Source organism: Actinoplanes siamensis (assembly GCF_016862395.1).
Classification (GTDB): Bacteria; Actinomycetota; Actinomycetes; order Mycobacteriales; family Micromonosporaceae; genus Actinoplanes; species Actinoplanes siamensis.
In genome coordinates, this window is record NZ_BOMW01000069.1 from 1 (window position 1) to 57,671 (window position 57,671).

Below are 57,671 nucleotides of genomic sequence, written 5' to 3' on the forward strand. Positions count from 1 at the left end.
CATCAACTTGACCAAGGGAGTGCCGGAATGCACCTTCTTGAGGAGAAAGCCGCCGTCGCTACCGGGCCGGCGGCGGGGCTGCGCAACTTCGCCCAGGAGCACAAGTCCGACGCCGGCTATCTGGATGTGGCCGCCAACGGGCGGGGCGAGGAGAAGGGCCTGCTGATGCTGCGGGCGCTGCGGCGGGTGCCGCATGCCGGGCCGCGCGTGGTGGAGGTCGGGCCCGGTGGTGGGGCGGCGGTCGCCTATCTGGCCGCTCAGCTCGGCGGGGATACCGCGCCGGCGCGGGGCGTGCGGCTGACGCTGATCGAGGCGCCGGGCGTGGTCTCGCGCTCGCTGCAGGCCGCGATGCAGCAGTTCGCCCGGGTCGGGGACTGCGAGCTGCGGCACGGGTTCGCGCAGGACATCGCGGCGTTGCTGCCCGAGCCGGTCGACGTCATCTCGGCGTCCGCGCTGATGCACGAGGTGTACTCCTACGGCGGCGGCTACAGCGGCCTGCACACGATGATCCGGACGCTGCCGCGGGTGCTGGCCCCGGGCGGCTGCTTCGCCTACCGCGACGTGTACGCCGTCGACGGTCCCACGCTGCACGAGCGTGTCACCCAGTCGTACCACTCCCGGGCCTGGCTGCTGTTTCTGCGGTTGTTCACCCCGCAGTACCTGGCCGAGGGCACCCACCCGTACCACCACGCCGAGGACGAGCTGGTGGCCCGGCAGAACTCACGGATCGTGGACGTGGCCGCGCTGGACCCGGACACCAGCGCGGTGATCAGCGCGCCGATCGGGTTGTTCCGCGAGATCCAGCGGCACTTCATCACCTTCCGCGACCACGTGTGGCGTTCCGGGGCGCTGGGCGTCGTCCCCGAACTCGACGGTGACCTGGCCGCCGACTGGATCGACTTCCGCGGCGGCCACAAACGCGTGCACTTCCGGCTGGACGCGGACGCGGCGTGGTTGCCCCGGCCGCACCGGATGATGCTGCCGGCGATGAGCGAGCCCTACGCCGGGCACCGCACGATCGACAGCGACATCTTCGACATGGTGACCGACGTGGCGTTGCTGGCGTTCCTGAACGCCGTTGAGTCCGGTGACAGCACCTGCCGGCAGGTGTGGGAGACCTGGCTGCTGCGGGAGGGCCGGGAAACCTACGCCTACCTGACCCTCGACCAGCTGCTCACCGCGTTCGTGGAGCACTCGGCCGCGGCCGGCACCGATACGGTGTTGCTGCCCGTGCAGGCCGGCGACATCGACCGGGTGAACCGGCACTACTACAACCGGTTCCTCAAACAGCTGCCCAACCCGCTGCGCGACGCCAAGCAGCTGGTGCTGTTCGCCAACGTGCCGCGCGCTGACGTGGCCGGGATGCGGGCGGCGCTGGACGCGCTGGCCGCGCGGTGCGGCAAACCGAGCCTGGCTCGCATGTATCGGGCGATCACCAAGGGAGACAACAGTTGAACCTCATCGAGGTGGAACGCAAGCGGGCACTCGACGATGTCACGCAGCTCAAGGCCCGGTTGGCCGCCGCCGACTACCGGCCGGCGGGCTCCAGCGTCGAGGTCGACACCTACTACAGCCGGCCCGACGTCGACTTCCTGGCCACCGTCGAGTGCCTGCGGGTTCGCCGGCGTGACGGCTTCGCGGAGGTCACGTACAAGCCGGCGTCGACATCGGCCACGCACTCGGCGACGGACGTCATCGCCAAACCGGAGACCAACGTGCTGCTCGCCGGCCCCGAGCAGGCCGGCGCCGCCAGCATGCTGCTCGATGTGCTGGGCATGGTGCGGCTGTGCCGGGTGGAGAAGGCCCGTGAGACGTTCCGGCATCCCGAGCGTGACGAGGTCACCGTCGTCGTCGACCACGTCGTCGGCGTCGGCGCGTTCGCCGAGACCGAGGTGATGGCCACCGACGCGGCCGCGGCCGCGTCGCTGCTGGGTCAGGTCGAGCAGCAGCTGGGCCTGGACAGCTGCCCGGTGGTCCGGCTTCCCTACCGCGACCTGGTCCTGCACCACGACACGGCACAGGCCGGGGCGTAGCCGCCCCGGGACAAGACAACCAGAAGGGGCCCGCCGGTAGATGCCGGCGGGCCCCTTTCAGCATGCTGCTGGCTGCGCTCAAAGACGGGTCTGGTAGGTCAGCCAACGGCCCGGCACCGAGCAGGACTCGCCGTACTCGATGACCTCACCGCTGGTGTCGTAGATCCAGTTACGGCCCAGCATGACCGGCGACCCGGCCGGGATGGCCAGGTCGGCCGACTGCGCCGCGGTGGCCGCGTCGGCGGTCACCTGCTCCTTGGTGCCACCGAGCTGCCGGCCCGTCTGCTCGGCGACGTAGCCGGGCGTGCCGTTGAGGATCCGCTCGGCGACCAGCAGCTTCGGGCAGCTCTCGGCGAGGCTGCCGGCGAGGTAGCTGACGCTGGCCGACAGCGGCACGTCCTCGCTGCTGTAGGTGACCCGGCTGCGCGCCACGATCGGCTCCCCCGGCTCGACACCCAGCGCGGCCGCGGCAACCTCCGGCGCCGGAACCAGGCCGGCGGAGATGATCCGGGCGTAGTTACCGCGCGAGTAGATCTTCCCCGTGCTCTGGATGGTGCGCACGTAGTCGGCCGGGGTCTGCGCCCGCGCCGCGACCACGGTGCCGCCGGTCGCGCCGGTGCTGGTGATCACGTAGCCCTCGGCCTTGAGCACGCCGATCACCTTGGCCGCCGTGGCGTGCGAGATCCCGGAGCCGGCGGCCAGTTCCCGCACCGACGGCAGATGATCACCCGGCTTCAGCTCGCCAGCATCGATCTTCTCGCGGTACGTCGTCACAATCCTCAGATAGGGCGGGGAGGCAGAGGCGTTGTCGGGCACCTGGATCGGGTCCTTCCTCGGGCACGGCTTCCTACATTCCATGTTCTATAACACCAGAGATTCCGGGTCACGGGGAGGGCACCCGACACGTTCCATGCCCGGCCACCGCCCATCAGCAGCGGCACGCCGGCGTTGACGGTGGCGCTACCAGCCGCTACCGGTAGCGCCGGACGAGATCGACAGAACCGGCGCTGACCTGCACTGTCAGACTGACAGCGCAGGTCAGCGCGTTGTCCGCCAGCACAGACCGGTGACAGAGCCACCATCTGATTCGCTGCAGCGGTCGCGTCTTCCATGGGGTCTTCACCGCCGCTTCACCAGCCGAGCTCGGCGATCACCCGGCCCGGGAGCCACGCCGGGTCTGACAGTGCAGGTAGAGCGGGGTTTGTCAGATCCGGGCCGAAGGCGGCCGCGACTGCGACACCCTCCCAACGGGAGGGACACTCTCTCCCCCAGAGCAGCGTCAGACGCTGTCCTGCTCGCATGGCGGCCAGATCTGCTGACTCGGGCGGCCCAGCTTCGCGCAGGCCGCGCAGCGCCACTGTCGGTGCCCGCCGGGCCCGCCGGCGGTGGGCGGGCACGAGCACGCCCGCCAGCCGAGCTGCACGGTGCCGCCGGTGAGCCGGTGCCGTTCCGGAGCGCCGCAGTGTGTCGGCGCGGGCTCGGCGAACCCGTTCAGCTTCCCGTCCCCGGTCGACGCGCACCGTGCTGGCGAGGTGCCGGCAGTGCGGGCAGATCGGCACGCCGATCGGCGCGGTCTGCGGATGATCACGCCGTGCGAGGGCTCGCATGTGGAGGGAGCCGACCGAGACGGACGTCACAGGCGACGCGTTCAAATAGTCACATGTAGTCCACTGCGAGTGTCTATTCGGCACTTAAATAATGCGTACATAAGCGTCCCTAAACGGACGAATGGTTTTGCCTATGCCGCGACGACGGAGTTGGAGCCGATCGGCGTCTTCTATAGTCAGACGGCAACGCGAAAGCGCCTTCGGGGAACCGTCGGTAATCGGCCGATTACCGAAGCTGCTCAGCGCATAAAAAAAGGCCCGCGACCGGCGGGGTGAGCTTGTGCCGGAGGCGACGCCGTCATACCGTAACCACAACATCTAGTAGCTACTGCGACGTGAGACCACCATATGTAGGGGTTTCGGCCCTGGGTGGTGACGCATCAGCGGGTTCGCTTCGGTGAGTCCGTCGTACGACCAGCTCCACCATAGTCTTTGCACCACCGGATCACACAACTGCATACCTCCTTTTTCACGGGCCCCACCCGCGGCACGCCGCGGATCGAGCAGGTCGGGATTCCCGCACGGGATACCGATCGAGTCCGGCCAGCCGGCCGGCGGTCCCTGAAGAAGGAGATGTGCATGCCAGATCCGATTGGTCCTAGGGAGCAGCCCGACCGCCTGAAGAAGGGGGTGGGGCGGCACCGCCGGACCACCCGCCGGGCCCGTGTCACTACAGAGGGGGCCGGCATCGTGCTGAGGAGCGCAGATCTGTGCCTGAGGGCAGCGGATCTCGCCTCGAAGCACGAAAACCCGATCAGTGAGCGTATGCATCACCTGATCGGGCTCGTGGGAAGGGTCGGCGGCGCGGTCGTTGATTGGGTGATCGGCTGACGCGTCGCGACTCTGCGAGCGGAGACGGGGTTCCGTGTTACCAGCACGGGATCCCGTTTCCATTTTGCATTCGAATCTGAAGACCCGAACGCGTTGAAGTTTGCGTCAAAGCTGGCGGGATTTCAACCAGCTGACTAACTTCCGCACTCCTCAGCGGCCGACTGAGCAGCACAGATGCCCTGTGTGAGGACCGTTGAGCGCTGGCTCACCCCGGTCGGAGCGGCCCTGCGGGGGGCAAGTCAGGCCCGCCGGTCCCCTCCGCGACGACGCGAAATTCCTAGAGGTCACACCTCCGCCCCCGCGACCGCGCAAGGCATGGCTACGCCGACTTTTCGGCGACTGCGCATCGAGGGGAGTAGCAGGTCACCGCGACAGTCCCAGGTCCGCCGAGCCAGGTCTGATCGAGCGGCGATTGCCGGTGTGGGCCCTGACCCTGCGTCCAGGTCAGCCCGGTTCGGCGCGGCCGCGGGAGGGGCCGGTGCCGAGCCAGGGCTGTCGGTCCGGCATCGGCACCGCGGCGCCGGCCGCGTCGTTCCACCACCACCAGTGGTCGTTGATCCGCAGCAGCGCTACCAGTAGCGCCGCCCATCAGCGCCGAGCGCCTCAGCGCGTCCGACCAGTGACATCAACCTGTCGCTCAACACTGCCCGCTGATTGCCTCCTGCTCGCAATGTTGAGCGACAGGTTGATGTCCTGCGCAGCGACAAGATCGTGTCCGCTGTGTTCCCGGGAGTCGGGGTCTTTTGTTCGGAATGGTCACGTCAGCGATGATCTTGGCGTGACATGAGCAGTCTCTCGCGTCGAAAACGCTGCTTCAGCGTCGGCCCGACGCTGCCGGGCTGTGGTGGGCGACGGTCAGCGGCCGGCGGTGGGTGGCTGTCGCATCCGGGTCAGGGCGGCTTCGTGCCCGAGATCGATCGCGGCGAGACGCTGCCGTAGGGCACTGGTCTCCCGGTCGGCTGCGTCCGGCCACTTGTCGTCGAGGGGCAGCTCGGCGATCCGTTCCTGCGTTTCCGCGGCCGCCATCCGCCGGGCGGCCGGGTGGTCGACGAGGATCGCCCGGATCGCGTGTGCCGCGTCCGCTGGGGTGATCGCCTCGAAGTCGGCGGGCAGCCCGGCGATGAACGTGCCGTGCCCGACCGCGAGCACGACGGTTTTACCAGCCTGCCGGAGCCCGTCGACGGCGGTACGCACTGCTGTGGTGACGAGCCGGCCTAGGTCGGTGCGGTCTCCGCCGCCGCGGGCGATCAGCACCCCGTCCAGTCCGGGATCACCGGCGAGGGCGCGCAGGACGGCGGCGAGTTCGTCGGCGGCGCCGGCCGCGTTCGCGGCGAACGTGCGGTACTGCACGTCGAGAACCCCGCCGTCGAGTTTCGGCGCGATGTCGGTGCCGACATGCCCCCGGGACGTGATCACGCACACGCGGGGCCGTGGCGGCGGGGTGCCGCGCAGCCCGGGCGGGCGCAACGCGTCAACAAGGTGCTGTTCACGGCCGCCAGCGGCCCGGATCGCGCGCAAACCAGCGAAGTGCCGCCAGATCGCGTCCTCGAGCAGCAGCGCGTCCTCGCTGTCCGGATCGTCGAGGACGGCGATCAGGTGCGTGCCGGTGGGAACACCGGGCTGGGGACGGAACCGGAACGTAGTTTGCAGCGCCGTGTCGGCTTCCCGGCCCCGACCGGCCCGTTCGAGGACGGCGGCAACCGCGGCCGGCTCCAGGGTGTTCGTTCCAGCCGGGCGCCGGAGCTCCGGCGGGCGGGTGTACCGGATCGTCCACGGCATTGCGGTCAGCTGGCCGAGAGTGCGGGTCAGCAGGGTCTCGTGACGGCGCAGCCGGTCCCGGTCGGCGTCGAAGATCTCGATGGTGAGGGTGAATGTTGGGCGGATGTTCTCCCCGGCGGTTTCGACGTGAACGCGGTGCGCGCGCAGGATCGCGGCGGCCGCGTCCAGGTGCCGTCCGGCAGCCAGCCGAGTTACCAGCCGAGTGACGGTCAGGATCGAGCCGTGCGGCAGGAACGCCTCGGCGGGCGCGTACGCGGCACCGCTGGTGCGCCGCAGCGGATCCTGCGGGGCCGCAGCGGCGGCCGCGTCGCCGAGGTGCCGTCCGGCGAGCAGCAGCGCGCCGAGGTCACTGTTCGCGGCGACGCAGCCGACCAGGTCGTCGAGGATGCGCCTGCCGAGCCCGGCGGACCAGGTGCCGGTGCCGGGGTGCCAGCCGCACCCAGCGTAGTTGTGGTAGTGCCGTTCGGGTGGGACGGCGATGTACTCGCGGGCGACTGCGATGATGTCGGCGAGCCGGCCCACGTCGGCGGTGCCGATCAGGTCGTGGACGCCGGTGACCTCGGGCAGGCCGAGGCGGGCGGCGATGACGTCGCCGAGGTCGCGTACCTCGTCGTCGCGGGCGTCGACGCACGGGTAATCGAGCTCACGGGCGAAGTAGCAGCGCTCGTGCAGCCAGGTGAGGATGTCGGCCAGGGTGCGCCGGGTCGCCGCTTCGTCGAGGCGGCGTACGGGCACATGCCCGGATCCGACGTCGACGGGCCACCGCCGCGGGGAGTGCGTCACCTGGTGCGGCAGGGCGCGCAGGAATCCGTCCAGTTTGCCGGCGCCGGTCTGGCTGAACGCGGCCGCGACGTCGTCGGCGGTGAACGCGTCCTGCAGGATCAGTTCGGCCATGCCGTACCGCTCGGTGCCGCCGCGGGCGGATAGTTCGGTGACGGCCGCAGCGATCGTGTCCGGGCTGAACCGCAGGCCGAGCCCGGCGAATATGCCGTCGTCGGTCTCCGGGCTCGGATCCGGGGTGCCGAAATACGGGCTGCTGGCGGTCCATCTGCCGAAAGGGGCGCTGGAGGGCAGGGCGGAGCCGGTGTCGGGCATGCAGTTCAGCGTGCCCGCGGCCGGCGGTGGGAGGCAACCCGTCGGGCTCTCCGGGAACAGCTAATGGGATGCATGACATGTAGCGGCAGCCCGTCTTTGCGGCGCCCCGGTACACCGCCCCCGGACGCGCCTGCGGTAATCAGCTCTTATGGCGTTGGTCCAGGCGGTCAAAGAAGGCGCTGAGCAGGCGCTCGGCGGCCCGGTCGTTGGTGAGTTCGGCTCCGCCGAACCGGTACACCTCGTAGCCCTTCAGGCGTAGCTCGCGGTCTTCGGCCACCATCTCGGCGTACCGGCGCGGGTCGGCGTGGCCGTTGTCGTCGGCGTAGTGCTGCTTGCCGTCGCACTCGATGACGACGCGGGCCCGGCCCGGCAGGAGCAGCAGGAAGTCCATGCGCTGGCGTGGAAGGGGCCCGGGCGTGCGGCGTTGACTCGCGGTGCGGGGGTCGTAGTGCAGGTAGACCTGCGGGATCAGCGCCGGAATGGTCGGCCCGAGGCGCAGCGATCGGTCGATGTAGGTGCGCATGATTCGTCGTTCGGCGTCGTTGGCGAGAGACCGGTCGAGTCGCTGGCACAGGCTTAGGAAGAGCTCGCGTGTGGGTGCGCCGGCCGTGCCTTGCTGTTCGGCCCACCAGTCGGTCAGGTCGGCCCAGGTCAACCCGCGCGAACCGAGCGTTCGATCGTAGACCAGGCAGTTCTCCGCGTTGCGGACGATCCGTAGGTCGTTGTTGAGGGCGTCGTCGAGCACGATCTCCGGCTTGTGCCCGACCGCAGCGAAGATCAGGTTTTTCATGGAGCCGCGTACACCGGATCCGATGAGCCGGTAGTCGAAGATCGGAGCGCCGCTGATGGCGTCGACTTGGACGATCTCGTAGCCGTCGTGGACCAGCACGCTGTTGAGGAAGTCCCGAAGCTGCTCGACTTCGGCAAGGTGAGTGCGTACCTCGGGGTGCAGCATCTCGACGAGGAAGGCCAGCAGCGCCTCGTCGTTGTCGGCCAGGCCGAACCGCTCGTCAGTGAAGATCCAGTTGTCGGGCCAGTCGGACGGATTGTTCACGCGGTGCTGCCAGATGTCGGCGGCCGCAGTGCCGTACTCCCGCCGCGAATCGGTGCTCGGCATCTCCTCCAGCGGATAGAGCCGGGCCAGGAAGTCCACCTCGTCGAGGTCGCCGCTCCAGTGCGCCGTCGGCATCTCTGCGAACCCCTCGATCAGGCGACGGCGGGTGACATGGGTGATTCGGCCCGTCGCGGTCGGGGGCGGCTTCGGCGAAGAGGTCATCGGGCACCGACTTCGATGCGTTCCAGGACCCGGTACACGGTGGCACGGGAAACCTCGAACAGTTCAGCCAGATCGGCGATGCTGTGCTCGCCAGCGGCATGCAGCTTGCCCAGGTGCGCCTGCCGAGGTGGGGACAGTTTCGGCGCGCGGCCTTTGAGCTTGCCCTTAGCCCGAGCGATGGCCATGCCTTCGCGGGTGCGCAGCCGCAGTAGGTCGACCTCGAACTCGGCGAAGGTGGCAAGGATGTTGAAGAACATCTTGCCGAGCGGGTCCGCCGGGTCGTAGATCATCGTGCCGAGTTGGAGACGGACGTTGCGCGCGACGAGGGAGTCGCCGATGGCCCGGGCGTCGGGGACGGAGCGGGCAAGGCGGTCCAGCTTCGGCACGACGAGGGTGTCGCCGGCGCGGACGGCGGCGAGGGCCTGGTCGAGGCCGGGCCGGGCGCGGGTGGTGCCGGTCAATCCGTGGTCGAGGTAGATGCGGTCCTCGGCCACGTCGAGGTCGAGGAGTGCGGCGCGTTGGACGGCGAGGTCCTGTTTGTCGGTGGAGCAGCGGGCGTAGCCGATGCGGGTCGCGGTCACGTCGGGAGCGTACGGATAGCCACCGACATTTGAGACGATCAGCGAACGGGCTATGTGAGACGCATGGGCCTGCCCCGCTTCGTGCACAAGACCTCGGGCAATGCCAACTGGCATCGGCGCTGCGATCCGGGTCGCGGTGTGTCCGTTGAGGGTTCGGCTAACGGACACGATCCTGTCGTCATGTCGGACGCGAACTTGTCGTTGCTCAGGACGCGAACCTGTCGCTCAACTGCAGGCTGTCAGTTGGTCGGCCCCAGAGGGTGGCACTTATACGTTCTCGTGGCGTCCGCTCCCTGGGCACTCCTCGGGCGGGGCGTAGGCACGGATCGTGCCGTTGTGCCGCGGAACTCTCCCGTCGGCGGTGAGGGCCACGAGGCGTCTACAGACAGGGCATCGGTCCCGCTGAGCACGCGATCTCTGAGACGCCTGACGGAACGACGCGGCCCGCGCCGGCCTCGCCACGTACAGCAGGCCAGCCACGACCAACGCGATGACGGCCAGGACGGCGATCCACCACCGATTCCCCATGCGGCCACGTTACGAGGCGCCCGCCGCAAACCCGTTCGACTGCACGCCTCACCGATCTGTCCCGGCCGAGTCGTCTGTCTGCCCTCCAGCCCTGACGGGCCTGTCGAGTAGCCATCCGCCCGGCCTCAGCCAGGCCCACAACCCACAAGATCAAAATCAATGGAAGTACCACGGTATCTTCGATACTAGATCCGTGATCTTGAATGCCCGCAAAGATCTACAAACCGGGATGATCTATGAGGTGGGGCCGGTGGCAGGAGTGACGGTGATCGGCCCCGACATGGCCCAGATCGACTACCGGCTCAAGGCCGACGCCGGGTGCTCGCTGAGCGCCGACGACAGCCAGGTGCAGTACCGGCTCGACGCCTCGGACCGGCCGCTGGAGTGGATCGGTGAGGGCCTGCGCGAGGTCGGCATCGAGCCCGGAACGGAACTCGGCGAGGCCGAGATCGAGGCCGCCCGGATGCTCGCCAACGGCCGCGCGCCGGTCACCGGCACGCTGCTCGTGGCCCCGAAGAAGGCCATCCATCCGGACGCGAAACTCGACGCCGGCCCGGTCGTTGACGCGGTCCGCAAGGCGGCCGCGAACGCGGGGGTGACGCCCGCGCAGCTGCTCGGCAAGCCCCGCCTGGTGGCCCGGTACGAGCGCCTGCAGCGCGGTGTCGCCCTCGCCGAGGCCCGCGCCGCGGGCGACGATGCCGGGCGCGCTGCGGGCAGCGGGCCGCAGCGCGCCACGGTCGGGCACCGCGCGCCGGTCGGTGATCTGGACAAGCTCGCCAAGGCCACGGACATCGACCTGGCCGAGCTGTACGAGGCGGGCGAGCTGGCCACGGCGCGGCAGTACAAGAACACCCGGGTGGTGGTCGGCAACCGCGGCTACGACCTGACCCTGGACATCCCGAAGTCGTACTCGGTGCTGACGGCGATGGCGCCGCCGGAGCTGGCCCGGCAGTTGGAGGACGTGTATCTGGACGCGGTCCGCGAGACCGTGACCGCGATGCAGGGGTGGGCCGGCTACGCGATGCGGGGCCACCACGGCGACGGCCGGCGCGCGCAGCGGGTCGAGGGCACCGGCCTGCTCGGTTGGATGACCGTGCACCGCACCGCCCGGCCCACGCCGGGCGCGGCCCCGGATCCGCACCTGCACGCGCACGTCACGATCCTCAACCTGGTCCGCGGCACCGACGGTAAGTGGAACACCGTCGGCGCCGGCGGCCGTGACATACACCGGCACGCGAACGCCGCGGCCGCTCACGTGCGGGCCCGGTTGCGGGCGGTGACGCACGAACGGTGGGGCATCGAGTGGGCGCGCGATGAGCGCACCGGCGCGTGGGAGATCGCCGCCATCCCGGCCGAGCTGCGCCAGACGTTCTCCAAGCGCTCCAAGAGCGTGGTCGAGCAGCTGAAGGCCGATGGGCTTGACCCGGAGCAGGCCACGACCGGGCAGCAGAAGCAGGCCGCCGCGAAGTCGCGGGAGGCGAAACTCGCGCTCGGCGCGAGCGTGGATCTGCGCGCCGACTGGCACCACCAGGCCCGCGCCCAGCAGGTCGACCCGGACCGGCTGACGGCCGCCACGATGCCCGGACCGGGCCGTCCCGCGCCCGATCCGATGCCCGTCGGCGACGTCGCCGCGCACGTCTTCCGGCCGGAGCACGGGCTGACCGCGCACCGCAAGGTCACCACCCGGGCCGACGTCCTGGCGGCGGTGATGGACGCCGAGCCCGGCGGGATCACCGGTCTGGCCGAGGCCGAGCAGCTCACCGATTCCGTGCTCGCCGAGCCGGTCGCCGTGCCGTTGCCGGCGTCCGGGCCGCGGCACCTGTCCAACGCGGACCGGTACACGTCGGCGGACATCGTCGACGCGGAACGCACCGTGCTGGCGGCCGCCGAGGACCGGTTCGCCGGCAACGTCGCGGTGCTGTCCGCCGACACCGTCGAGCAGGCGATCGGGCTGTACGAGGTCGGCGCCGGGCACCAGCTGTCCGCCGAGCAGCGGGCCGTCATCACCCGCCTGGCGACAGCCGGGCACGGCATCGACACCGTGGTCGGGGTGGCCGGCGCGGGCAAGACCACGATCATGTCCGCGCTTCGGACGGCGTACGAGGCCGAGGGTCTGACCGTCGCCGGCGCGGCCACCGCGGCGGTCGCCGCGAAGAACTTGGAGGCCGGCGCCGACATTGAATCGCGCACGGTCGCGTCGTGGCTGCGTCGCATCGCCGAGGGCCCCGGCCTCGAAGACGTCGCCGTCCTGGTCGTCGACGAGGCCGCCATGGTCGACGACCGGCACATGGCCGCGCTGGCGACCGAGGCGTACCGGACCGGCACGAAGATCGTGGCGATCGGCGACCCGCTGCAGATGAAGGCGGTCGGGGTGGGCGGCACGTTCGCCGCGGTCCACGAGGCCATCGGCGGGTTGTCGCTGACGGAGAACCGGCGGCAGAGCGACGTCGACGAACGCGCGGCCCTGGAGACGTGGCGGGCTGATCAGCGCCGCGCCGCCCTGCAACGCTGGTCGGCCACCGACCGGGTGCACGTCACCGCCACCGCGCAGCAGGCGCACACCGTGATGGCCGAGCAGTGGGCCCAGCTGCGCCAGGCCTGGCCCGACCCGCACGACCAGATCGAGAAGCTGCTGATGCTGGCGCACACCAACGCCGACGTCACCACGCTCAACGAGCACGCCCGCCAGGCCCGCGCGGCCGCCGGCGAACTCGGCCCGGAACGCACGTGGCGGCTCGGCGACGGTGACACCCTGACCCTCGCCGTCGGGGACGTGGTGATGACCCGGACCAACGACCGGAGCTTGGGCGTGCTCAACGGCCAGCGCGGTGTCGTCACCGCCCTCGACGAGCGCGGCCGCGTGCAGATCGAGCGCCGCGACGACGGCCCGGACGGTCCGGAGACCGTGCGCGCGTGGGTGGACGCCGGCTACGTCGAGCACGGCGGGGTGCAGCTGGCCTACGCGATCACCGCCGCCAAAGCCCAAGGGTTGACCACGGACCGGACGCTGGTCTACGGCAACGGCATGGACGCGCACGTGCTCTACCCGGCCATGAGCCGCGATCGGCACCGCGTCGACCTGTGGCTCGCGTTGTATCCGCTGGAGACGGACGCAGACCGGGCCCGGCTCGGCACCCCGCGCACCGAGGGCGAGGCCCGGCAGCGGGCGATCGACGCGTACGCGGCCGCGCTCGAGCGCGACCTGCCGGACCGGCTGGTGCTGACCGAGCTCGGTGAGGCCCCGCAGCCCGACCCCGAGGCGCTGGGATGGCGCCGGTTCCACGAGACCCTCGCCGAGCTGGACCGGGGCGTGGCGCGGCTGCGCGAGAACATCGCCGGCGGCGACCAGGCGGCCGCGGCCGGCCAGGCCCGGGAACCGGTGCGCGACGTCGACGCGCTCGCCGCCCGCGTCGCCGCCCTCACCGACGACCAGGTGCGCCGCATGAGCCCGCGCGACGAGCTGCGGGAACGGCTGCGGCGGATCCCGCTCACCCCTGAGCAGCGGGCCGCCGCCGCCGATCAGACCCGCCGTGAGGTGATGGCCGAGCTGCAGGCGATCGCCGCCGGCGAGCCGGCGTCCGGCCGGTACACCCGCGCCCAGCTCGTCGACGGGCTCGCGATCGTCCGCGCGGAGATCACCGCCCAGCAGCAGGCCCGGGCCACCCAGCGGCAGGCCGCCCAGCAGCGCGCGGCGCGGAACGTGGCGGACCGGGTCGCCGCGGACCGGGCCGCCGCGCAGCGGGCCGTGACCGAACCGGAAGCCGCTGCCGAGGAGAGCGGCCGCCGCGCCGCCCAGCTCGCCCGGCAGGCCTTCCCGCCGCTGCGCCAGCGCACCGGCGCCGAGGACGGGCCGCAGCAGCTCACACCCGACGGAGCCACCGGGCCTCTGCCGTGGTGGCAGCGTGCCCACGGCCGGGTGCCCACCGCCCAGCTGGGCGCCCGGATCGGCGAGGCCGAGCGCACCGCCACCGTGCGGGCTGCCCGCGCCGAGCAGTGGGACCGCCAGGCCGAGCAGCTCGCCGAGCAGCTCGCCACCGGGACCAGCCCGGCCGTGCAGGCCCTGCACGAGCAGCGCGAGCAGCTACAGCAGCGAGCCGCGGCCGCGGACCGCGCCGACCGTGAACGCGCCACCGAGCAGCAGCTGCGCCAGCAGGTCTACGCCGCGTACCGCGAAGCGACCCGCCTGGAACAGGAGGCAGCGACCCGCAACCGGCTGATGCTGCGGCTGTCCGGCACGCCCCGCCGGCAGCTGCAGGAGCAGGCCGAGCAGCAGCGTGAACACGCTCGCGCCATGGCCGAGCAGGCCGATCAACACCAGCGGGCCGCCTACCAGGCCGACCGGGAAGCCGCCGACCCCACGCCCGGCTACCACCGGTCCCCGCCCGCTCGCCAGGCGCTCGCCGAACTGACCCGCGACTGGGAGCAGCGTCTCGCCGGCGCGGCCGACCGTGACTACGGCACCGTCGCCCGTTACCGCCAGCACGCCGAGGCGGACCGGGCCGCGGCCGAGCGCGCCACCGCCAGCGCGGCCGGGATGCGCGCCGAAGCCGGCTACCGCGCCGGCCTGGACCCGGTGACGGCCCGGCAGGAGGACAACGCCCGCAACCACGATGCCGAGCTGCAGGCCCGCGCCCAGCGGCAAGCCGCCGTCGACGCGGGCCGGCGGGCCGCCGCCGAGCGTCGCTACGACTACGACCACCACCACACCATCGACCACGGCCCCGAGCTCAGCCTGTGACCGGGCGACCCGGATCGCGGGGATGGTGGGTAGCTATTTAAGCGTGACCCTAGGGTCTACGACATTTCCAGGAATCCGTGTACCCCATGAAATGTCAAGCTAGAAGCATTTTCTGTGGTGTCACCATGAGTCAGCGTTAAGCCTTCAGCATGCATAGTCTTCCATCTATCTCTACTGATATAGATGGGCGTCGCTGTCAACGGGCCGGTTAGAGCACCATCATCGATGTTGATCGACGTATTGGTCAGTTGACCTGCGTCGCGGGCACTCGATCGATGGGGTGGCCGGGCTCGAAGATCGGCCCGATCGACATCGCCATCTCGGCGCCTAATTACCTTGAGTAATTGGGCAGTTACCGAAAGACAGTGCGATGGGTCAACGAGTTCTGAGGCAGTTTTTGCTGCTCAATGGCAGTGATCTTGATCTTAGCCGCCGCGGCGTCGGAAAAAACCAGCGGATTGGCTTGTACGACATCTCTTCTGTCAGTACCGTCTTCGAGCACCACACATCCTGGACCGGGCAGTGGCCGGCTACTACGACGAGCGATGCTCGCCAGCTGGGGCCATCGCCAAGCCGGCCCCGGGAAGGAGGTGGTACCCGTGCTCGATGACGAGAAGGAGGCAGCTCCGCGTCGTAGGTGGCGGCCGCGCTGGCCGAGCAACGCTCGGTTGTATGCGATCGCTGCCGTCCTCGGAGGAGTCGCCGCAGTTCTCGGCAGCCTGCCGGGTTGTGGTCCTGCCTGACGGTTGAACCGCCAAGCAGGACCACCAAGGGGAGGGTCCCGTCTCTACCTGGCCAGGACCGGGCGGGGCCTTCCTCCTCCAGCCGCCAAAGGAGCGAGTGGCGGCGACACTATCGTGGATTAACGGCGGCGTGAAGGGACCGGACTCCCCGAATTACCAAATTCGCACCGCTAGCCTGTCTGTTCTGCAGCCTTCCGCTGATCGTTTGCCCTCCACCCGGGCGGCCACCATCAGATCAGCTAAGCCCCTTTGCGCCATTACCCAGCGACACCTTCTTGCTGGCTTGCTCGCGTCGCAGCCAGGGACCACGCCGCTCGGATAGCCGGGACCGGGACGACCATCGTGGGACCCCGGTCAGCCCGTGACCAGCTCCCGGATAGCAGACAGCCCCGGCCCTGTGGTCAGGACCGGGGGCTGTCCCGGGGGTAGATCGCCGGTCAGCGCTGGCGGGTCGCCGCCGTGACGATGACGTTGATCAGCTGCGGCCGGGTCCGGGCACCGCGGTCCGGCGCGCCGATCTCCACGGCGACCTCCCGCAGCTCGGCGGCCGACAGATGCTTCAGCAGGTCCCGGGCGGCCGGCTCGGCGGCGTCCTCGCCGCGGCCGTCCTGGATCTGTGCCTGCCAGTACAGCAACTGGGCCGCGGCGCCGCTCGCCGAGCGGGCCGGGACGACCGCGCGCCACCCGTCCGGCTCGATCACCGCCGTGGCCCCGGTGCCCGGGTCGTACTCGTACACCTGGCCGCGCGGGCTGGTGATCCGGCGGGCCTGCACGGCAGCGGCGGGAGACGATACGGCGGGCGTCCGGATGGCCAGGTGGTGGCGGTCCTCGCCGCCGATGTGGATGGCGGCCTGCTGCTCGGCGGCGCCGACCCGGAACCCGAACGCCTCAGGCTCCAGAACGGCGTCGGTCTCCATCAGCTGCCGCAGCGCCTGGTCGACGCGCTCGCGGTCCTTGGTCGGCACCGCGTTGCGGAGGTCGGTGAGCGCCACGTAGCCGCCGGGCCGATCGGCGAGGCGCTCGTACGCCTGACGTACCTGTTGCACGGTGTCCTCGGTCGTGGGCGTGGAGGCTTCCTGGCCCGCCGTGGTCGCGTGCTGAGGTGCTGCTGCCTGCGGGTCGGTCGCGGCGAACCGGCGCACCTTCGCGGCGATCTGCCTGGCCTCGGCCGGCGACAGCCGGGTGGTGGTGTATCCCTCGGGGTAGTCCTCCGGCGGCTCGCCCTCGGTGCTGGTGACCGCGACTACGGGCTCGGCGGCGCTGGTGTCCAGCTGCGCCCACACGGCGCCGGTGTCCATGTTGTCCCTCGCGCAGTTCTTGGCGTCAACTCTGCGGCGGGTGGCCACCGCGGGCTCCGGTACGGCGGCGTCCAGGATCGTGCGCATGTCCGCGGCGGAGACCTGGATCTCGCCCTCATCCCCGGCGATCGTCACCCCGGTAGCGCCGATCAGGTCGCGCATCCGCGCGGCCAGCTTCTCCAGCCGTGTGGGGGGCGTCGTCGGGGTGCCGGACTCGGCGAGGTCGGCCAGCTCGTCGAGGGTATCGGCGAACGTGGCGGCCTCGTCCTTGCTCAGCGCGGGGTCGATGCGGTTGCCGTCGCTGTCCGGCTCCCACGACTTGCCGGGCGGGTTGGTCGCCACGACGACGTACGCGTCGCTGTCCGGGTATTTGCACAGTCCTAGCCACACCGTGCCGTCGCCGGCCTCGGCGGTGACGACGTCGGAGCCGTGCCAGTGCTCCGAGCCGGTGAGTCCAGCGGCGTCGGGCAGCGCCCCGCTGTTTGAGTCGGACACGTTCCTCTCCTGCTGCAGGGAAGCCGCCGGCCCGGCGACGGCGTGGGTATGGCCGGTGCTGTGCTGATGGGTGGGGCCTTCGCCGGGGATCATGAGGTTGCCGGTCTCGGCGACCGCGTCGGCGACGCGGCCGTCACGAGCGTTGAAGTCGTTCAGAGCAGCGTGCAGGTGTTCTGCGGCGGTGTCGAGACACTGCTGTGCGATGGTCAGCGCGGTGCTGGCCTCTCGCAGGCAGTCGATGGTGCTGGTGGCCATCTGCAGGCCGGCGTAGAAGTCGCTGGCCTCGGCGAGTGGCCCGGCCAGCGCGGTGATGTGGCCGGCCTGCTCAGTGGTGGTGGCGATCGCGTCGTGGAGGCCGGCCCGGATCAGGTCCGGGCCGGCCGCCTCGACGAAGTGGTACGCGGTCATGCCGGGCTGCTGTAGTGGCAGCACGGGCAGGCGTCCGGGTTGCCCAGGGCGTCGTCCGGATTGGGTAGCGGGCAGCTGCAGCCGCACCGCGGGCAGCGCGGCCAGCGGCCCCGCCCGCTCGGCTCGTGCTGGTGGCGGCAGTCGCACAGCCCGCCGGCCGGGCATTCGTAGGCGGCCAGGATGTCCCGGTCGTCGGCGGCCGGCTCGCCCGGGTCGGGCACCATCGCCTGCTCGCCGCCGTGCCGCGCGGCGTGGACGTGGGCATAGACGTGCAGGATGTGGAAGGCGTTGACGGACAGCCGGTCGCCGTCGGCGGTCAGGATGTCCAGCCCGGCCCGGGTGTGGGCGTACCGCACGTCGGCGTACTGGTGGACGGTGTCGTCGTGCTCAACCACGGTGAGCAGGTTCGCGTACTGCATGACGGGTTCCCTCCTACTCACCGGTCACGGCGGCTGGTCGCGGCCAGCTGGCGGGCCTGCACACGCCGGGCGTGCCGGTGTTCCCAGAGCAGCGCCGCGCCGATCCCGGCGGCGCCGATCGCGGTCTCGTAGACGGCACCGGCCAGGGTGGTGATCCGGGCGGCCCCGACCGCCGCGACCAAGATCATGACGTGGTGCAGAGCTTGATCGATGCAGGTGGCGGCTCCGGGCCAGTGCTGGCAGCCGCCCTTGGCGCGGATGATCGCCTGCACGATCCAGCGCCGGTCGATGACGGCGTGGGTGGTGCCGGAGACCACCAGCGCGGTCCACACCCCGGCCAGGGTGAGCGGGGCGACCAGGGAGACCAGCCACAGCGCGCCGGCCTGGCAGGCCAGATAGGACAGCACGTGCCGGGTGATGCTGGACCAGCCGGTGTGCCAGGGCGTCCCGGCGGCGATCACCTCGTCGGCGGGGATGCCCTTGCTCTGGGCGTCGCTGTCGCGCTGGATCGGGTAGTCGCCGAGATGGTGCCCGGCGAGCAGGGCCACGTACACCGCGGCGGTGACGGCGGCGGCCGTCGTGCTGGGTTCGATCGTGCTCATCGGGTCGCCTCCGTGTCTGTGCCGGCCGGGTTGGTGTCCGGGTGCGCGGCCTGGTAGGCGTCGAGCACCGCGGCGGACAGCCGGCCGGTGGCCGAGCACGGCACCCCGGCCTGCTGCGCCCAGGTCCGCACCGCCGCCCGGAACTGGGCGCCCGGGTCCGCGGCCGCCGGCGTCCGGGAGGCCGACGTGCTGTCGGTGCCGGCTGGGCTGGCGGTGCGGCTCGTGCGCAGCTGCGTCTTGAGTTCGGCCATCCGCTCTTCGAGCTGGGCGATCTCGGTGCGCAGGCCCGCCAGGCGGGCGTGCTCGGCCATGTCGGCCCGCAGCTGCCGGATCAGATCGGCGATCCTGCTAGCGGTCTTCTGCATCCGGGGGTCGCCGCTGCTGGCGGCCTGCTTGAGCAGCCTGGCGATCGGGTCCGCCGCTACCGGTGCCGGTGTCGGAGCGGGCCCCGGGGTCGGGCGGGGTGCGGGGACACCGCCCTTGGCGGCGGCGACGCTCTGAACGTACTCAGTGTGCTCGTGCACGAGCTTGCGGGCCAGGTCGCGGTTGTTGCCGGCCAGCTCGTCGAGGATCTGGCCGACGACGTCGAGGCCGAGCCCGGTGGCGGCGGCGATCGTGGTGGCGCTGTCCCCGCCGGCGTAGCGGGCCAGGACTGTGGCCTGTTCGCGGGTGAGTCGGGCACCGGCCGGGCGGGTGGGGGCGAGAGTCATGGCGCTCACGCCCCGAGGTGGACGTCGACGAGGTGGTCGGCGAGGTCGCCGGTGCGCACGTACAGCTCGGCGTACCGGTCGTCCGGGCCGGGCTGCACGGTCAGGTGGGCCCGGGTCTGGGCGACCGCCGCGGCGATGCTTGCGGCGCGGAACCACACCACGGCGGCCGGGCCGTCGACGGGGCTGGTGTGGATGTCGGCCCGGTACTCGTCGCCGGCGCCGGGCGCGAGCCGGGCGACCGGCCGGACACGGCGTAGTAGATCGTCGGCTTCGGCGAGCAACTGGTCGACCGCCCCGGCGGGGATCGCCGTGCGCGCGCTGGTGGTGGGATCGGTCATGATGAGCGTGCCTCTCTGAGGTAGTGGGCGGCCCCGCGATCCGGTGCAAGGGAGTGGGGCCGCCCGCGTGCGGGCAGGGGTGTGGTGAGCCCGCGGCCGCGGGATTGCGGCCGCGGGATGGTCAGGGGTGAGATCGGTGCGGAAAGGCCAGCACCGTGGCACCGTCGGCGGCCGCCGGCACCGGCTCGGGTCCGCCGAGTGCGGCGAGCAGGGCAGGCAGCTCGTCCGGCTTCTTGAGCACGTCGCGGGCCCGGGAGCCCTCGGCGGGCCCGACGATCCCGGCGTCGTGCATCAGGTCCATCAGCCGGCCGGCCTTGGCGAACCCGATGCGCAGCTTGCGCTGCAGCATGCTGGTGGAGCCGAACTGGCTGGTCACCACGAGGTCGACGGCCTGCAGGAACACGTCGTGGTCGGCGCCGGCGTCGACGGTGCCCATCCGCGCGGGATCCGGTGTCTCGGCCGGTGCCGGCGTGGTCTCGGGCTCGGCGGGCGCGGTGTCCGGCGTGCTGGCGGGCGCGGTGCTGGTGGTGGGCTGCTGGCCGCGCCAGTGCTTGACCACCGCGGCGATCTCGGCGTCGCTGACCCATGCGCCCTGCAGCCGGATCGGGGTGGCCGCGCCGACCGGGACGAACAGGCCGTCGCCGCGGCCGAGCAGTTTCTCCGCGCCGGGGGCGTCGAGGATGACCCGGGAGTCGGGCATGGAGGCGACCGCGAACGCCAACCTGACCGGCAGGTTGGCCTTGATCAGGCCGGTGACCACGTCCACCGAGGGGCGTTGGGTGGCCAGGACCAGGTGGATGCCGGCGGCCCGGGCCAGCTGCAGGATCCGCACGATCAGGTCCTCGGCGGTGGGCTCCCCGTCGTCCTCGCCGGCGGCTTTGGCGGCCTTGGCGTTGGCTTTGGCGACCAGCATCAGGTCGGCGAGCTCGTCGACGACCGCGAGCAGGTACGGCAGCGTCGGGGTGCCGTCCTTGCGGGCCTTGCGGTTGTAGTCGTCGATGTTGCGTACCCCGGCCGCGGCGAGGGCGTCGTAGCGGCGGTCCATCTCGGCGACCAGCCACTGCAGAGCGTCGACGGCCTTGACCGGGTCGGTGACGATCGGCCGGACCAGGTGCGGCAGGTGCTTGTAGGCGGCCAGCTCGACGCGTTTGGGGTCGATCAGCAGTAGCCGCACCTCGTCCGGGGTGGCCCGGGTCAGGACGCTGATCAGCAGGCTGTTGAGGCAGCCGGACTTGCCGGCGCCGGTCGCGCCGGCGATCAGGAAGTGCGGCATCGTGGCCAGCACCGCGGTGACCGGCTGCCCGTCGACGTCCTTGCCGAGCCCGACCAGCAGCCGGTGACCGTTGCGGCTGGCCCAGGCGGCGGCGTGGGCGCGGATGACGTCGCCGAGGGTGACGGTGTCGCGGTCGCTGTTGGGGATCTCCACGCCGACCGCGCTCTTGCCCGGGATCGGGGAGAGCATCCGCACGCTCGGGGTGCCCAGAGCCAGCGCGAAGTTCTGCTCCAGGCCGGTGATTTTGGAGACCTTCACGCCGGGGCCGACGGTGATCTCGTACCGGGTCACTGACGGGCCGCGCCGGTAGCCGCTGACCTTCGCGGCGACCTTGAACTCGTCGAGCACGCCCTGCAGCTTGGCTTTGACCTCGTCGCTGGCGGCGCTGCGCCGCTGCGGGGCCTCCCCGGCCGACAGCAGGCTCAGCGGCGGCAGCTGCCACCCACCGGCCGTCGCCGGGGCGGCCTGCTGCGCGGCCGCGGCCGGCTGAGGCCCGGCCGGGCTCGCCGCGCCGGCGGGGGCGGGCGAGACGGGAACCGGCGCCGCAGTAGCCGGGCCGTTCGCCGCGGCGGCCGCCGGTGCGGCGGGCGCTGCCGGGGCGGCCGGGGTCGGGACACTGGCGGCGGTCGCGGTGAACGCGTCGTCCTCGTCCTCGTCGTCGTCGAGCAGCAGTTCGTCCTCGAGGACCCCGACGACGGTAGCGGCCTTGCGTCGGCGCGGCAGGCGCACGGTGGTGAACCCGGTGGCGGTGATCAGCCCGGCCAGGGTGGCCAGGACCAGGACCGGGCCCATCACCCAGGCGGTGAGCAGGTGCGCCGGCGCGACGCCGGTGATGCGGCCGAGCAGCCCGCCGGCGTCGGCGGCCAGCGCGGCGACGCCGGCGATCCCGGCGCCGGCCAGGCCGGTGCCGGCGGCCTGGCGGATCAGCGCCGGGGTGGCGAACCCGTCGGGCAGTCGCAGCACCTGCACGGCCAGGTAGAGCAACCCGGCCGGCAGTGCGTAGGCGAGGATCCCGGCCGTGCCGCCGGCGAGCGCGGCGACCACATGCAGGACGGTGCCGGCGGCGCCGCCCGGGTGGGTCCACATCGCCACGGCCAGCAGCAGGCCGGTCAGCAGCAGCACGGTGCCCAGGCCGTCGTGGGGCTGGCCGTGCTCGCGGTCGGCGCCGTCCGCGAGGGGGGTGACGCCCCGGATCGCGCGGCCGGTGCCGGTGGCGAAACCGGTCCAGGCGGCGCGGACGACCGGGGCGATGGCGGCGGGTTCGGGTTCGGTCGGCTTACGTCGGCGTGCCATGGCAGGCAGGTTCCTTCCGATCAAGGCAGCGCAGGAGCGGCAGCGGTCGGGCAAGGGGGGGTGAGCTGGGCTGGAGAGCCACCGCGGCGGCCGGCCGGGGGACGAGCCGGCCGTCACGGCGATCCGCCAGATTCAGCGGCCGGCGTTGACGGGGGCGGGCAGGGTGTACGGGCCGTTGTTCTCGGCCGGGCGCACGATCTGGCCACGCTCGTGCATGGTCTTGAGCAGCGCGTACAGCTGGCTCTTGCCGACCGGGCAGTCGGGCCGGTCGAGCAGGGCCTGCGCGGAGGCCGGCCCGGCGCGCAGGCAGCTGATGACCCACTGGGTGCTGTTGACCGGCGCGGGCGCCGGGGTGGGGCTGGTGACGCGGCCGAGGCCGAGCTTGGCGCGCCACTTGTCCGCGGCGCTGACCGGTGCGCTGCCGCCGGCCGGGGCGGTGGTGCTGCCGGTACCGGCCTTGGTGGTGATCGGGGTGTTCGGGTCGATCGGGTCGACCTGCCAGATGACCTCGACGCGCGGGGCGGCGGCCGCGGCGGCGGCCTCGTCGAGTTTCGGGACCCGGCCGATCATGCCGATCTTGAAGGTGTTGCGCAGGTAGCCCATCCCGGCGGTGGGTTGGCCCTGCTCGTCCTCGGGCTTGATCGCGAACGGGTCGCCGACGAAGTCGTCGGGCAGGACGGTGGTGCCCGAGCCGCGGTTGGACACCCGCAGGAACAGGCAGTTACCGCCGACCAGGGCGTCACGCAGTCGCATCGACCCGCCCAGCGAGGCCATCTGCGGCAGCTGGGTGGCCAGGTACAGCCCGATGCCCAGCTTGCGGTCGGTCTCGGCGAGCTCTTCGAACAGTTCGACGATCTTGCTGCCGCGGATCAGCACGAGCTGGCACTCGTCGATAACCGCGGCCAGCCGCTTGAGGCCCAGCTTCTTGACGCGGGGGTCGTCCTCGTCGAAGACCTCGACGCCGGCAGCGGCCAGCAGCTCGGAGCGGCGCATCGCCTCGGCGTGCAGGCGCCGGCCCAGCACGGTGACCGCCTGCGGACCGGCGTGGTACTCGGTCTTGTCGCGCCAGGCCGGCAGCGACTGGCCGTACTGCGAGTCGCCGACCACGACCATCCAGCCGGCGTGCAGCAGGTTCGCGATCAGCACCCCCAGCGCCCGGGACTTGCCGGAGCCGGTGCTGCCGACGACCAGCCCGTTCTTGGTCCCGAAGCCGGGCGGGTTGAACGTCCACATGCCCGGCGACCCGTCGACGTAGGTGAGGATCTCGCAGCGGCCGTCGCGGTAGGTCGGCCCGGTCCAGGCCACCCCGTTGCTCACGTACGACTTGTGGGTGAGCGAGCAGCGCACCTGTGACGCCTTGCGCGTGGTCGCGAAGCCGACGCTGCTGGCGTCCAGGTCGAGGCAGACCTCCACCTCCGGGCCCCGCTTGACGATCGCGTCGGAGGTCACGCCGCGGCCGGGGATCAGCTGCAGCAGCAGCTCGGTGACCCCGTCGCGCGGCTGCACGGCCCGCGCCACGCGGGTGCCGGTGCACACCCCGACACCGGTGACCTCGGCATCCCACCGGCGCATCCAGTACTCGGTGAGCGGGTCGATCTGCGGCACGACCGGCTCGAACTCCGGTTCCGGCTCGGGCTCCGGGTCGGGCTCGACGGTGCTGGGCTGGCGCAGCTGGTGCCACCACGGCCAGCCCAGCACCGTGGCGGCCAGCAGCGGGCCGAACACGGTCCACACCGGATGGGCGTGCAGGGCGGCCGGGCCGCCGGCGGCGACGCCGGCGACCGCGAACGCGCCGAGCACGGCGACGATGCCGGCGCGCCAGGCCCGCACCGCCCAGCTACGGGCCCGCCACGCCCCCGCGGTGACCAGCGCGGCCAGCACCAGCAGGCCGACGGTCCCGGCCGGGATACCGAGCGGCCCGGACACCCAGACCAGGCCGAGCTCGACGCCGGCCCAGTAGATCGGGAACGCGCGCCGCCAGGTCTTGCGGACCGTCCAGCGCAGGGCCAGGACGACGCCGGCGACCGCGGCGACCAGCCACATTCCGAGGGTGCGGGCCCGGTCGGCGCGGACCTCGCCGACCGTGGGGGCCTTGTTGGTGTTCGACACGACGTCCTCCTGAGCAATCGAGGGGTGGGTGAGGGGCCCCGGCCGGGGCCCCTCAGTGGTGGGTCAGCCGCCGACCAGGACGCTGCGGTCGGCGAGGTTGCCGACGTCGGTGACGGTGTCGGCCACCACGCCGTCCTTGGCGTTGAAGTCGGCCAGGGCCGCCTCCAGGTGCTCCCTGGCGTTCTCCAGCTGGGCCACGGCGGCCTTCATCGCCTCGGCGCCCTCGCGGATCTGCTCGACCGTCGAGCCGGCCATCTGCCGGGCCTCGTAGGCGTCCGCGGACTCGGCCAGAGCGCTGGCCAGCCCGCCGAGCTCGTTGACCGGCTCCTCGGTCGCGGTGATGGCCTCGGTGAACGCGGCGCGGATCTCGTCCGCACCCATGGCTTCGGTGTTCACGGTGGTGCTCCTTCCTGGGTTGTCCTGCTCGCCGGTACCGGCCGGGGTGCCGGCACCGGAGTCTTGGGTGGCCTCGATCAGGTCCATCAGGCCCTCGTCATCCACGGCCGTGGCCGCGGGCTGCGGCGCGTCGGCCGCCTCGCCCTCGGCCGGGCCGGCCGCCGGCGGGTTTTGCCAGCCGTCACCGAACAGGTCGTCCAGCTCGTCGGGGGTGCGAACCAGCACCTGGCGGGAGGAGCCGGAACCGCTGGCGGGGCCGATGACCCCGGCGCGCTCAAGCGCGTCCAGCAGCCGCTGTGCTTGGGCGTAGTCGCAGAACAGGCGGCGCTGCAGGAGCGTGGTCGAGGCGAACTGGGTGACGACCACCAGGTCGAGCGCGCGGTGCAGCAGCGGGGTGTCGTCGCCGACGTCCAGCGCGGCCCGGCCCGTCGGCAGCGGCGCAGCCGGTTCGATGTCGTCGGCGCCGCCGGGCAGCACCGTGAACTTCGGCCGCTCGCCCACCGGCTCCTCGCCGCGCGAGCCGTCCTGGCCGGGCGTGACCGGCGGGGACTGCTCGTCGCCCTCGTCGCCCTGGTCGCCCTGGTCGGCCGGGGCCGGGGTGGGGTCGGGGTGGTAGTGCTCGGGGTGTTCGGTGCGGGTGTGCTCCCGACCGGCCGCCAAGGCGTTGCGCTCGATCCGGAACTTGCGGCTGGACCAGCCGCACACGTCGCAGTCGGCGTAGAAGCCGTCCTCGTCGGCCAGGTCGACGAACACCCCGTCGACCGCCCGGCTGCCGGCCTTGCGGGCCTGGGAGCGGCGCTGGCGGGCCCGGGCGCTGGCCGTGGCGTCCTCGACCACCCCGGCCAGGTAGCCGCCGACCGCGGCCCGGGTACGCCCCCACGCCCCGGACGGCGCCGCGAGCGGCTGCCCGGCGGCCTCGGCGGCGCGGTGCGCGGCCCGCTCCTTCTGCCGCGGGGACTGCTTACCGCGCACCGCGTACGAGGCGTCCTCCAGCAGGTAGACGGCGCCCTTGGCGACCGCCATCCAGAGCAGCACGGCGAAGAAGGTGATCGGGTCCATCAGGCCACGCTCCGCACGAGCTCACCGACGGAGCCGGCCACGATCGGCAGCAGCAGCGAGCAGCCCAGCGCGATGTGCGCCAGCCGGCCGCCCCGGCCGCCGCTCTTGCCGCCACCGGCCTTACCCGCGCCGCCCTTGCCGCCCTTACCGCCCCTGAGGTGGACAAAGACGATCACGGCCAGGATGAAGGCCAGGGCGCTGGGCAGCGCGATCTCCACGGCGTGGGCGCTCTGCCCGACCCACTTGCCGAGGGTCGGCGACATCCAGTCGAACGCGTTGGCCAGCCACTTACGCAGGTTGCTGGTGACGACGCCGGCGAGCAGGCCGCCCACCACCAGACCGGCGACCACCCGCAGCCGCGGGGTGAACGTGAAAATGATCGACAGCACGATGTAGGCGATGCCGACGAGCAGGACCAGGGCGCTGGACATGAGCAGGGTCCTCCTTCCGGGAGGGGTGTCAGAGGGTGAGAGATCCGATCAGTGCGGCCAGCAGCAGCCCGGCGGCCGCGGCCCGGGCCGGGTGCTCCAGGGCCCACGACGCCAGGTGCAGCACCGCCCGCGGCACGAGCACCAGCAGCGCCCAGCAGGCCATCGCGACGTGCTGCGGGCTGTCGCTGTTACGGGCGGCGCGGACCCGGTCGGTGAGGGCGCTCAACGGTTCCGGGGTGCCGCTCCAGACCGCCCGGACACTGTCGAAGTCCCCCGGAACGTCACGCAGAGTCATTCCGGGGCCGGACTGGCGACCGGAATCCGGGGTGACGTTCTGCACCGTTTCGTGCCGGTTCTGTTCCGGTGGGGGAGGGGTCGGACGCGGCCGTGGCCTGCGACGATTGAGGTCCACGACCTCCGCTTCCGGCCGGACTGGACTAACCGGATGCGGTGACTGATCGTAGTTTTCTGCGGGTAGTGCGCTCACCGCCCGACCTGCCCTTCTGTGTGTGCTCACACCCCCGGGTGGGAGGCGCGTCGGCTTGGTGGTGCTGGTTCCTCGCCGTCGAGGAAGCCACGGCCACCGGCCCGCCCGCCGCCCGCGCGGGCCGGTCGCCGACGCTCACTCGTGCGCGTCGTCTCGCGTGGTGCTCATGCCGCCCGCCCGTCGGTCAGGGCCAGGACCTGACCGGCGACCTCGCCGGCGATTTCCGCCGGGATCGCCTTGAGGACCTTGCGGATCGTGCGGTCGGAAATCCCGGTCCGCTCGCGCAGCTCGGCCTGCGTGGCCTCCGGCGTTTCCGCCCAGGCGACCAGGACGGTGGCCACCGTTTCCGGCGCGACCGTCTCGACGACCGGCAGGTTTCCGGCCAGCGCGCCCGGAACAGCCGCGAGGGATTTCCGGCCCGGGCCCCGGCTGATTTCCGCCTGCCGGCCGGACGCGATTTCCGCCCGCTCGCTCGCCCGCGCCAGCTGCCGCCCCAGCCGCTCGATCTCGGTGGCCGCCGCCAGCCGGGTCTGCTCCAGCTCGGCCAGCGCGTCGTCACGCTCGGCCTGCAGCCCGGCCAGCAGCTGCTCGGTCCGGACCTTGCTGGTGCTCTGCCGCTCCCCGTACTCGCGCGCCTCGGTCAGCTGCGCCTGCAGCGTGCGAACCCGCTCACCCAGTGCCGTGACCTGCTCGTTCGCGCTGTCCGCGGCCGCGCTGGCCTGCTCGATCCGGGCTTGCAGCTGCGCCTGGATCTGCTCGGCCGCGGTGGTCAGCCGCTCCACCTGCCCGGCGGCGCCCTGCTCCGCGACGACCCGGGCCACCATCGCCCGGTCCGCGGTCTCACGCGCCTCGGCCAGCTGGCCCTGCGCGATCCGGGCCAACTCCGCCTGCTCGATCGCCCGGCGCTCGGCGGCCGCGGCGGCGGCCTCAGCCCGGCCGATTTCCGCCTTCGCCGCCGCCTCGATTTCCGCCCGCGTTTCCGCCTCAGCGGCCGCCCGGGTTTCCGCCTGCGCGATCTGGGCTTCCGCTTCGGCGGCACGGGTTTCCGCCACCTGCCGCGCCTGCGCTTCCGCCGAGGCCCGGCCGATTTCCGTTTCCGCCTGCGCCCGCGTGTCCGTCAGCTGCCGGCGCAGCCCGGCAATTTCCGCCTGCGCCGCGCGCAGCTCGTCCTCCCGCTGGGCCGCGTGCTGCCCGGCGGCGATCTCCGCTGCGGTACGACCGGTCAGCATCTTGACCCGCACGACCACGATCGGCGCGATGCAGGCGACCGCGACCACCAGACCCCACGGCGTCTGCTCGCCCTCGGTGATGTAGACGGGCAGCAGATGCACCGCGATCTGGCAGAAGATCATCAGCAGCGCACTGATGATCATGTCCTTCCGGCGGCGGCGATGGAACGCGGTGATCACGTACACGTCGATCATCACCGGGAACATCCAGGCGATCGTTTCGTCGAAGTGCGCGAGCACCGCCAGGTCGAACTCGCCCTTGGCAGTAAGGACCACCGCAGCCGTCATCGCGATCCACGGACCCCACGCGGCGAGGAGGTTCTGCTTCATCCCGCTGTCCACCGCACCCTGCGCCGGGCCAGCCGTCGTGTTCACCACGCCTCCCCCCGATCCGCCGGCGGACCGGCCGGCGTCGCCACTCGCTCGTCAGTGATCAGGGCCTGGCCGTGGCCGTACAGCTCCCGGGCGATCTCGTCCTCCGCGCACTGCTTGTCGCAGGCCCGGTCCGACGAGTCGCGAGAGGTGGTCGGCAGGCCGCACACCCGGCACGGCAGCGGCTGCGACTGGTAGTGGCCCGGCGCGGACCAGTCCAGATGCACCCGAATCAGCAGCTCAGTCGCCATCGCAGGCCTCCGGCACCTCGGCCGGGTCGAGCATCTCGGCCCAGCGGCGGGCATCGAGCCAGCGCAGCAGCAGCACCACCGCAACCACGACACCGCCAGCGGCGGCCAGCAGCCCCGACAGCAGCAAGAGCAGGTCACCAGGCACCTGATCGGCGTACGGACGCATCAGCCGGCCGGCGCTGTAGCCGGCCCCGCACACCGCGCCCACCCCGACCGCCGTCGCCAGCCGCCGGTCCAGCCAGCGCAGCCGCTCCGCCTCGGCGTCCGGCTCCTTCTGCTCGACCAGGTGTCCGTCGACGATCAGAACCGTGCTGGCCTGCAGCCAGCGACCGTGACGGCCGTGCTGGTCCCAGCACGCCCCGCAGGACGCGCAGACCCAGCCCTGGTCCTGCGGGATCAGGCCGGCCTTGAGATCCATCGGGCACCACGGCCCGTTCTGCAGCGCCACGTCCTTGGGCACCGGGTAGATGTCACGCCACGGCGACCCGGTCGCGGGCACGATCTCGATGCTCATCGCGCCGCACCCCCGATCACGGTCAGCACCGGCCGGGCACCGCGGCGGCACTGCGGGTGCCACACCACGCCCGGCTCCAGCTGCTCACGCAGCAGCGGAGCGGTACACACGCAGCACACGCAGCCCGGATGACGCAGCCGGCCGTCCTGGGCGCCGGCCAGCACCACCGGGTGGATCGGCCAGGAGCACACGTCGCAGATGGACAGCCCGAGCACCGTCGTGCGCCGCGCGATCCGCGCCGGCACCTCATCCAGGGCCACCGTCGTGGCCGTGGCCAGCGCCATCGGACGCATCGCCAGCCGGGCGCTCATCGCGTCACCACCGGCAGCACAGGCCAGGCGGCGGCGGTCGTGTCCCGCAGCTGCGAGTCCGGCCGCGATCCGAGGACCATGGCCAGCTCGCCCGGCAGGCCGTACTCGACGACCTGGTTACCGCCGCGGGCCTTGGCCCGGTACGTCGCGATGTCCGCCGAACGCATCACCCGCGCCAGCTCGGCGCCTGGGAGCACCGACACCACGCCGACGCTCGCGGTCACCGTGACCTCGTGGCCCATCTCCAGCCGCATCGGCCAGCGCATCGCCTGCAGCGCGTTCAGCGCCCGCATCCAGGTCAGCGGCGTCCGGTCCGGGCCGTCGTCGGTCAGAACCACGAACTCGTCACCGCCGAGCCGGCCGACCTGATCGCCCGCCTCATCGAACGCCATGAACAGCTGGAACGACGCCTCGACCAGCACCTCATCACCAGCGTCGTGGCCGAGCGTGTCGTTGACCCGCTTGAAGCCGTCGAGGTCGAACATGATCAGCGACCACGGGCGACCGCTGTCGGCCCGCGCCGCCATCGCGGCATCCAGACCGGCCCGGTTCAGCAGCCCGGTCAGCTTGTCGTGCGCCGCGTCGTACCGCGCCACCGCGCACTCGCTGCGCGCCCGGCCCAGCCGGATGCGCATCGCGCGCAACGCCAGCCCGGCCGGCACCGCCGCCGTACCCAGACCGCCAGCAGCAGCCAGAATCTCGGAGATCATGCGACCTCACCGCCCTTGGCTGTCCGGGCGGCGCGGCTGACAGTCCTACTTGTCAGCAATTGGCCGATGCGAGTGGCCGAGAGACCGAGGTAGCGGGCGACACGGGAACGCGCAGTGCCGAGCTGTATCACCAGCTCGTGGACCGCGTCGCGCCGTACGTCCAGCACGGCTACGAAACGCTGCTGCAGGTGGGCGGCGAGCTCGTCCGCCAGTCGAGCGCGTTTCCACGGATCAGTGACGGCGCGCAGCGCCGCCTCGTCGAGGGTCAGCACGTCGTGGGCAGCTTCGCCGTCAGGGTGCTGGACTGGAATGATCTGCATGGGTCTGACTCCTCTCCACAGGTGTTCGACCCGGTTGAGGCCCTGGCGGGCGCTATCCCGCCAGGGTTTCCTCGTTTGCAGGTCCGCATGTCTGTATGCAGACCTACAGGGGTCTTCACCGTAGAGACGGAATGGACGACACGTCAAGGGGTCTGTATGCAGACCTGCACTTGATCGCGTAAGGTGTCGGCCATGACGACTGGCGGCCCTACCGATGCACGGCCGCTGCAGGTGCGTGTTGCAGACGATCTGCGTATGGCGATCGAGTCGGGGAAATACGCCCCCGGCGAGAAGCTGCCCACCTTGGACGAACTGGCAGCCGCGAATCTGTGCAGCTTGGCCGTCGTGCGTAAGGCGATGGATTTACTTCGCCAGCAAGGCCTAGTCGTCACAGTGCAAGGCAAGGGCACCTTCGTCAGGTTCCGGCCGACCGCCCGGAGACACGGCATTGAGCGCTACAGCAAGAGCCGCTGGCGGGCCGGTAAACCGATCTTGACGGCAGAAGCGGAGTCTCAAGGCCACACCGCTGGCCAACTGCTTCGTGAACTGGGCGAAACACCAGCCCCACCGGACGTTGCTGAGCGCTTTGGCATCGCCCCCGGCACACCGGTGTGGGTTCGCCGACGTACGACGCTGGTCGACGACCGCCCCAATCAGCTGGCCGACTCGTACTACGAGCTAGACGTGGTTACCGAGGCACGGCAGATCAAGGAAGAGAACACCGGTCCTGGCGGGGGCTTCGCTCGTCTGGAAGAAGCCGGCTTCGAGTTGGACGAGATTTCCGAGGAATGGTCCACACGGATGCCCACCGGGCCCGAGGCAGTTGCGCTCCGCTTGCCAGCTGGGACTCCGGTCGTGGATCTCATCCGTACCACTTTCGATACCACAGGCCGCGCAGTTGAGGTCATGCTTGCCGTGATGGCTGGCGACATGGTCAAGATGGCGTACAAGTTCAAGATCCCCGACTGAAAGCCGAGCCTGTGCAGATCACATACGCATCCGTTCCAGCCCCGCAAGGCGGTGCCAATGAGGACCGCTTCCGCGCTGGTGATGGGTGGGCCCTTGTTCTCGATGGTGCAGGGCGCTACCCAGGCAGAACAGGTGGGTGTGTACATCCGGTGACCTGGGTCGTCGAACATCTCGCTGATCACGTAAGTGAGCAGCTCAACGCAGCCGCTGACAAGCCGCTCGTCGAGGTGGTTCGGGAAGCCATCAACTTGACGATGGCCGAACACGGATCAGCCTGCGACTTGACCGATCCGCTGACGCCCGGTGCTGCTTTAGCGGTTGTACGAGTCCAGCAGGCAGTCATCGAGTGGCTTGTGTTGGGCGATTGCGCCGTAGCCGTTGACCGGTGCTCCACTGATCCCCTCGTCGTGATCGACGATCGAGTTGATCACTTATCTGGTGCGCCGGTCACGGATGCTCAGGTTCGCACGTATGACCCGGATTTCGTAGCTACGGTTCGCAACCAGCCCGGCGGCTTCTGGGTAGCCGCCGCGACGCCCGGAGCTGCCGATCAAGCGCTGACAGGGGAGATCGACCGCGCCGAAGCTCGCCAGGTGCTCCTCTGCTCGGATGGCGTCACTCGCTTGACGGAGCGGCACAACTGGACCTGGTCCGCGATGTTCGCCCAGGCCAGCCAGCACGGACCTTCATCCTTGATCGATGCGGTGCGCGAAGCGGATGCGACCGATCCTGACCCGCGTCGGTGGCGCGGTAAGGCCCATGACGATGCGACGGCGGCCCTCATCCAACTTGCTGGCTCGGTGTGAAATGCACTCCATCATGGAAGCCGCCTCGCCAGCACGTTCCTGGACGACCCAAGCAGACAACCGCAGACAACTTGTCATGCGGCGGTCAGGGTGGTCATCTGATCAACGGTTAGCGGACCAATGGCCATGCGTGGGTATGGATTTCCGCCCGTGCTACGGCCGCGTCGCGTCCGATTTCGACTCGGTTGGGTCTAGGATCCAGCCGATCCACTCTGGCTTTGAGCAGGGAGGCTACTAAACCGGTCACCTAAGTCCATAAATGGAAAAAGCCCCTAACCCCCGTCGTTGGCAGCGGCATCGGGGTCAAGGGCTCTTCACCACGCTGGAGGCATCGTAGCACCCCGCCTACCGGCTGGGTGCTTTGTTGTCTCCGGACACGCTCACGCGCGTCGGGCTGATGGCGCTTGTACCCAGACGGATCTTTCTCATGCGCGGGGCCGGACGTCCGGCTCCGCAGCCGCCGCAGGCGTTAGGTCGGACCTAACCCTGGTGGCGTCGCCCCTGCCCAGCAGGGGATCCATGCGCGGCGCCTCGTCGTGCGCACGGTCCCGGGTTATGCCGCTGACCTGCTGTTCTGTACGTACCCGGGCGCTTGGTGCGCTTGGTGTGAGCGTGGATGGTGCGTCGTGAGTCCGCGGCCGCCGGTGCTGGCTGGCGCGGTGGTGACGCTGGCGTCCGGGCAGACGCGGTGGGCGTTCCCGGGTGTTCCGCGCTCGTCGTATCGGACGGGTCAGCAGGAGCCGTGTACGGACTGCGCGGCCGCCGGTCGGCCCGGTCTGGGGGTGTCGCGTGACGGCCCGGACTCGGCGCCGCTGTGCTTGGGTTGCTGGCGGGCCCGGCAGCGGGTGGCACCGCGGCGCGGCAGCCTGACCCCGGAAGAGGCGGGGCAGCTGGCCGAGCTGGAAGAGAAGCTGGCGTGTCCGGCCTGCAGGCCCGGCGCGGTGCCGAGGGTGGTGGATCTGCCGACGGCCGACGCGGTGCAGGCTCGCCGTCATCAGCGTCGGCGTGATCGTGCTCGCCGCCGCAACCGGCCGCGGCCGTCGGCGCCGGCGCGTAGTTCCCGGACGAAAAACAACGGGAAGCGGTCGGGCTGTTGGCGGTGTGGTGAGGCGGATTGGCTGGCGGCGGCGCGGGCGGTGCACGAGGCCGACCAGGCGCAGGCGGCCGCGGAGGCCGGGCGCGTCGACGAGTTGCACGCGGTGGTGCGTGCGGCGCGGCGGCGGGTGGCCCGGGCGCAGCGGCGTCTGGACTATGTGCGGGGCTGGCAGGCCCGGGTGACCGGGGTGTTCGAGGCGTTGCCGAGGCTGACCAAGACCGGCTCGCGCGGCAAGCTGGAGCTCAAGGAAGGTCCGGGCCGGGAGGCGCGGGCGGTGTGGCTGATCGCCGACTTCTGCGCCCGGATGCAGGCGGAGCGCGCCGCGCGGGGGGTGTCGGGGCGGGGCCGGCCTCCGCAGCATCCCCTGGTGGTGGGGGTGATGGCGATCGCCGCGGACCCGGCCGCCGGTCGCCGGTCGATGGAGGGGCTGGGCTGGACGGCGCTGTATGCGGGGGTGACGACGCGGACGGTGAGCAGCTCGCGGGCGTACAGCGCGTCGGTCGGGGCGACGGTGGAGGTGGAGCGGGGCCGCACGTGCAGCCTGGCGGAGCGGGAGGAGACCGGGCTGCGCCGGCGGCGCAGTGTCTGGGATTTCGAGCCGCTGCACACCTCGCCGTTCGATCCGGAGCCGTTTTTGGGCGCGGCGGCCGCGGTGGTGGCGCGGCTGTTGGAGCGGGCGGTGCAGCTGGTCGACGAGCGCCAGGCGGTCCTCGAGGAACAGCGGGCGGCGGTGGCGGCCGCGGAGGCGCGGCTGCTCGACGCGCAGGCCACGGTCGCCGAGCGCAGGCGTGAGGTGTTGCTGCTGGAGGCCGAGCTCGACGAGACGCGGGCGGGGGAGGCCGCCGTTGCGGCTCGGGAGGCGCGGGCGCTGCGATCGCGGGCGACCTTGGCGGTGGCCCCGCGGCTGTGCGCCCCCGTGCCGGCCACGGTGGCCGCCGACCGGGCCGTCCAGGCTGAGCGCGACCGCGCCACAGCCACGGTTGCGGCGGCCTACGACGCCGCTACCAGGATGGATAGTTTTTTCCACCCTCCACGTAGTGGTCTAGGTAAGAGATTTTCTTCCGCTTCTAGGGGTTTGACTCAAAGCCTTGGTTTTTCGCCGTTACGTGCGGGATCGACCCCGGTAGCCGGTGGGCGGCGGCCTGACGGCCGGGGTGCAGAACACAACGGCGGCGCTTCGCGCCCCTCACCGACGAAGAGGGTGTCCGGCCGCACATCGCCTCAGCGTCCTAGGATGCCGGAGGGGCAGGGCTGCGGCTCACCGGCGGTTTCGGCCCGGTCGGCGACGATGCTGTGGGCGAAACCGCTGGCCCGAGGGTTGGCGGCACGGTGGGAGTTCCTGGCCCGGTTCCTGGACGATGCCGCCGATGGGCGCCGCACCGCCCGGGAAGTGGCCCGGGAACGCGGCCTGCGGTTGATGATGATCGCCAGCACGCTCGGTTCCCGGCTGAGCCGGTACTGGACCGTCGGCGAGGTGGTCCGGCTGGTCCAGGACCACGGCCTGGCCCACCGGTTCGGTCCGCGTCACGTCATCGCCGCCGGCGACGCGCACTCCCCGCTGACCTACCTCGCCACCGTCCTGGATCGGGCGCTGACCAGCGACGCCGCGGTGGTCCCCCAGCCGAGCCCGGTCCGGGCCGCGTGGATCGCCGAGCAGGCTGCGGCGAACGCGGCCGCCATCGCGGCGGTGCGCCAGCAGCGCGACGCCGCGGCCGCCGGGCGGGCAGCCGGCTACGCCGTCGAGCAGCAAGGGCCCGGCACCGCCCGGGCCGCGGCGTTCGCGGCCGCGCGGGCTGCCCGTGGCCCCGCCCCGCGCCCGTACGTGCCGCCGGTCGACGACCCGGCCCGGCTCGCCGCTGCCGCGGCCGAGCTCGCCGTGCACCGCGGCGCCGGCCCGGCCGAGGACGACGCCGTGGCGTGGCCGGCCCCGGCTCAGCCGGGCGGCGGCGTGCCGTACGGCCGGAAAGAGCCCGGAGCCCGGTAACCGGCCGCCGTTTGGCGAAACTCCAGAGATCGAAAACGGATCAGCGAAAATCTGCGCTCAAGATCGCGCTGACCCTTACCTAGGTAAGCGGTAAGGCGATTTCGTCGCGCAGCGACGCTCTCAGAGGCATAGAAACCGCAAAGATTTCTGCTGACGCACATGCTAAGAGTTCAAGGTCAGAAATATTTTGTTTTACAAAACTCAAAACTAGTTTTGTTTTAACAAAACAAATCTGCTATGATCGTGTTATGTCTGAGAGCGTGGAACGGCCGGGCGGGGCCCGGGAGCGACGCTGCAAGTACACCGTGTGCGGGCGCGTTTTGCCTGGTGGCGGGCCCGGGCGGCCGCTGGAGTACTGCCGGGACCGCACGTGGGAGCCCGGCGGCAAGACGTGCAAGCAGATGGCCTACGAGGAGCAGGCCGCGGTCGCGGCGGCCGGGCTGGACGCGCCGTTGCTGACGCTGCAGACCCTGGCCGGGCAGGTCGCCGGCCCGGTCACCGCGCTGCAGCAGACCCTGGCCGAGGTCGTGGCCGCGCTGGGCGCGGTCGAGGACGGCGGCGTGGCCCGGATGCAGCAGGCCGAGCAGCAGATGCTCGCCGCCCAGACCCGCGCCGAGGCCGCCGACGCCGCCCGCGACCGGGCCGAACGCGCCGCCGAGCTCGCCCAACGGGAACGGGCCGCCGCCAACGTCGACAAGTCGCAGGCGTTGAGCCGGGCCCGCGACGCCGAGGCCGCCGCCCAGCGCGCCCGGGCCGAGGCCGCGGCCGACGTCGCTACCGCCCGGCAGGCCCAGGGCCGGGCTGAGGCCGCCGCCGAGGCCGCGCAGACCGCCCGGGATAAAGAGGTGGAGCGCCGGAAACGGATCGAGGAGCAGGCCGACGACCTGCGCGGCCAGCTGCGCGAGGCCCGCGACGCCAACCGCGCACTGTCGGCCGACCTGCGTACCGCCACCGCCGACGCCCGCGCGAACGCCAAGCGGGCCGCCGGGCTGGAGACGACGCTGGCCACCACGACCGCCCAGCTGGACGCCGTCACCACCGCCCGCGACACCGCCGAGACCACGCTGGCCACCACCCGCACCCACCTGGCCGAGACCAGCGCCGAGCGCGGCCGGCTCGTCGACGAGCTCGCCGGCGTGCGCGCCGAACTGGCCGCCGAGAACGCCCGCGCCACCGCGGCCGCCGCTGAACTCGAGCACCTACGCACCGAGCTGGCCGGGGCCACGACCGCGCAGGCCCGGCTCGCCGCCGACGTCGAGCAGCTGCGCGCCGAGCTGGCCGAGGTGCACGCCGAGCGGGCCCGGCTCGCCGACGACCTTGCAGGCGTGCGTACCGAGCTGACCACGGAGAAGGCCCGAGCCGCGGCCGCGGCCGCCGACATCGACCGGCTCAACACCCAGCTCGACGCCACCCGCGCCGACCTGCGCACCGCCGAGCGTCATGCCGACCGGGCCGAGGCCCGCGTCGAGGCCACCCAGGAGCAGATCGAGCGCCAGGCTGCCGAGCTGGCCGGGCTGCGCACCGAACTGGCCACCAGCCAAGCCACCCTGGCCACCGCCCGCGCCGCAACGGAGAATGGACCCCGATGAGCAGCTTGGAAGATCTCGCTCAGCGCGTTGCCGCCCTCGAAGCCGAGCTGGCCATCGTGCGGCAGGAAGCCGCCGCCGCCCGCGCCCTGGCCGCCGGCGCCGACGGCGACGTCGCCGAGTACCGCGCCGAGCTTCGTGGTCATACCCGCGTGCTCGGCGCCCTGCGCGAGACCCAGGTCGAGCAGGGCCAGGCGATCACCGTCATGAACGACAAGATGGACCAGCTGGCCGGCACCGTCGGGCACGTCCGCGACCAGCACGGCGCGAGCCTGGCCCACCGACGTCGGCCTGCTCATGGATCTGGTGGATCGGCAATGCGCGCAGACCACCGCACCCACCGCCGGATGGGAAGCGCCCCGGCGACCACCGTCCCGTCCCGGATGCGTGCTGGCCAACGCCGACGACACGGTGGTATCTCCGCAATCGGCGGTGGCGTGGGCGGCCGATCTGGGTGGCCTGCGAGTCGCGCCGTACTCCTACCGCGGTCACGTCTCCCTCGGCCGGGCCCTCCCGCTCCTGGGCGGCCACAGCCCGTGTGGAAGCTTCCTCACCACCATCGCCAAGCGGTGAGGCTCATTGCGGCCGCGACGATGGCGGGGAGAGGGGAGCGCCGCCAGCAGGCCGTCGAGATTCGCGGCAAGCAAATGTTGTTGGCGGTGTGGGGGCAGCACCGGCGGCAGAACCGCGCCGGCCTGTCCACCAAGCCGCAGGGGCCGGTAACCGCGGTTACCGGCCCCGCTTTTACGTGCTCTACCTATGGCGTCTGCTCTGTCAGCAAGATTTCCGCGAGCTGCCGTAGGTCCTCGGAGGAAAGGACGGAACGCAGCGACTCGGCGATCTTCGGTGGAGTGCCGCCGAGGCGACGGACTGCTGAGGCGGCTGTCGTGGCGGCAGAACGCGGGTGAGGAACCCTTTCCTCGGTTGTTGGCTGAGTTCCCGCCTCTTCTTCCTCGCGGGACTCGGTCCGCTTCTGCTCCTGGTAGGCGCGCAAGATCGCCATCTGCTTGTCTGTCGGATGGGTATGCAGGGTCCGCACATCGCGGAGTGGTACCTGCGCCTCCCGGATTAGCTTCTGCACCTCGACGTCGAGTTTGAGCAAGTTGGTGCGCTGAATGACCCACGTCTTCGTGCGACCCAGGCGTTCGCCGGCGGCTGCGGTAGATCCGCTCTCCGTGACGATCAGTTGGACCGCGTGGGCCTCCTCGATTGCGTTGTAGTCCTCACGGTCGAAGTTCTCGGCTGCGGTCGCGGCGACAAAGCGAGACCGGTTCTGCGCCAGCTCGTCCTTGACGGCGATATCCATCGGCCGGCCGAGCTGCTGCAGGGCGATCCGGCGTCTTGCGCCGGTGACCTGGACATACGGTGCGACCCCGATGTCGCCTTCGTATTCGGGGAAGATGTCCAGGAAGGCTTTCCGATGCACCACCGTGGAAGCCTGCAGCTGCCCGTTCTCCCGGATGGATTCTCGGAGAGCAGCGATGGTTTCCGCGTCGGCGTCGATCAGCCGGGTGTTCAACGGGTTCGGGGCCACCTGGTCGACCGGGACCGGATTCTGGCCTTGGGAGGCGAATCGAGGGACACGGGCATCGGGTAGCCGTGGTTCGTCGGCGAGAGCGGACAGGTCAACGCGTTTGCCGGCCACGTCAAGACTTCCTTGCCGACGAGGAGGCCGGGGACCCGGTGTTCTGCGTCGGGAGGGCCGGGACCGAGCCGCCGTATCCCAACTCGAGCGCCAGGTAGAGGAAGTCTTCGCGTGCCTCGCTCGCCGTGCGATTGCGCGGGTACTGAGTGACGACCTGGCCCTCAGCGCTGGCGCGAGTGTGCAGCTTGTACCGGCGGATCACTGTCTTGCAGGCAGGCCATCCGCTCTTCGCGATGAACTGGGCGGTCTGCTGCAAGTCGGTGGTGCCGTCGCGGGGATCCCAGTTGTTGACGACCACCCGGTATGGGATACCCCGTGGGGCGATGACCTCGTCGATGGTCAACCGAGTGGGGTCGTAGCTCAGCGGCTCGGGTGTCATGGGGATGATGACGTCGTCGCATTCCTCAAGGGCGCTCTGCAGGATTCGCTCGTCCTCCAGACTGCCCGGGGTGTCGACGAAGATGTGCGAGTAGGCGAGCCGCCGCAATTTGGACAGGTCGCGTGGGTCATCCACCTGCGCGAAGTCGAACGGCAGACCACCGCGGTTCTTCACCCGGTCAGACCACCACACCGATGATCCCTGAGGGTCGGTCGAGGCCACCATCACCGGGCTGGGAGCTTCCTCCTGCTCCAGCTTCCTGAGAGGGCTGTTCGACTCGACCAGGACGGCGTGAGTGATCGCGGCGAGGTTGACCGCGAGGGTCGTTTTGCCGACCCCGCCCTTCTGGTTGGCGATGACATGGATCTTTGCAGCCATGAAGACTCCGTTCCGTGTGCTTCCCGGGTTCCCGGTACTTCGGACCGGCTCATCGTAAAGGGCTGCTGAACTGCATTAATAACGGCGCGCCAGCCCCCGCACCAGACTGCCGGTAACCGCGGTTACCGGCAGCCGCTCGTGCGGTGGTGGTCGGCCTTCGATGTTGGGGCCGTGGGCCCGGTAACCGCGGTTACCGGCGCCTCCTCTGTGGGCTGTATCGGTAACCGCGGTTACCGACAGCGCGAGGTCGATCGACAGCGCCCAGGTCGCGGCGACCGTAGCCTGGTGCTCATCCGGCAGCGCGCCCTCCTCCGGAACCAGGTCGGCCAGCTGGCGCCGCTGGTCGGCCAGCCGGGCGCGGTAGCCGGCGCAGGACAGCCGCCGGTCGAGGAGATAGGCGGCGGCCTGCGCCAGAGCCAGCGGCAGGTACCCCAGGTCGGCGGCCAGCCCGTCGGCGTCGTCGAGCAGCCGCGGGTGCCCGGCCAATTTGTGCTCCAGATAGGCGCGCGCCTCCGCTACCGTGAACAGTCACGCTACCGGCGATCTTGATAGGGCGTACATAGGTGGTCCTCTGTAGAACAGGGCCAGTGCCGTAACGACAACTCATTGACGTTGAGACCTCATACGTGAGTTGGCCACGCGTACGCGGCGATATGAGACGAGGCCTTCACGGCAGGAACAGCAAAGCGACCAGGGCCAGGCTTAGCGTCAGAGTCAACGCCGCCATCTTGATCACGGCGGAGGCTATGTCACGGTCGATGGTCAGTTGGATCGAGTTGCGTGCGCCATGCCAGGTGAACTGAATCGCGTAGGGCTCCGGGGGGTGACCGTAGCTTCGCCGCTCGCGGGCGCCGCGGCGGTGGGTGCGGGGGGTGTCGGTGGTCTTCGGGTCTTCTGGGAGCGCCGAGGAATGGGCCGGCGCCGGCGCGGTGGTCAGCACGTCGGCGTCGGCGGTGTCGTCCGGTGGGGCCTCGACCGCCTCGTGGTGTTGTTCGAGTGGCCCTGACGGGCCGGTGTCGGTCGTGGGATGGCCCTGGCCGGCAGATGTTTGCGCGCCGGCGGTGGGTAGCGCCGTGGTGTTGTTGGGCGCTGGTGGCTGTTCCTCTTGCCGTTCTTGGGGGGTCTGCGTGCTGGTGGCCTCGGGATCGGGCCGCTCGGTCTGCTCTGGTGCTGTTTCGGCTTGCGCGTCCTGCGGCGGTACGGCTGCGGACTCGTCGTGGTCGTCGCTGTCCGGGGCGCGATCGTCGGTGGTGAGCCAGCGCGGTTGCCGGCGGATGAGCTTGCTGGCTGCCGGTGTGTCCTGAGGGTGGTCCGGGTGTGCCAGCTGCGGCCGTTCCTCCAGCACAGCGGTGGTTCCGGCTTCGGACGGGCTGGTGACGATCGCGTTCCACGAATCCGGACTGTTCGGGCGCCGGCTCGTGAGCGTGGTGCCGATGGTGGGCCCCTCGGAGGTGAGGGCTTTGAGCGCCGCGGTGATGCGGCGTTCGGTGTCCTGTACGGCTTTGAGGCAGTCCACCCAGCGGGTCACCTGTTCGTCGGTGAGTCCGCAGGCGTGTAGGTAGAGCGCGGTGAACTCGGCTGACGGACGGATCTTCTTGTTAATCACGTCGTAGACGGTGGTGCGTTTGAGCTGCAGCACCTTGCCGTCGATGCTCTCGTAGGCCGTGCCGGCGGTCGAGGTTTGTGATCGGTCGATGATCTGCCTGACGGTCAGGCCGGCCGTCTCGCGCACCGTGGCCAGCGCGTCGGCGAAGCTGCGCAGGTTGTCGATGCTGCTGAAGTCGATGTCGCCGTACGCGGGGCCGATCTCGTCGCTGCCGGCGCGGGTGGCCGACTGCTCGGCGATCTTCTGCTCGGTGCGCAAGCGGCGCTGCTCGTCGGACGCCGCTTTCCACAGGTTCTTCGCCTTGCCGAGCGCGGCCTCCCCGGTGATCCCGCAGGCCATCAGATAGGCCTGGGTCACCTCCCATGACGCCAGCTTCTTCCCGCTGGCCGCCACCGACAGCGCCGGGATCGAGTACTTGGTCATCTCCGCCAGTTCCCGGTAGGACAGGCCGCTGGTACGGCGCCCGGCGCGCAGCACCTTGGCCAGGCGCAGCAAGCTGGGCGGCCCGTTGACGGGAAGGGGCGCCTCCCGGCGCCCCGTCGCGGTCTTCACGTCGCCGGCGACTTCTGCTGCCCACCGGTGTTGTCCGCGGCGCTCTCATCGGCGCGGCGGGCGGGCGTGGCATCAAGCGCCACCGCGGTGCCGGCTTCGCCGTGCTGTGCCGCAGCGGCGGTCACCGGCGTGTCGGTGCCCAGGAGCCGCCGGCAGCCGTCACCGATGAGCCCGATGGCGACGACACCGGCGGTCACGGCGAGAGCCTGGTTGTCCAGCAGCCAGAGGCCGAGGCTGAACAGCATCAGCAGCGTGGTCAAGATAATCAGGACCGTGATCGTCTTACCGGACGGCTGCGAGGGTGGATGATGGGTGCATCCATGCGTCATGGTGAGGCGCTCGACTTTCTCGAACAGGTGAGAACCCGGGACGCCAAGAAGCGCCACGCGGGTTCTCACCTGGAACCGGACGATCGACGCGGACTGGGATTTCTCGGAGTTTGCGGTCTCGCGAGCAGTACCGGTCGTCTTCTGGCCGAAAGTCTCTCACGCAGCGGCGACAGGTTGGCTGGGCGCGTTCGTTAACCAGGGCGATGCCGGAGCCACCGGGCCAGTTGTTTTGGTTAACAACGGTGGTTTCGTTGTTTGCAATAACCGCCAAGATGGTTGCCGTCGCCGGGTTAACAACGTTCTATTGGATGCATCAGGTTCTGGGCCGCAAGGCTCGGGGCCGGTGTGCCCGCCGGTTTTCTCTTTGAACCGGGCGATCGGTGGGCGTGGGGGTCTCTGTTTTGCGGCGGAGGCCCCCATGGGCTTTCTGCAGCTCCCACCCTCTCTGAATCGATGTCTGGCTATCGCTGATGCCCGAACGATGCGGCAGGCCGGGCATCGGGTGAACGGCCGAACCCCTATGGGCGTCTTGGGTGGACAGTGCCGTGCGCGACGGCGGTCCTGCCCTGGGCACAAGGAAAGATCCGGATCGAGCCCGGACGCGGCGGCCCGGGAATCTCGCAACATCGAACTTCTCCGTGATCTTTTCCAGCCGGGTTGGTCATGCCAGTTATTCTCACCAGGAGTTTTGTGGAAGCGCTCTCACGTGTGCGGGGCTGAAGCCGGACGGATGATCGACCGAACTGTCGCTCGAAGACTGTGAGGGCTGGGCGCCAGCCGCGGTGTGGCTGGTAGGCCTTGCGGGTGAGCCGAGATGCCCCGGCGCCGAGCGCGGGCGTAGCCAACTGTGACCTTCGGGCCCCGGCGCTTGGCGGCGTGCCTCAGCTCCGTGGGGCAGGAGGACGCGTTCGTCTTCGGCTACGCCATGGTGGTGCGGCCGTGACGCTGAGTGTCCGGATCCAGCGAGCGACCGGAACGACTCGCTCCCGGGGACGTCCGAAAATCGCGGAGCGTAAAAGTGTCGTACCTCTATGCGACCATGGCTTCCTGTTCTTCGCCCGTCGGCCAAGCCGTGCCGTACGCCCACCTCATAGGAGAAACTTGTCTGCCCCGACCGCGCCGAACAGCGCTTGGGACATCGATCCCTACACCTTCTCCGGCGGGGTGTACTACGTCCCCGCCGGCATCGAGCTGCAGCCGCGCCTGCCCGGATGGGGCCACCCCGGCCTGTCCGGTCTGCGAGAGCGGGTGGCCAGCGACCGGCCGCACGGCGTCAGCGGGCAGAAGTTGCTCTGCCTGTTGTGCATGCGCCTGCGCGCCGACGAGGGACTGCCGCCGGCGCCGGTGTGGATGACGTTCGTCGACGGGCCGCACGCCCCGGTTTTCCGGCACGAGGACGGTCGCTCCCCGCACGCCGAGCACACCCCTGAGAGCGATATCCACAAGGCACTGAAGGACCGCGAAGCCGCCACCTGGACCGCGGCCGGCGCGACGGATGTCAGAGTCGAGGCTTGGCGTCCCCGCGCCAAGCGCCGCCCCGACGTGCTCGCCGTCGGCGCCCGGCTGACCGTGGCTGGGGAGATCCAGCACACCACCCTCACCCCCAGCGCCGTGAACCGCCGCCAGAACGCCCTCGCCGCGACGGGCGACCGCGTCGTCTGGACCACCGACCGCGACTCCGCCGACGTCGCGTTCCTGCGCCAGGTGCCTCACCTCGCCGTGCCCGCGCTCGACGACTACCGCCTGTACCGGCAGGACCGGACGCCACAGCTGAACGTGATCTCCGGCTGGACCGCCTTCGAGTCACAACGCTGCGGCTGGTCCGACATATGGCACGGCGGCAGCACGCGCTGTCCCGTGACCGGGCGGCTCCAGCCATGCGGCCGGCGGCACCTGTACCCGACCTTGAACCCGCACGCCTACCGGCCGGACCCCGGCGCCCGGTTTCCCTGCGGCTCCAGCCCGGACCTCGACCACCTACTTGAAGGCATCCTCACCGACGGGTGGAGGCCGTATCAGGTCGGCGGGCAACGGACTACCTGGATCCCGACTGCCGTCTATGACGACGTGGTCGCCGAACGCGGGGGCAGTGTCGAAGCCGCTGAGCGGCCCCGCCCGCCCGTGACGACCCAGTCAGGCGGGACCCGCGTCTGTGAGCAGAGGGCCACCACGCGGTCCGCTGCGGACCTGGGCTACCTCACCGAGCGGTTCCGGCAAGGCCAGCCGCTCGGCATCGCACCGCCGACCACGCTTCTCGAGACCTTGCCGGCCCCGGCTGCGGCACCCGAGGATTCGGCCCGCCGCGTGCGACTGGTCATCCCGGGCATGCACGCCGTGACCGGGGCCACCCTGGAGCTCGCGGCCGACAACATGGCGGTCTTCGTGGAAGCGGTGCGTGAGCGGGCCCGGATCGAGGGCGACACCCGCGGCTACACCCCGCATGTTGGTGAACCGAGGCGCGATGCCAACACGGATGCCGACGGCCGGTTCGGCTGGACCCTCTCCGTCAACGGCCGCGACCAGGCCATCCTGATGCCCGGTATAGAGCTGGCCCAGCTGCGCGGCACCGGTCTCGCCGCCCCGTGCCTGATCGTCAACGGCAGCGCCTGGTGGTGGAACGACGCGGCTGGCATGGCCGTACCCATCCCAGGCCGCACGACGTAGTCAGCCACCAGGCTGGTCTGCGCCGGTCGTGGCCTCCCGACGTGACGGCCCGGCCGGCGGGGCTCGGCCGTCAGCATCAGTAGTGCACCTGAAGGTGGCCGGCTGGGGTGTGGCCGAGCGGCACCGGACCCTGGATCAGGCGGGCTCGGCGCGGCCGCGGGATGTGTCCAGGGTGCTCTGCCACGGCTGCTGGTCCGGCAGCGGCACCGCTGCGCCGGCCGCGTCGTTCCACCACGAGCCGTTGACCTTGATCGCCAAGGTCTCGACCGACAGGCCGCGCAGTATCGCCAGGTCGACGCCGGGCATGAGGATGTGCTGGGGGCCGGCCGTTGACGCTCAGGAGCCAGCCGAAGCGGCCGCCTCATCGGCGGCCTCGCCTCGGACCGGCTGACCGACGTGCGGGGTGTAGCCCCAAGGGTGAGCTTCTCGGAGTGGATCTTCTTGACCCTCATGAAAATCGGTGGTGCTGCACGAAGAAGCAGGCCCCGGGCACACTGTGCTCGGGGCCTGCGTGTGAGGTTCTAGAAGAGCGTGACGGTCAGGTATGACAGTGCACCGACCATGAGGATCACGCAGAGGCGGGCGGTCCGAGAGTTACCTGCCAGGGCGTATCGGACCGTCCGCATCACCTCCTTGGCAATTTGAACCATGGGTAGATCACCTTCCTGAAAGGGTGAGGTGCCGTGCAGCCGGATCGCTGCGGCACCGTCAACACTGACGGTCCAAGGCGGACTTACAGCAGAGGTAAAGCTGGGTTTCCCGTGGTCAGAAAGGGTGCGGCGATGTCGCTCAGGGTGGGGAGGCGGGCTTCTCGCCCTGGGAATAGGATCCGGTACCTCGTCGTCACGCCAGGGAGGGCCGACGTTGAGCACCGGAGATCCGCAGATCGCGGCCCAGATTCACCGAGCGGTTCTCGACGTCATCGCCGTCTGGTGGGCCCGGCAGGACTCACTTCCGCGGAAGCCTCGCAGCGGCGGGCGTAAGGATCCCGATCTGCCCTACGGATCGGTGTCGGCTCTTTCCCGGGGGCTGAAGATGTCCAACAGCACGCTGGACAGGAAGCTCAGCTCCCAGCGCTACGACTGGCCGGACATCGAGGGGATCGTCGCGTACTGCGTGCCCGACGAGCGGGAGCACCGTCTACCCCCGCTGGCCGGTTTATGGCTGGCGTGGAAAGGGGGCCTGCGGCGGCCTCCCGGCTACTGGGGCCCTATCGAAGGACTCGACGGGCACGTGGTGCCGGCAGAGCTGTCCCCGCAGCAACGACTGCAGGCCCAGGTCGACGAACTTCAAGCCCAGCTGCTCACCGTGCAGAGCCGGCTCGGCGTCACCAGCGAACAGTTGGCCATCGCCGGGCAGGCCCTGGCCCGTCTGCGTACTGAACTCGACCATCGCGATCAGCAATTGGCCGACAGCGATCAGGACCGGGCGGAACTCGAGCGACAGCGGGAAGCGCTGGCTATCGAGTTGGCCCAGACGGTAGAGCGCCTGCTGCACGCCGAACAGCAGGCCGCCGCCGAGCGTGCCACCGCGCAGCGGGAAGCGGACCTGCGGCGCGCGGAGCAGGCGGCTCGGCAACGCGCCGAAGACCAGGCCACCGCTGAGCGGGCCCGCGCCGATCAGGCGCAAGCGCGCGTCGAGGCGGCGAACCAGGCAGCCAGCGAGGAAGTCGCACTGCGACGCGAGCAACAGGCAGCCCGGCAACGCGACCAGCAGCAAGCGGCCACCGAACGCGCCCGAGCCGACCAGGCCGAGGCCTACGTCGCCGAGCTCGTCGCCCAGGTCACGGCGCTCAGCGAGCGGCTGGCCAGATACGAGGCGACGAAACCGGCGGCCGTCGTCGCCGTCGCCACACCGCCGGGGGCGGCCACACTTCCCGGCCCGGGAAACACCCCCGCCAGCCCCGCAGCGCCCTTCGTCCCCGCGCCCTTGAGCAGGGCGGAAGCTGGCAGCCGCCCACCCCTGCAGCTTGCTGAGGTCATGGACTCCGGCGGGATGTGCCGTCGCCTGAACCGGTTGTACGCCCAGCGCCGGGGACCCGGCCGATGGATGCGGTGCCTCGACCGGATGCTGATCGTCGGCGATCAGAACCGCTGTGCCCAGGCAAAACGGGCCGAGATGGCGCTACGCCGATGCCCGGACCCGGAGCTACGGCTCTACTCCGCGCGTGAACATGCCGAAGCCGTCCGCCGACCTAGGGCCGGGGTCAGCCGGATAAATGGGCACCTGCACGAGTCTCCGGCCGGCCGGTCTCCGTTGTGCATGTGCAGCCTGCGGTGGTGTCGCAAGTGCCGGCGCGCCGACATCGAATTCGGTTTGACGAGACGGCCGCGCCGCACCCGCCAGCCGCGGGGTGGCCGGCTCCTGTTGATCGCTGGGCTGCTTCTGCTGCTCGCCAGCTGCGCCGGTGCGTTGTTCCTCAAACACAACGGCGACATCGCCGACGCGGGCAGCACCACCCTCTGGGTCCTGGCGGGCGCCGGCGGCCTGCCCATGGCCTTCGTCCTGCTGATCAGCGGAGCCATCCTGAACTCTGCGGAGAGCTTCCCCGCCAGCCAGGACAACCACCAAGAAGACGTTGCCATCCGCGACGGTGACCAGGCTCGCGGCGACTCGGGATAGGCCCAGTCGCCGCGACGTGCTCGCCGGTCTCGTCCCGTGCGCGACGATGCCCCGCGCCTGGGGTAACGGCAGGGATCGGGGTTCGGTCGCTGCCGACCCGATCCGGATCGACACCACCGGCGACGGCGGGTATGGGCCAGATCGCGTTCTGCTGCTGGCACTGTTCGCCGAGGGGGAACGCACCTTCACCGCCGAGCGGGGCCGCGCACGTCCGCGCCGTTGCCGAGAAAGCCGGCCGGCACGTCCGGGCGGCCCGGCCGCGCACTTGCCGGAGAAGATCGAGCATGCCCGGCTACTCAAGGCCCAGGGCGACAGCCTCGCGGAGATCGCCAGGAAGACCGGCATCCCGAAGACGTCGTTGCACCGGTACCTCACCGCCCCGGCGGCCGCGGCGGACGGCTGATCGATGAGTCCCGCCATCGAATGGGTGGGGGTCCGCTCAGCACGTCATGTAGGCGTGAAGACGTGGCGAGCCGACACGCAGGGGCGCACAACGCCATTCAACAGTTTTTCTGAGGAAGCGACGGTCACGCAGGCTTCTTTGCCAGGCTACCCACGGTAACGAGTTATGTCCGTATTGGTCTTGTGTGAGGGTTAAGATACTTAAGAAACTTTTAGGTCTTTAATCCTATTTGTCTGCGCATGTAGCGATGGTGATCGAAAGCAGACCGGCAATGTTTAAATGATCCTCATCTATTCATCCCTGAAGTGCACTGTCTGTTGGATGTGAATTTCCTACGGGATCACGGTGACATATCTTGCGATCGTGAATGAAAATGATCGCAATCATTCCGGCCGCTCATCTCGTGCGGGTGATCCGCATGATTAGTCCGGCTTGGAGGCTGGCGCCCCCGGCGCCTTTTGGTGGAGCCGTGATGTAGGCCTTTCGGAGGGGCAGGATTAGGCCTTCTGTTCGATAATCACGGGCCGAACGTGTGTAAGATTCACGTTGTAGCCTGCGTCACTGTTTCGCATTGTTTCGCGGATTTTCGCTACGTTTTCTAACGGTACGGCCGTCCTGCTGCTCTGACCTCGGCGAAGTTGCGTCCGTCACTCGATGGGTGTTGCCCGGAGTTTGAGTGGGCATGGCCGTGGTTGAACTCCTTCCCCCACCCTGCTCGTTGTCAGCCGGTAGGTGAGAAGAGAAAGCCTCTGATCTTGACCGGTTGGGGATCTCGCTCTCACTGTCAGTTGGCGAGTATCATGATCCAAGCGGGAATCGCATTTCCGCTCCGAAGATCGCGTCCGGTTGGTCCTGGGCCGCTATTCGGATCTAGCAACACCCCGGTGGGCGCTGTGGTGGCAAACGCCGGGACGATTGAGGGGTCGGCAGGCTACCCGCGCGGGGAGGCCTTCCGGCCCCTTGATTTTTGTCGGCCTTACCCGCGCCGGGGAAAATGATCATTCCAATTGACGGGATATTCCTCTGTCAAGATCCCCCAACATGCAAGTTGCATGATCCATCCGGGCACCGTCAAGGCCCCTTGAGGCCTCTGCTGGAAACCGTCAGTGGAGTGCTGCACACTAAGCGGGCGACAACCCGGCGGGCCTTGTCACCACCAAGGCCCGCCGATGCATGAAATACCCACTTTTGCGGCCCAGGACCAAACCGCAGGGGGTGGGGAGATCGTTTTCTCCCTACCCCCACCGATCTGAGGATGGGATGACCCATGTCTAAGAAGAACGCGCCGGACACGGCGTACCGGCAGAACGACCCCTCGCCCGGCGGCGCGCACCACCGCCGCGGCCGGCGGGTGTTCGTCTTCTCGGTGATCGTCGCGTTCGCCGCCGTCGAACTCGCCACCGGAGCCGACCTGCAGACCGTACTGCTGACCGTGCTCGGCGTCGGCCTGGCCGGCGCCGTCGTGGCCCGCTGGGTATGCGACGACGCGCCCCTGCCCAGCATCGCCCGCATCCTCGGCCAGGCCGACAACTCCGCCGGAGGCCCTCGATGAGCAACGTCTACCGCTCCGGCCGCGGCGACTTCGGAGGAACCGGACCCGTGCCCTTCCACGGTGCCGTCCACCCTTCGGCGGTCCCCGACCCGGCGAACATCAGCGAGCCCTCCACCGCCAGGCGTAGGCGCCCGGCTGCGCCTGAGACGACCGCCCGGGAAGAAACCTTGCGTAACGACCTGCGCCGGCAGCCGGCCGAACCGGCCCGCCTCACCAACGGCGCGTTGCTCGCCCGCGAACACGAGTTGGCGCGAGCCCGGGCCGCCCACATCGACGGCACGACCGCCGGTGAAGACCTCGCCCGCCGCCTCGCGTTCGCGCACCGGCACGCCGGCAAACCGTCCCTGGCGATGCTCAGCATGAAGGTCGGCTACAGCAAGGGCACCCTCTCCAAGGTGCTCAACGGCAAGATGGCCCCGACCTGGGCACTGGTGCGCAAGCTCGGCGAGTACCTACGCGTCCCGCCGCACCACGTCACCCAGGAATGGCTCCCGCTGTGGATCGCCGCCGACGAGCATCGCGAGTCCATCAAGGCCGCCGAGAAGGAGGCCCAGGAGAAGAACGCCATGAAGCAGGTCGCCCGCGGCACCGCGACCGTGCACACCCGGCCCGAGCAGCCGCCGGCCCCTATCGATCTGCGCACCGGTACGGCACCGCGTACCGACGCGCTCACCGAGGAAACCGGCTACGCCTGCCCCCAGTGCGGCAGCTGGGTCGTCAACACCGCCCAGCACACCAACTGGCACATGAAGCGCGACCCCGCCGGACAGCCCGCCCCCGAGGCCGAATCCACTGGCGCCGGCCACGCCAACACCGCCGAGCTCACCCTGCTCAAAGAGATCTTCCAACTGCCCGAAGACTCGTAGCCCGAGGCCTTCTCCCTACCCACCTATCTGCCCGACGGCCCCCGAACAATCAGCTCGGGGGCCGTCGGCTTGCCAACGTGCAGCCAGCACGCCCACACCCGGACCAGGCCTGCCCGGCGAGGGCGTGACCACCGTCGTGTACCTGCGGCCCGGTGGCCACGAGTCTGCTGTCAGCCGATCACCGGACCGAACTAGCCAGGGCTACCAGTCGCCGGTCGCACGGTGCTGCCGGTCGCTCAGGGCGTCCTCGAGCGGCAGACGCCGGCGAGCACGACTACTGAGTACGACAGGAATCATGAGCCGGAAGGGGCGAACGGCGCCGGGACCCGGCTGTACCGGCGCTGAGTCGCGGGAACCTCGCCGATCTTGGCAGCCTTTCCCCGGGAGGCGCTGTCCTTTTTGTCGATTCATTCAGCAGCATGGCTGCATAATTCTCGGCGACTACGCTGTAGATAGGTACAGCATGTTCGCTTGGAGGGGTGAGCTTTGGCGCTGTCATACAAATACATGGCGGTGGGCAACGGGATGCGCACCGACCATCCGATCCCGGACCTGCCGTTCGTCGACGACTCCCATCTGCCGCTGGACGACCCGGACGCGATCGAGGCAATCGGGCGCAAGGAGGGTGGGACCTGGGGTCGCACGGACCGGTGCAAGGACGGCGGCTGGGTCGCCTTCACCACCGACGCGCTGCGGACGGATCTGGGCTGGGTGGTGCGCTGGCACCCCGAACACGGCCGGTCCGTGGTGCTCTACCGCGACGCCGACGTGGTCAGCGCGTACATGTCGTACCAGGACGAGGCGCTGCTGTTCCGCTACGGCGGCTACTGGTGGGACGGCACGACCTGGCACCGCCCGTCGCAGGTGTTCGATCAGGCCCGAGAGACCTACGTCAACCGGCCCGTCCCGGCCGCGCTGAGCATCAGCGCCGCCGACGAGGCGCAAGGCGACCCGAAGAAGGCCGTGCTGTGGGCGATCACCGACCTCGACATCGACACCGTGAAACCGAACGCGTCGAGCCGCTGGCGCGACGACTTCGCGCTGTGGGCGCTACGCCACGAGGACGGCCGCCGGCTGGCCGACTGCGTCGTGCGCCTGACCGCTCCCGAGCTCGCCGCCGACCAGCTGCTCGACGTGGCCGAGCTGGCCGAGGTCGCCGGGATCGGCGCCAGCACCCTGCGCGCCTACCGGGCCCGCGACGAGAACGAGGTCCCGCTGCCCCAGACTTTGATGGGCGGCCGACCCATGTGGTCGCGCCCTGTCGCCGAGGACTGGGCCGAAAGCCGGCGGCGCTCCCGCGACGGCGTCGCCCGCACCATGGCCGACCGCGATCACGAGAATTTGTCGATCGGCGTGGTCCGGCTCTGGGAGTACTTCACCAACGCCTTCACCTTCGACCTGTGGGACCGCGACACCAACCGCAAGCGGTTCGCGCTGCGCTGGCGGACCAAGGCCGCCGTCCGCGACGTCGCCCACGACGTCGCCTGGACCGCCGCCGCCAGCCTTGACCGGATCGTGCCCCCCGGTGACCTCAGCGCGACGATTCGCGCCGCGGTGCTCTTCGAGTTCGCCGACTGGCAGCGCACCCAAGAGGCCGAAGAGTTCAGTTACCCGATCAACCACGCTATCGCCCGGATGCTCGACTGGCTCATCCAGCACCAACCCGAGTACGCCCGGGCCGCCGTCGCCGAGATCGTCGGCGAAGCCGAACGCGACCTCGGCATCCCGCCCGCAATCACCGGCTTCTCCCTGCGCCAGGCCCTGGCCCTCGACGGCAAGTTGCCCGGCGAGAACGCCTACAACGAGTTCTTCGACCTCGCCCTGCCCCCGGAGAACTGATCCACTCCCGCCCCGGCTGGGGACCTACCGGAACGTTCCAGTGCCGGGAAGTGGAACGGCCGCGCCTTCTGAGCAGGCGCCGGCGGTCGTCGGTGGGGTCGACGCACAGAGACGGCTGCCCGATGTAGCTCGGGGCGGCGACCATGCGTGCATGACAGATCAGCGCATCGATCCTCGGCGGCGTTGGCCGTGGCTGCTGTCCAACGCCGGCATCCTGACCGTCACTGTGATCGTCGCCGGGCTCGGGATCACCGCGCTGGTGGTGATGCTGCTGATCGCCGGCGACGCTCCGGATACGGAGCGGGCGAAGCTGCTGATCGAGGCACTGAAGTACGGGCTGGGCTTTTTTGCCGCCGCTGGCGCGGTCGCCGCGCTCCTCGTGGCAGTCCGCCGCCAGCTGCTTGCCGAGAACGCCCATGATTTGTCCGAACGCAACCACCGGCTCGCGCTGCAGGCACAGGCGCATACCGAGACCGACGCCGCCGAACGACGCGTCACCGATCTGTACGCCAAAGCTGTCGAGCAACTCGGCTCCGCCGACGCCGCCGTACGCCTCGGCGGCCTGTACGCCCTGGAGCGCGTCGCGCAGAACAACCCCGCCCAGCGGCAAACCATCGTCAACGTGTTCTGCGCCTATCTGCGCATGCCCTACGCCCCGTCCGCTACCACCACACCGACGACGGCCGGACCAATCACCGAACTGCCCCTGCCCCGCACCGAGCCGACCGCCAGCCGCGACCCTCGGCAAGAACTGCAAGTCAGGCTCACCGCCCAACGCATCCTGACTACCCACCTGACCTTGCCGGCGGATGTCACCAGCGAGCAAGCAAACACTCTGACACCCGACGCCGTCCAACCGTTCTGGCACGGCCTCGACCTCGATCTGACCGGCGCTCAACTCATCGACTGGAACCTGCCCCGTGGCCACCTGCGCCACGCTGACTTCACCAGCGCCACGTTCACCGGCAGCGCGGGGTTCCACGAGGCGACCTTCACCGGCGATGCGTGGTTCGAGAAGGTGACCTTTCCCGGTGTCGCGTGGTTCGAGAAGGCGGCCTTCACCGGCGGCGCGTGGTTCAACGGGGCGACCTTCACCGGCGACGCGAGGTTCAGCGGGACGACTTTCTCCGGCGGCGCGTGGTTCGAGAAGGTGACCTTTCCCGGTGTCGCGTGGTTCCGTGAGGCGATCTTCTCCGACGGCGCGTGGTTCAACGGGGCGATCTTCTCCGGCGATGCGTGGTTCGAGAAGGTGACCTTCGCCGGCGTCGCGGGGTTCGGAGGGGCGATCTTCTCCGGCGACGCGTGGTTCAACGGGGCGACCTTCTCCGGCGGCGCGTGGTTCCGTGAGGCGGCCTTCACCGGCCACGCGTGGTTCCGTGAGGCGGCCTTCACCCGCCACGCGAGGTTCGAGAAGGCGACCTTCACCGGCGGCGCCTGGTTCAACGGGGCGATCTTCTCCGGCGATGCGTGGTTCGAGAAGGCGACCTTCACCGACGGCCGACTGATGATGGTCCGCGCACGGGTGGAACTGCGCGAGGACCGGCGGGATGTGTGGCCATCAGGGTGGCGAATTGCGCCAGGTCCGCCTAGCGGCTGGTGCCAGTTGGTGTACGGGGCGCCTGGCTGATTTTTGTTGTTCCGCTTCCATGGTTGTGGAACGGCCCGGACGGCCGCAGTAGGCCCGTGCAAGATCCCCAGGCCACAGGCCCGTCCCAAGATCATGAATCGTTCCGGAAATCGGTCCACAATCACCGTTCCGAAATCATAGTACGATGCCGAATTCCGGTACGATCGGAGCGCGGCGCACCCGGACGTGCGGGCTCCGCATCCGGACGGCGCCGACGCCGAGCCGTGGCCCGCCCGCGCCGAGGAACTCCTGACCGAGCACGCCCAGCGGTACGGCGCGCTGGTGAGAGCATGGCGGGCCGCCTACGACATGCAGCAGATGGCCGAGAGCGAAGCGAGCACCGAGCCGCCCGAGCCAGTCCCGGGACTGCCGGACGCGGTCGCCGACCAGGAAGCGGCCCGGCACCGGCTGTGGCAGGACACGGGGAAGCAACGCGCCGAACTCGCCGCCGGGCACACCGCGGATGTCCACCAGCGGGCCGTGCACGCTGCCCGCGCGTACGCGGTCGCGACGCTGGCCGGCTTCCACGCCGTGGTGAGCGGCGCGGACCCGGTGGCCGTCATGCAGGGCCCGGACGACACCGACGCCTGGGACGAGCCACCGCTGACCCTGCCCGCCGCGACGGGCATCCACGCGATCGACGACGAGATCAAGCGGCTGCACGCGAAGGCGGTGGGGCGGCCGGTGAAGCGCCGCGGACCGGCACCGACACAGAAGCGGGTACGCAGGTCGTACTGGTGGGAGGAGAAGAAGCCGGCCCGGCCGGCGGACCCGGGTGTCACCCTGGCCGATCTTGCGAAGTGCCTGCACGGCCACATGGCCGGCGGGGAGCTGGTGCGCCGGTTGGATCCGGGACGCGGTGCGGCCGGTTGACCCGCTGCTTACTCGACGTCCCAGCCGATGTTGCGCAGGAGTACCTTCGCCGATGCGACCAGGTACAACGCGAGTTGGTTCTCGCCCTCGGCAAGGATCCGGTTCAGGTTCCGGTTCAACATTGCCCGGACGATCCCCTTCGACTCCGGCGTCTGATGCTGGAGTTCTCCCTCGATCACCTCTGAGTCCCGGCGGATTGCCTCCGCGTCTTCGTCCGGCAGCCCGAGCACGGGGAGCGCCTGCACGATCGCCTGCACCAGCTGGCGCAACTCGTCACCGACGAGCCCGGACGACGTGGTGGCGTTCTGGGTGACGTGGTCACCCCAGTTCAGGTTGCTGCCGCTGATGGTGCCGATGTGAAAGACGTGGCCAGGCTGGGCCTGCCTCTGCTTGTTCAGGAACTCCTCCACGCTCACCCCTGACTCGATGCACCTTTGACCCAGTCCTGTCAGCCGTGCCGTGAGCGGGCCCTCGAACTCCGCGACATAGCTGCCGCCCTCGATGAGGCCGGCCTCCTTGAGCTGCTCGGCGACACGCCCCACGAGGCTGTCCGGCAGGATTGATCCTTCAAGGTGGATCTTGATCCCGTCATCGCCTCGAAGCTGCGTCCACGCCGTCCCGTGGGGGTCCTCCTGGTAGAGGTACTGCAGGATGCCGCGCTCAGCGGCGCTGCGCATCTCTGCCGGGTTCGCGCGCCGACGGCGACGCTCCTCCACCTCAGCCCTGCCGGCATCGGTCAGGTAGGCGGCGTTCCCACCGAAACCCATCGTCTCGGCGAGCTTGATCAATCCCTGGCCGTCGAGGAGGCGCAACGTGCCGCGCCATAGATCCTCGGCGTGGTCGTCGAGAGTTTCCCCGAGAAGATCAACAAAGTGCGGGATCTCCCCAGCGTTCTCTGGAGCGTGATCGTAGAGAAGCTCAAGTGCTTGGATGCGACGGCTATGAGAGTCGGACACCACGTCCTCCAACGAGTTCGGTGACCATGCATTCAACCAGGGCCACGAACAAGGGCGATTGGGGTGCCTATGTGGGGTACACCCCAACCTGACATCTCAGTCCCGCCCGAAGATCGTCAGGATAGAGCCGGTTCTGGCATTTCTTGACACTTTCTGGTTGGAATCTTAGGGTTCAACCTGACACATTTGGTCAGGAAGGAGTCCGGCGATGCGAGTGGGCTACATCAGGGTCAGCTCCGTCGACCAGAACACCGTCCGGCAGCTCGACGGCGTCGCGGTGGAGCGCGTCTTCACCGACAAGGCCTCCGGCAAGGACACCGCCCGACCGAAGCTCGACGAGCTGATCGCGTTCGTCCGCGACGGCGACACTGTGCTCGTGCACTCGATGGACCGGCTCGCCCGCAACCTCGACGACCTGCGCCGCCTCGTCCGGACACTGACCAGCAAGGGGGTGCGGGTGGAGTTCGTCAAGGAAGGGCTGACGTTCACCGGCGAGGACTCGCCCATGGCCAACCTGCTGCTGTCGGTGATGGGCGCGTTCGCCGAGTTCGAGCGCGCCCTGATCCTGGAACGCCAGCGCGAGGGCATCGCCGCGGCCAAGCAGCGCGGCGCCTACACCGGCCGCAAGCCAGCGCTCAACGCCGACCAGGTGGCCGAGGTACGCCGGCGGGCCGCCGCCGGCGAGAAGAAGGCCGCCCTGGCCCGCGAGTTCGAGATCAGCCGGGAGACCCTCTACGGCTACTTGCGCACCACCCCGGCGGCGGCCGCGGTACCGGCCGGGTGACCGCTCCTGTCCCGACCGGGCCGAGGGTGAAAGGGTGATCGCGTGATATCGAGACAACCAGATTCCGCCGGCCTGGTCGGTGTCGGCTACGAGGGCCGCACGATCGAGGAACTCATCGCGCAGCTGCACGCGCTGGGTGTCTCGCGGCTGGTCGACGTCCGGCTGACCCCGCTGTCGCGCAAGCCGGGGCTGAGCAAGACCGCGCTCGGGCAGGCGCTGAGCCAGGCCGGCATCGTCTACGAGCACCACCGGGAGCTGGGCAATCCGAAGGCGAACCGGCCAGGGTTCGCCACCACCGGGCCGGCCCGCGACGACGCCCGCGCCTACTACGCCGAACTGCTGCGCGAGCCGCAGGCCGACCAGGCGCTGCAGGCGGTCGCCGCGGCAGGCCGGCAGGAACGCGTCGCCGTGCTGTGCTTCGAGGCCGACGAGGACCGCTGCCACCGCCAGGTGGTAATCCAGGAGGTTCAGCGACGCCTGGGCCTGGGCACCGACACGCGCGGCGGCCAGTAAACGCCCAGCACGCTGAACACGTGCGCCCGCTTGGCCTGGTTACCGACGTAGAAGGCGACGTCCCGGCCTGGCCCGCACAGTTCGCCGAGAAACTTGTCGCGGATCGCTGCGCGCAGTTCGTCGTCGCCGGATCGGGCCAGCCGCCGCTGGAAGGCCACCAGTTCCCAGTCCAGCACGCCCTGGCGGTGACCGCTGCAGCCGGTGTCGTGGCAGCGGTAGCGGTAATAGGCGCGGAACCGCGGCGGTTCCAGCGCCGTGCGGTCCTGGCCGCTGAACAGGTCCGGCTGCCGGATGTACGCGTCGATCTTGCGCTGTTCCTCCGGCGTCCAACCCGGATGTGCCTCCACGTCCAAGCCGTCGACCGCGCGCGGGCGCACCAGCGCCAGCGACGGAGCGTTGGCATCCGCGCGGGCCGCCCGGTTGAGCCGGCACATCGAGTCCTCGACGTACGGATCGAGCAATGCCCGGCGCGGCTTCCACGGGGCCAGGTGCCGTTTGGTGACCATCGTGTCCATCAGCGGCCGGAAGCTCTCCCGCCGTTGATCCTGCCGGGCCGGTTTCGCCGTCACGGTGACCAGGTCGTACTTGCGGAACTTGTCGTCGCTGGCCAGCTCTCGGAAGTTGATCGGGTACAGCCGGATCCAGCCCCGCCGTTGCAGATCGACGCTGAGCCCGGCCACGCACACCGTCTCGCCGTAGCGTTCCGACGGGTTCGGCGCCGCCTTCACCGTGATCAGCAGATGCAAACTGACAGTCTGGTCCGATACCGGCTTCGGATCAGGGCCGTCCTCGCGCGGGCCGAACAACGACAGCTGCGTCACCCCGAACCACCGCCCATCACTCCAAGCGACAAGACAGTTACAGATAGGCAGACTGCCATGCCTTAGCGGGGTGGGGAAGCCCTGCCGGTCCTCTCCGGAGCGCTCAGAGGCCGCAGTTCTTTCAGATTTTTCATGAACATTCACCGGGTCAGAAGCATCCAGCCAGGCGGTCTGACCAGGCTGAAGGCCCATCTCTGGGGTCTCCCGGACTTCCACGAAATTGCAGAGTCGCTCGTGCTCGTGACGTGTGTGCCCGCAGACTCGATATCAGTGACGCCCCCAGACGGAACGTGATTCCTGAGCGGACGTCGCCGAGTATCGATGCCCCGGCTGGATAGCGCTGGACCGGAGCAGGACAGTAAAACCTGGTAGAGGCGTTGTGGTGACGTCTTCAGGACACGTTGGGCCCGCCCTGTGGCGGGCCTTTCGTTGTATCCGGCGCCAGAAGACGTACCGCCACCGGAGATCACCGGAAACTTTCACGCGCCCCATCCCGCCGTCGGTCGTCCACGGTGGCCAGACATGGCGGCGGCCGGTCACCATATTTGCGCGGGAGAGAACCGACTCACACCACCCGGGCATTTG

47 protein-coding genes are annotated in these 57,671 nt (G+C 70.2%); 19 read left to right on the forward strand and 28 right to left on the reverse strand.

Annotated elements, in window-relative coordinates:
• Positions 1 to 27: 27 nt before the first annotated feature.
• Positions 28 to 1,455 (forward strand): class I SAM-dependent methyltransferase, encoded by a 1,428-nt coding sequence (locus Asi03nite_RS31770; protein ID WP_203684200.1) that lies wholly within the window; start codon positions 28 to 30, stop codon positions 1,453 to 1,455.
• Positions 1,452 to 2,033, forward strand: coding sequence for a class IV adenylate cyclase (locus Asi03nite_RS31775; RefSeq protein WP_203684201.1), 582 nt, complete (start codon positions 1,452 to 1,454; stop codon positions 2,031 to 2,033). Before Asi03nite_RS31770 ends, Asi03nite_RS31775 begins: the two co-directional genes overlap by 4 nt.
• Positions 2,034 to 2,111: 78 nt before the next feature.
• Here Asi03nite_RS31775 and Asi03nite_RS31780 read toward each other — a convergent pair whose 3' ends face one another.
• Positions 2,112 to 2,849 (reverse strand): GntR family transcriptional regulator, encoded by a 738-nt coding sequence (locus Asi03nite_RS31780; RefSeq protein ID WP_203684202.1) that lies wholly within the window; start codon positions 2,847 to 2,849, stop codon positions 2,112 to 2,114.
• Between the two features lie 1,370 nt (positions 2,850 to 4,219).
• On the opposite strand from Asi03nite_RS31780, the gene Asi03nite_RS31785 reads away from it, so the two are divergent.
• On the forward strand, positions 4,220 to 4,471 hold the full coding sequence (locus Asi03nite_RS31785; RefSeq protein WP_203684203.1) for a hypothetical protein: 252 nt from the start codon (positions 4,220 to 4,222) through the stop codon (positions 4,469 to 4,471).
• 855 nt (positions 4,472 to 5,326) lie between these two features.
• Here Asi03nite_RS31785 and Asi03nite_RS31790 read toward each other — a convergent pair.
• From Asi03nite_RS31790 to Asi03nite_RS31800, 3 genes are all read right to left on the reverse strand, one after another.
• The gene (locus Asi03nite_RS31790; protein ID WP_203684204.1) at positions 5,327 to 7,345 is read right to left on the reverse strand and encodes a hypothetical protein; all 2,019 of its coding nucleotides are present in this window, start codon (positions 7,343 to 7,345) and stop codon (positions 5,327 to 5,329) included.
• Positions 7,346 to 7,484: 139 nt separating this feature from the next.
• Positions 7,485 to 8,621, reverse strand: a complete 1,137-nt coding sequence (locus Asi03nite_RS31795) for an AbiJ-related protein (RefSeq protein WP_203684205.1) — start codon at positions 8,619 to 8,621, stop codon at positions 7,485 to 7,487.
• Positions 8,618 to 9,202 (reverse strand): recombinase family protein, encoded by a 585-nt coding sequence (locus Asi03nite_RS31800; protein WP_203684206.1) that lies wholly within the window; start codon positions 9,200 to 9,202, stop codon positions 8,618 to 8,620. Before Asi03nite_RS31800 ends, Asi03nite_RS31795 begins: the two co-directional genes overlap by 4 nt.
• A 778-nt stretch (positions 9,203 to 9,980) precedes the next feature.
• Between Asi03nite_RS31800 and mobF the strand changes: the two genes are divergently transcribed.
• Positions 9,981 to 14,468, forward strand: coding sequence for a MobF family relaxase (gene mobF, locus Asi03nite_RS31805; RefSeq protein WP_203684207.1), 4,488 nt, complete (start codon positions 9,981 to 9,983; stop codon positions 14,466 to 14,468).
• A 1,180-nt stretch (positions 14,469 to 15,648) separates the two neighbouring features.
• Here mobF and Asi03nite_RS31810 read toward each other — a convergent pair.
• From Asi03nite_RS31810 to Asi03nite_RS31885, 16 genes are all read right to left on the reverse strand, one after another.
• The gene (locus tag Asi03nite_RS31810; protein ID WP_203684208.1) at positions 15,649 to 17,412 is read right to left on the reverse strand and encodes a hypothetical protein; all 1,764 of its coding nucleotides are present in this window, start codon (positions 17,410 to 17,412) and stop codon (positions 15,649 to 15,651) included.
• Positions 17,409 to 17,831 (reverse strand): hypothetical protein, encoded by a 423-nt coding sequence (locus Asi03nite_RS31815; RefSeq protein WP_203684209.1) that lies wholly within the window; start codon positions 17,829 to 17,831, stop codon positions 17,409 to 17,411. Before Asi03nite_RS31815 ends, Asi03nite_RS31810 begins: the two co-directional genes overlap by 4 nt.
• Before the next feature lie 17 nt (positions 17,832 to 17,848).
• Positions 17,849 to 18,433 (reverse strand): DUF3307 domain-containing protein, encoded by a 585-nt coding sequence (locus Asi03nite_RS31820; RefSeq protein ID WP_203684210.1) that lies wholly within the window; start codon positions 18,431 to 18,433, stop codon positions 17,849 to 17,851.
• Positions 18,430 to 19,143 (reverse strand): Lsr2 family DNA-binding protein, encoded by a 714-nt coding sequence (locus Asi03nite_RS31825; RefSeq protein ID WP_203684211.1) that lies wholly within the window; start codon positions 19,141 to 19,143, stop codon positions 18,430 to 18,432. The genes Asi03nite_RS31820 and Asi03nite_RS31825 overlap by 4 nt, the downstream gene beginning before the upstream one ends.
• Before the next feature lie 5 nt (positions 19,144 to 19,148).
• Positions 19,149 to 19,481, reverse strand: a complete 333-nt coding sequence (locus tag Asi03nite_RS31830; protein WP_239103064.1) for a hypothetical protein — start codon at positions 19,479 to 19,481, stop codon at positions 19,149 to 19,151.
• Positions 19,482 to 19,602: 121 nt separating this feature from the next.
• A complete protein-coding gene (locus Asi03nite_RS31835) occupies positions 19,603 to 22,047 on the reverse strand; it encodes a DNA translocase FtsK (protein ID WP_203684212.1) in 2,445 nt (814 codons plus the stop codon).
• Between the two features lie 132 nt (positions 22,048 to 22,179).
• Entirely contained in the window at positions 22,180 to 24,156 is a 1,977-nt protein-coding gene (locus tag Asi03nite_RS31840; protein ID WP_239103065.1) for a type IV secretory system conjugative DNA transfer family protein, read from the reverse strand.
• A gap of 63 nt (positions 24,157 to 24,219) precedes the next feature.
• Positions 24,220 to 25,611 (reverse strand): DNA translocase FtsK, encoded by a 1,392-nt coding sequence (locus Asi03nite_RS31845; RefSeq protein ID WP_203684213.1) that lies wholly within the window; start codon positions 25,609 to 25,611, stop codon positions 24,220 to 24,222.
• Complete coding sequence (locus Asi03nite_RS31850; RefSeq protein ID WP_203684214.1) at positions 25,611 to 26,042, reverse strand: hypothetical protein; 432 nt, start codon at positions 26,040 to 26,042, stop codon at positions 25,611 to 25,613. The genes Asi03nite_RS31845 and Asi03nite_RS31850 overlap by 1 nt, the downstream gene beginning before the upstream one ends.
• Before the next feature lie 28 nt (positions 26,043 to 26,070).
• Complete coding sequence (locus Asi03nite_RS31855; protein ID WP_239103066.1) at positions 26,071 to 26,337, reverse strand: hypothetical protein; 267 nt, start codon at positions 26,335 to 26,337, stop codon at positions 26,071 to 26,073.
• A 356-nt stretch (positions 26,338 to 26,693) separates the two neighbouring features.
• Positions 26,694 to 28,133: a coiled-coil domain-containing protein gene (locus Asi03nite_RS31860; protein ID WP_239103067.1), complete on the reverse strand. Its 1,440-nt coding sequence runs from the start codon at positions 28,131 to 28,133 to the stop codon at positions 26,694 to 26,696.
• Positions 28,130 to 28,381 carry a hypothetical protein gene (locus Asi03nite_RS31865; RefSeq protein ID WP_203684215.1) on the reverse strand — a complete coding sequence of 84 codons (252 nt, stop codon included), beginning with the start codon at positions 28,379 to 28,381 and terminating at the stop codon, positions 28,130 to 28,132. The genes Asi03nite_RS31860 and Asi03nite_RS31865 overlap by 4 nt, the downstream gene beginning before the upstream one ends.
• Positions 28,371 to 28,895 (reverse strand): hypothetical protein, encoded by a 525-nt coding sequence (locus Asi03nite_RS31870; protein WP_203684216.1) that lies wholly within the window; start codon positions 28,893 to 28,895, stop codon positions 28,371 to 28,373. The genes Asi03nite_RS31865 and Asi03nite_RS31870 overlap by 11 nt, the downstream gene beginning before the upstream one ends.
• Entirely contained in the window at positions 28,892 to 29,206 is a 315-nt protein-coding gene (locus Asi03nite_RS31875; protein ID WP_203684217.1) for a hypothetical protein, read from the reverse strand. The genes Asi03nite_RS31870 and Asi03nite_RS31875 overlap by 4 nt, the downstream gene beginning before the upstream one ends.
• Positions 29,203 to 29,916, reverse strand: a complete 714-nt coding sequence (locus Asi03nite_RS31880) for a GGDEF domain-containing protein (RefSeq protein ID WP_203684218.1) — start codon at positions 29,914 to 29,916, stop codon at positions 29,203 to 29,205. The genes Asi03nite_RS31875 and Asi03nite_RS31880 overlap by 4 nt, the downstream gene beginning before the upstream one ends.
• Complete coding sequence (locus Asi03nite_RS31885; protein WP_203684219.1) at positions 29,913 to 30,236, reverse strand: hypothetical protein; 324 nt, start codon at positions 30,234 to 30,236, stop codon at positions 29,913 to 29,915. The genes Asi03nite_RS31880 and Asi03nite_RS31885 overlap by 4 nt, the downstream gene beginning before the upstream one ends.
• Before the next feature lie 192 nt (positions 30,237 to 30,428).
• Here Asi03nite_RS31885 and Asi03nite_RS31890 point away from each other — a divergent pair, with 192 nt between their 5' ends.
• The 5 genes from Asi03nite_RS31890 (at position 30,429) to Asi03nite_RS31910 (ending at position 37,250) form a co-directional block, all read left to right on the forward strand.
• Entirely contained in the window at positions 30,429 to 31,205 is a 777-nt protein-coding gene (locus tag Asi03nite_RS31890; protein WP_239103068.1) for a GntR family transcriptional regulator, read from the forward strand.
• A gap of 11 nt (positions 31,206 to 31,216) precedes the next feature.
• Positions 31,217 to 32,011 carry a protein phosphatase 2C domain-containing protein gene (locus tag Asi03nite_RS31895; protein ID WP_203684220.1) on the forward strand — a complete coding sequence of 265 codons (795 nt, stop codon included), beginning with the start codon at positions 31,217 to 31,219 and terminating at the stop codon, positions 32,009 to 32,011.
• 1,136 nt (positions 32,012 to 33,147) lie between these two features.
• A complete protein-coding gene (locus tag Asi03nite_RS38180; RefSeq protein ID WP_239103069.1) occupies positions 33,148 to 35,091 on the forward strand; it encodes a hypothetical protein in 1,944 nt (647 codons plus the stop codon).
• Positions 35,092 to 35,339: 248 nt separating this feature from the next.
• A complete protein-coding gene (locus tag Asi03nite_RS31905; RefSeq protein ID WP_203684221.1) occupies positions 35,340 to 36,680 on the forward strand; it encodes a coiled-coil domain-containing protein in 1,341 nt (446 codons plus the stop codon).
• 384 nt (positions 36,681 to 37,064) lie between these two features.
• Entirely contained in the window at positions 37,065 to 37,250 is a 186-nt protein-coding gene (locus Asi03nite_RS31910; RefSeq protein WP_203684222.1) for a hypothetical protein, read from the forward strand.
• A 184-nt stretch (positions 37,251 to 37,434) separates the two neighbouring features.
• On the opposite strand, the gene Asi03nite_RS31915 is transcribed toward Asi03nite_RS31910, so the two are convergent.
• The 5 genes from Asi03nite_RS31915 to Asi03nite_RS31935 form a co-directional block, all read right to left on the reverse strand.
• A complete protein-coding gene (locus Asi03nite_RS31915) occupies positions 37,435 to 38,322 on the reverse strand; it encodes a ParB/RepB/Spo0J family partition protein (protein ID WP_203684223.1) in 888 nt (295 codons plus the stop codon).
• Position 38,323: 1 nt separating this feature from the next.
• On the reverse strand, positions 38,324 to 39,079 hold the full coding sequence (locus tag Asi03nite_RS31920) for a nucleotide-binding protein (protein ID WP_203684224.1): 756 nt from the start codon (positions 39,077 to 39,079) through the stop codon (positions 38,324 to 38,326).
• 75 nt (positions 39,080 to 39,154) lie between these two features.
• Entirely contained in the window at positions 39,155 to 39,565 is a 411-nt protein-coding gene (locus tag Asi03nite_RS31925) for a hypothetical protein (RefSeq protein WP_203684225.1), read from the reverse strand.
• Between the two features lie 181 nt (positions 39,566 to 39,746).
• A complete protein-coding gene (locus tag Asi03nite_RS31930) occupies positions 39,747 to 41,180 on the reverse strand; it encodes a helix-turn-helix domain-containing protein (protein ID WP_203684226.1) in 1,434 nt (477 codons plus the stop codon).
• A gap of 53 nt (positions 41,181 to 41,233) precedes the next feature.
• A complete protein-coding gene (locus Asi03nite_RS31935; RefSeq protein ID WP_203684227.1) occupies positions 41,234 to 41,623 on the reverse strand; it encodes a hypothetical protein in 390 nt (129 codons plus the stop codon).
• A 1,044-nt stretch (positions 41,624 to 42,667) separates the two neighbouring features.
• Here Asi03nite_RS31935 and Asi03nite_RS31940 point away from each other — a divergent pair.
• On the forward strand, positions 42,668 to 44,230 hold the full coding sequence (locus Asi03nite_RS31940) for a competence protein CoiA family protein (protein ID WP_203684228.1): 1,563 nt from the start codon (positions 42,668 to 42,670) through the stop codon (positions 44,228 to 44,230).
• A gap of 135 nt (positions 44,231 to 44,365) precedes the next feature.
• On the opposite strand, the gene Asi03nite_RS31945 is transcribed toward Asi03nite_RS31940, so the two are convergent.
• Positions 44,366 to 44,536 (reverse strand): hypothetical protein, encoded by a 171-nt coding sequence (locus Asi03nite_RS31945; RefSeq protein ID WP_203684229.1) that lies wholly within the window; start codon positions 44,534 to 44,536, stop codon positions 44,366 to 44,368.
• Positions 44,537 to 45,094: 558 nt separating this feature from the next.
• On the opposite strand from Asi03nite_RS31945, the gene Asi03nite_RS31950 reads away from it, so the two are divergent.
• The 7 genes from Asi03nite_RS31950 (at position 45,095) to Asi03nite_RS38185 (ending at position 54,012) form a co-directional block, all read left to right on the forward strand.
• Positions 45,095 to 46,852 (forward strand): hypothetical protein, encoded by a 1,758-nt coding sequence (locus Asi03nite_RS31950; RefSeq protein ID WP_203684230.1) that lies wholly within the window; start codon positions 45,095 to 45,097, stop codon positions 46,850 to 46,852.
• A 46-nt stretch (positions 46,853 to 46,898) separates the two neighbouring features.
• The gene (locus Asi03nite_RS31955) at positions 46,899 to 47,255 is read left to right on the forward strand and encodes a helix-turn-helix domain-containing protein (RefSeq protein ID WP_203684231.1); all 357 of its coding nucleotides are present in this window, start codon (positions 46,899 to 46,901) and stop codon (positions 47,253 to 47,255) included.
• Between the two features lie 1,267 nt (positions 47,256 to 48,522).
• A complete protein-coding gene (locus Asi03nite_RS31960; RefSeq protein WP_203684232.1) occupies positions 48,523 to 48,807 on the forward strand; it encodes a hypothetical protein in 285 nt (94 codons plus the stop codon).
• 167 nt (positions 48,808 to 48,974) lie between these two features.
• Complete coding sequence (locus Asi03nite_RS31965; RefSeq protein WP_203684233.1) at positions 48,975 to 49,673, forward strand: helix-turn-helix domain-containing protein; 699 nt, start codon at positions 48,975 to 48,977, stop codon at positions 49,671 to 49,673.
• Positions 49,674 to 50,159: 486 nt separating this feature from the next.
• Positions 50,160 to 51,512: a helix-turn-helix transcriptional regulator gene (locus tag Asi03nite_RS31970; protein ID WP_239103070.1), complete on the forward strand. Its 1,353-nt coding sequence runs from the start codon at positions 50,160 to 50,162 to the stop codon at positions 51,510 to 51,512.
• A 151-nt stretch (positions 51,513 to 51,663) separates the two neighbouring features.
• On the forward strand, positions 51,664 to 53,139 hold the full coding sequence (locus Asi03nite_RS31975) for a pentapeptide repeat-containing protein (protein WP_203684234.1): 1,476 nt from the start codon (positions 51,664 to 51,666) through the stop codon (positions 53,137 to 53,139).
• 186 nt (positions 53,140 to 53,325) lie between these two features.
• Positions 53,326 to 54,012, forward strand: a complete 687-nt coding sequence (locus Asi03nite_RS38185; RefSeq protein ID WP_239103071.1) for a hypothetical protein — start codon at positions 53,326 to 53,328, stop codon at positions 54,010 to 54,012.
• Positions 54,013 to 54,020: 8 nt separating this feature from the next.
• Here the strand turns inward: Asi03nite_RS38185 and Asi03nite_RS31985 are convergent, their stop codons facing one another.
• Positions 54,021 to 54,980 carry a hypothetical protein gene (locus Asi03nite_RS31985; protein ID WP_203684236.1) on the reverse strand — a complete coding sequence of 320 codons (960 nt, stop codon included), beginning with the start codon at positions 54,978 to 54,980 and terminating at the stop codon, positions 54,021 to 54,023.
• Positions 54,981 to 55,176: 196 nt separating this feature from the next.
• On the opposite strand from Asi03nite_RS31985, the gene Asi03nite_RS31990 reads away from it, so the two are divergent.
• Together Asi03nite_RS31990 and Asi03nite_RS31995 are read left to right on the forward strand one after the other, a co-directional pair.
• Positions 55,177 to 55,752, forward strand: coding sequence for a recombinase family protein (locus Asi03nite_RS31990; protein ID WP_203684237.1), 576 nt, complete (start codon positions 55,177 to 55,179; stop codon positions 55,750 to 55,752).
• A 42-nt stretch (positions 55,753 to 55,794) separates the two neighbouring features.
• On the forward strand, positions 55,795 to 56,265 hold the full coding sequence (locus Asi03nite_RS31995; RefSeq protein WP_239103072.1) for a DUF488 domain-containing protein: 471 nt from the start codon (positions 55,795 to 55,797) through the stop codon (positions 56,263 to 56,265).
• Here the strand turns inward: Asi03nite_RS31995 and Asi03nite_RS32000 are convergent.
• Positions 56,220 to 57,302 carry a DUF8757 domain-containing protein gene (locus tag Asi03nite_RS32000; RefSeq protein WP_239103073.1) on the reverse strand — a complete coding sequence of 361 codons (1,083 nt, stop codon included), beginning with the start codon at positions 57,300 to 57,302 and terminating at the stop codon, positions 56,220 to 56,222. The genes Asi03nite_RS31995 and Asi03nite_RS32000 overlap by 46 nt on opposite strands.
• Between the last annotated feature and the right edge of the window lie 369 nt (positions 57,303 to 57,671).

Coding starts and splice junctions, on each gene's coding strand:
- Asi03nite_RS31815 (WP_203684209.1), bottom strand. CDS start 17,831: ATGCAGTACGCGAACCTGCTCACCGTGGTTGAGCACGACGACACCGTC.
- Asi03nite_RS31960 (WP_203684232.1), top strand. CDS start 48,523: ATGTCTAAGAAGAACGCGCCGGACACGGCGTACCGGCAGAACGACCCC.
- Asi03nite_RS31990 (WP_203684237.1), top strand. CDS start 55,177: ATGCGAGTGGGCTACATCAGGGTCAGCTCCGTCGACCAGAACACCGTC.
- Asi03nite_RS31770 (WP_203684200.1), top strand. CDS start 28: ATGCACCTTCTTGAGGAGAAAGCCGCCGTCGCTACCGGGCCGGCGGCG.
- Asi03nite_RS31820 (WP_203684210.1), bottom strand. CDS start 18,433: ATGAGCACGATCGAACCCAGCACGACGGCCGCCGCCGTCACCGCCGCG.
- Asi03nite_RS31825 (WP_203684211.1), bottom strand. CDS start 19,143: ATGACTCTCGCCCCCACCCGCCCGGCCGGTGCCCGACTCACCCGCGAA.
- Asi03nite_RS31850 (WP_203684214.1), bottom strand. CDS start 26,042: ATGTCCAGCGCCCTGGTCCTGCTCGTCGGCATCGCCTACATCGTGCTG.
- Asi03nite_RS31870 (WP_203684216.1), bottom strand. CDS start 28,895: ATGAGCATCGAGATCGTGCCCGCGACCGGGTCGCCGTGGCGTGACATC.
- Asi03nite_RS31955 (WP_203684231.1), top strand. CDS start 46,899: ATGCCCCGCGCCTGGGGTAACGGCAGGGATCGGGGTTCGGTCGCTGCC.
- Asi03nite_RS31790 (WP_203684204.1), bottom strand. CDS start 7,345: ATGCCCGACACCGGCTCCGCCCTGCCCTCCAGCGCCCCTTTCGGCAGA.
- Asi03nite_RS31795 (WP_203684205.1), bottom strand. CDS start 8,621: ATGACCTCTTCGCCGAAGCCGCCCCCGACCGCGACGGGCCGAATCACC.
- Asi03nite_RS31920 (WP_203684224.1), bottom strand. CDS start 39,079: ATGGCTGCAAAGATCCATGTCATCGCCAACCAGAAGGGCGGGGTCGGC.
- Asi03nite_RS31810 (WP_203684208.1), bottom strand. CDS start 17,412: ATGACCGCGTACCACTTCGTCGAGGCGGCCGGCCCGGACCTGATCCGG.
- Asi03nite_RS31875 (WP_203684217.1), bottom strand. CDS start 29,206: ATGAGCGCCCGGCTGGCGATGCGTCCGATGGCGCTGGCCACGGCCACG.
- Asi03nite_RS31945 (WP_203684229.1), bottom strand. CDS start 44,536: ATGCCCGGCGTCGACCTGGCGATACTGCGCGGCCTGTCGGTCGAGACC.
- Asi03nite_RS31845 (WP_203684213.1), bottom strand. CDS start 25,611: ATGGACCCGATCACCTTCTTCGCCGTGCTGCTCTGGATGGCGGTCGCC.
- Asi03nite_RS31830 (WP_239103064.1), bottom strand. CDS start 19,481: ATGACCGATCCCACCACCAGCGCGCGCACGGCGATCCCCGCCGGGGCG.
- Asi03nite_RS31905 (WP_203684221.1), top strand. CDS start 35,340: ATGTCTGAGAGCGTGGAACGGCCGGGCGGGGCCCGGGAGCGACGCTGC.
- Asi03nite_RS31885 (WP_203684219.1), bottom strand. CDS start 30,236: ATGCAGATCATTCCAGTCCAGCACCCTGACGGCGAAGCTGCCCACGAC.
- Asi03nite_RS31835 (WP_203684212.1), bottom strand. CDS start 22,047: ATGGCACGCCGACGTAAGCCGACCGAACCCGAACCCGCCGCCATCGCC.
- Asi03nite_RS31890 (WP_239103068.1), top strand. CDS start 30,429: ATGACGACTGGCGGCCCTACCGATGCACGGCCGCTGCAGGTGCGTGTT.
- Asi03nite_RS31880 (WP_203684218.1), bottom strand. CDS start 29,916: ATGATCTCCGAGATTCTGGCTGCTGCTGGCGGTCTGGGTACGGCGGCG.
- Asi03nite_RS31975 (WP_203684234.1), top strand. CDS start 51,664: ATGACAGATCAGCGCATCGATCCTCGGCGGCGTTGGCCGTGGCTGCTG.
- Asi03nite_RS31865 (WP_203684215.1), bottom strand. CDS start 28,381: ATGGCGACTGAGCTGCTGATTCGGGTGCATCTGGACTGGTCCGCGCCG.
- Asi03nite_RS31855 (WP_239103066.1), bottom strand. CDS start 26,337: ATGACTCTGCGTGACGTTCCGGGGGACTTCGACAGTGTCCGGGCGGTC.
- Asi03nite_RS31785 (WP_203684203.1), top strand. CDS start 4,220: ATGCCAGATCCGATTGGTCCTAGGGAGCAGCCCGACCGCCTGAAGAAG.